Annotated in this window: 56 protein-coding genes and 3 tRNA genes (2 of these 59 cut by a window edge); 19 read left to right on the top strand and 40 right to left on the bottom strand. The window is 37.9% G+C overall.

The window, feature by feature from the left end:
* On the bottom strand, positions 1 to 5 hold the 5' end (the start) of the coding sequence (locus tag AWM74_RS00250) for a DUF1801 domain-containing protein (protein ID WP_026466123.1). Its footprint begins 433 nt before the window's first position; 5 of the gene's 438 nt are visible here — the first part of the coding sequence; it begins with the start codon at positions 3 to 5; the stop codon falls past the left edge of the window.
* Positions 6 to 153: 148 nt separating this feature from the next.
* Here AWM74_RS00250 and AWM74_RS00255 point away from each other — a divergent pair, with 148 nt between their 5' ends.
* Entirely contained in the window at positions 154 to 1,131 is a 978-nt protein-coding gene (locus tag AWM74_RS00255) for a YIP1 family protein (RefSeq protein WP_060774334.1), read from the top strand.
* 32 nt (positions 1,132 to 1,163) lie between these two features.
* Positions 1,164 to 1,246, top strand: a tRNA-Leu gene (locus AWM74_RS00260).
* Between the two features lie 177 nt (positions 1,247 to 1,423).
* On the opposite strand, the gene AWM74_RS00265 is transcribed toward AWM74_RS00260, so the two are convergent.
* From AWM74_RS00265 to AWM74_RS00275, 3 genes are all read right to left on the bottom strand, one after another.
* A complete protein-coding gene (locus AWM74_RS00265; RefSeq protein ID WP_016897047.1) occupies positions 1,424 to 2,059 on the bottom strand; it encodes a CBS domain-containing protein in 636 nt (211 codons plus the stop codon).
* An 84-nt stretch (positions 2,060 to 2,143) separates the two neighbouring features.
* Complete coding sequence (locus tag AWM74_RS00270) at positions 2,144 to 3,355, bottom strand: ABC transporter substrate-binding protein (protein ID WP_026466125.1); 1,212 nt, start codon at positions 3,353 to 3,355, stop codon at positions 2,144 to 2,146.
* A 363-nt stretch (positions 3,356 to 3,718) separates the two neighbouring features.
* On the bottom strand, positions 3,719 to 5,866 hold the full coding sequence (locus AWM74_RS00275; protein ID WP_026466126.1) for a Tex family protein: 2,148 nt from the start codon (positions 5,864 to 5,866) through the stop codon (positions 3,719 to 3,721).
* A gap of 350 nt (positions 5,867 to 6,216) precedes the next feature.
* Here AWM74_RS00275 and AWM74_RS00280 point away from each other — a divergent pair, with 350 nt between their 5' ends.
* The 3 genes from AWM74_RS00280 (at position 6,217) to AWM74_RS00290 (ending at position 10,768) form a co-directional block, all read left to right on the top strand.
* On the top strand, positions 6,217 to 8,931 hold the full coding sequence (locus tag AWM74_RS00280) for a cation-translocating P-type ATPase (RefSeq protein ID WP_026466127.1): 2,715 nt from the start codon (positions 6,217 to 6,219) through the stop codon (positions 8,929 to 8,931).
* Between the two features lie 198 nt (positions 8,932 to 9,129).
* The gene (locus tag AWM74_RS00285; protein ID WP_051218249.1) at positions 9,130 to 10,443 is read left to right on the top strand and encodes a DUF1576 domain-containing protein; all 1,314 of its coding nucleotides are present in this window, start codon (positions 9,130 to 9,132) and stop codon (positions 10,441 to 10,443) included.
* Positions 10,421 to 10,768: a hypothetical protein gene (locus AWM74_RS00290; protein ID WP_026466129.1), complete on the top strand. Its 348-nt coding sequence runs from the start codon at positions 10,421 to 10,423 to the stop codon at positions 10,766 to 10,768. Before AWM74_RS00285 ends, AWM74_RS00290 begins: the two co-directional genes overlap by 23 nt.
* An 82-nt stretch (positions 10,769 to 10,850) precedes the next feature.
* Here the strand turns inward: AWM74_RS00290 and gorA are convergent, their stop codons facing one another.
* On the bottom strand, positions 10,851 to 12,203 hold the full coding sequence (gorA, locus tag AWM74_RS00295; RefSeq protein WP_026466130.1) for a glutathione-disulfide reductase: 1,353 nt from the start codon (positions 12,201 to 12,203) through the stop codon (positions 10,851 to 10,853).
* Positions 12,182 to 12,889 carry a hypothetical protein gene (locus tag AWM74_RS00300; RefSeq protein ID WP_026466131.1) on the bottom strand — a complete coding sequence of 236 codons (708 nt, stop codon included), beginning with the start codon at positions 12,887 to 12,889 and terminating at the stop codon, positions 12,182 to 12,184. The genes gorA and AWM74_RS00300 overlap by 22 nt, the downstream gene beginning before the upstream one ends.
* 205 nt (positions 12,890 to 13,094) lie before the next feature.
* Between AWM74_RS00300 and AWM74_RS00305 the strand changes: the two genes are divergently transcribed.
* Positions 13,095 to 14,306 (top strand): O-antigen ligase family protein, encoded by a 1,212-nt coding sequence (locus tag AWM74_RS00305; RefSeq protein ID WP_225968926.1) that lies wholly within the window; start codon positions 13,095 to 13,097, stop codon positions 14,304 to 14,306.
* Between the two features lie 87 nt (positions 14,307 to 14,393).
* On the opposite strand, the gene AWM74_RS00310 is transcribed toward AWM74_RS00305, so the two are convergent.
* From AWM74_RS00310 to AWM74_RS00320, 3 genes are all read right to left on the bottom strand, one after another.
* Positions 14,394 to 15,692, bottom strand: coding sequence for a uracil-xanthine permease family protein (locus tag AWM74_RS00310; RefSeq protein ID WP_026466133.1), 1,299 nt, complete (start codon positions 15,690 to 15,692; stop codon positions 14,394 to 14,396).
* A gap of 325 nt (positions 15,693 to 16,017) precedes the next feature.
* Positions 16,018 to 17,718, bottom strand: coding sequence for an arginine--tRNA ligase (argS, locus tag AWM74_RS00315; protein WP_026466134.1), 1,701 nt, complete (start codon positions 17,716 to 17,718; stop codon positions 16,018 to 16,020).
* A gap of 419 nt (positions 17,719 to 18,137) precedes the next feature.
* Complete coding sequence (locus tag AWM74_RS00320) at positions 18,138 to 19,214, bottom strand: iron-containing alcohol dehydrogenase family protein (protein ID WP_081665655.1); 1,077 nt, start codon at positions 19,212 to 19,214, stop codon at positions 18,138 to 18,140.
* A 199-nt stretch (positions 19,215 to 19,413) separates the two neighbouring features.
* Between AWM74_RS00320 and AWM74_RS00325 the strand changes: the two genes are divergently transcribed.
* Complete coding sequence (locus AWM74_RS00325; RefSeq protein ID WP_026466136.1) at positions 19,414 to 20,175, top strand: gamma-glutamyl-gamma-aminobutyrate hydrolase family protein; 762 nt, start codon at positions 19,414 to 19,416, stop codon at positions 20,173 to 20,175.
* Between the two features lie 94 nt (positions 20,176 to 20,269).
* Positions 20,270 to 21,226, top strand: coding sequence for a MetQ/NlpA family ABC transporter substrate-binding protein (locus tag AWM74_RS00330; protein ID WP_026466137.1), 957 nt, complete (start codon positions 20,270 to 20,272; stop codon positions 21,224 to 21,226).
* A 306-nt stretch (positions 21,227 to 21,532) separates the two neighbouring features.
* Here the strand turns inward: AWM74_RS00330 and AWM74_RS00335 are convergent, their stop codons facing one another.
* The gene (locus AWM74_RS00335; protein ID WP_026466138.1) at positions 21,533 to 23,869 is read right to left on the bottom strand and encodes an ABC transporter ATP-binding protein/permease; all 2,337 of its coding nucleotides are present in this window, start codon (positions 23,867 to 23,869) and stop codon (positions 21,533 to 21,535) included.
* A gap of 161 nt (positions 23,870 to 24,030) precedes the next feature.
* Between AWM74_RS00335 and AWM74_RS00340 the strand changes: the two genes are divergently transcribed.
* Entirely contained in the window at positions 24,031 to 24,567 is a 537-nt protein-coding gene (locus AWM74_RS00340; RefSeq protein WP_026466139.1) for a TetR/AcrR family transcriptional regulator, read from the top strand.
* Positions 24,568 to 24,650: 83 nt separating this feature from the next.
* On the opposite strand, the gene AWM74_RS00345 is transcribed toward AWM74_RS00340, so the two are convergent.
* From AWM74_RS00345 to AWM74_RS00380, 9 genes are all read right to left on the bottom strand, one after another.
* On the bottom strand, positions 24,651 to 25,010 hold the full coding sequence (locus AWM74_RS00345) for a glycine cleavage system H family protein (RefSeq protein ID WP_026466140.1): 360 nt from the start codon (positions 25,008 to 25,010) through the stop codon (positions 24,651 to 24,653).
* A 28-nt stretch (positions 25,011 to 25,038) separates the two neighbouring features.
* Positions 25,039 to 26,328, bottom strand: a complete 1,290-nt coding sequence (locus AWM74_RS00350; protein WP_034258201.1) for an FtsW/RodA/SpoVE family cell cycle protein — start codon at positions 26,326 to 26,328, stop codon at positions 25,039 to 25,041.
* Positions 26,329 to 26,342: 14 nt separating this feature from the next.
* A complete protein-coding gene (locus AWM74_RS00355) occupies positions 26,343 to 27,323 on the bottom strand; it encodes a YihY/virulence factor BrkB family protein (protein ID WP_034258203.1) in 981 nt (326 codons plus the stop codon).
* Positions 27,324 to 27,495: 172 nt separating this feature from the next.
* Positions 27,496 to 28,224, bottom strand: coding sequence for a hypothetical protein (locus AWM74_RS00360; RefSeq protein ID WP_026466143.1), 729 nt, complete (start codon positions 28,222 to 28,224; stop codon positions 27,496 to 27,498).
* 346 nt (positions 28,225 to 28,570) lie between these two features.
* A tRNA-Arg gene (locus tag AWM74_RS09405) sits at positions 28,571 to 28,645 on the bottom strand.
* Positions 28,646 to 28,749: 104 nt separating this feature from the next.
* Positions 28,750 to 29,046 (bottom strand): hypothetical protein, encoded by a 297-nt coding sequence (locus AWM74_RS00365; protein WP_026466144.1) that lies wholly within the window; start codon positions 29,044 to 29,046, stop codon positions 28,750 to 28,752.
* A 183-nt stretch (positions 29,047 to 29,229) separates the two neighbouring features.
* Positions 29,230 to 29,907, bottom strand: coding sequence for a hypothetical protein (locus tag AWM74_RS00370; protein WP_034258205.1), 678 nt, complete (start codon positions 29,905 to 29,907; stop codon positions 29,230 to 29,232).
* Positions 29,900 to 30,199, bottom strand: coding sequence for a phage holin family protein (locus AWM74_RS00375; RefSeq protein WP_051218251.1), 300 nt, complete (start codon positions 30,197 to 30,199; stop codon positions 29,900 to 29,902). Before AWM74_RS00375 ends, AWM74_RS00370 begins: the two co-directional genes overlap by 8 nt.
* A gap of 605 nt (positions 30,200 to 30,804) precedes the next feature.
* Complete coding sequence (locus AWM74_RS00380) at positions 30,805 to 31,029, bottom strand: hypothetical protein (RefSeq protein WP_026466145.1); 225 nt, start codon at positions 31,027 to 31,029, stop codon at positions 30,805 to 30,807.
* A 101-nt stretch (positions 31,030 to 31,130) separates the two neighbouring features.
* On the opposite strand from AWM74_RS00380, the gene AWM74_RS00385 reads away from it, so the two are divergent.
* Positions 31,131 to 32,183, top strand: a complete 1,053-nt coding sequence (locus AWM74_RS00385) for an acyltransferase family protein (RefSeq protein WP_026466146.1) — start codon at positions 31,131 to 31,133, stop codon at positions 32,181 to 32,183.
* A gap of 25 nt (positions 32,184 to 32,208) precedes the next feature.
* On the opposite strand, the gene AWM74_RS00390 is transcribed toward AWM74_RS00385, so the two are convergent.
* Positions 32,209 to 33,921 carry an early set domain-containing protein gene (locus AWM74_RS00390; protein ID WP_148639026.1) on the bottom strand — a complete coding sequence of 571 codons (1,713 nt, stop codon included), beginning with the start codon at positions 33,919 to 33,921 and terminating at the stop codon, positions 32,209 to 32,211.
* Positions 33,922 to 33,966: 45 nt separating this feature from the next.
* On the opposite strand from AWM74_RS00390, the gene AWM74_RS00395 reads away from it, so the two are divergent.
* Positions 33,967 to 34,437: a site-specific integrase gene (locus AWM74_RS00395; protein ID WP_051218253.1), complete on the top strand. Its 471-nt coding sequence runs from the start codon at positions 33,967 to 33,969 to the stop codon at positions 34,435 to 34,437.
* A gap of 95 nt (positions 34,438 to 34,532) precedes the next feature.
* Here AWM74_RS00395 and AWM74_RS00400 read toward each other — a convergent pair.
* From AWM74_RS00400 to comGA, 20 genes are all read right to left on the bottom strand, one after another.
* Positions 34,533 to 34,606: transfer RNA gene (locus tag AWM74_RS00400), tRNA-Arg, on the bottom strand.
* Positions 34,607 to 34,675: 69 nt separating this feature from the next.
* Positions 34,676 to 35,908: a GTPase HflX gene (gene hflX / locus AWM74_RS00405; RefSeq protein WP_026466148.1), complete on the bottom strand. Its 1,233-nt coding sequence runs from the start codon at positions 35,906 to 35,908 to the stop codon at positions 34,676 to 34,678.
* 29 nt (positions 35,909 to 35,937) lie between these two features.
* Positions 35,938 to 36,888: a tRNA (adenosine(37)-N6)-dimethylallyltransferase MiaA gene (gene miaA, locus AWM74_RS00410; RefSeq protein WP_026466149.1), complete on the bottom strand. Its 951-nt coding sequence runs from the start codon at positions 36,886 to 36,888 to the stop codon at positions 35,938 to 35,940.
* Positions 36,889 to 36,907: 19 nt separating this feature from the next.
* Positions 36,908 to 38,602, bottom strand: coding sequence for a DNA repair protein RecN (gene recN / locus AWM74_RS00415; RefSeq protein ID WP_026466150.1), 1,695 nt, complete (start codon positions 38,600 to 38,602; stop codon positions 36,908 to 36,910).
* A 39-nt stretch (positions 38,603 to 38,641) separates the two neighbouring features.
* Positions 38,642 to 39,457 carry a TlyA family RNA methyltransferase gene (locus AWM74_RS00420; RefSeq protein WP_026466151.1) on the bottom strand — a complete coding sequence of 272 codons (816 nt, stop codon included), beginning with the start codon at positions 39,455 to 39,457 and terminating at the stop codon, positions 38,642 to 38,644.
* A gap of 20 nt (positions 39,458 to 39,477) precedes the next feature.
* On the bottom strand, positions 39,478 to 40,371 hold the full coding sequence (locus AWM74_RS00425; protein WP_034258207.1) for a polyprenyl synthetase family protein: 894 nt from the start codon (positions 40,369 to 40,371) through the stop codon (positions 39,478 to 39,480).
* A complete protein-coding gene (locus AWM74_RS00430) occupies positions 40,371 to 40,616 on the bottom strand; it encodes an exodeoxyribonuclease VII small subunit (protein ID WP_026466152.1) in 246 nt (81 codons plus the stop codon). Before AWM74_RS00430 ends, AWM74_RS00425 begins: the two co-directional genes overlap by 1 nt.
* The gene (xseA, locus tag AWM74_RS00435) at positions 40,617 to 41,978 is read right to left on the bottom strand and encodes an exodeoxyribonuclease VII large subunit (RefSeq protein WP_026466153.1); all 1,362 of its coding nucleotides are present in this window, start codon (positions 41,976 to 41,978) and stop codon (positions 40,617 to 40,619) included.
* The gene (locus AWM74_RS00440; RefSeq protein ID WP_026466154.1) at positions 41,971 to 42,822 is read right to left on the bottom strand and encodes a bifunctional 5,10-methylenetetrahydrofolate dehydrogenase/5,10-methenyltetrahydrofolate cyclohydrolase; all 852 of its coding nucleotides are present in this window, start codon (positions 42,820 to 42,822) and stop codon (positions 41,971 to 41,973) included. Before AWM74_RS00440 ends, xseA begins: the two co-directional genes overlap by 8 nt.
* Before the next feature lie 161 nt (positions 42,823 to 42,983).
* Positions 42,984 to 43,625, bottom strand: a complete 642-nt coding sequence (gene nusB / locus AWM74_RS00445) for a transcription antitermination factor NusB (protein ID WP_016897021.1) — start codon at positions 43,623 to 43,625, stop codon at positions 42,984 to 42,986.
* A 21-nt stretch (positions 43,626 to 43,646) separates the two neighbouring features.
* Complete coding sequence (locus AWM74_RS00450; RefSeq protein WP_026466155.1) at positions 43,647 to 44,021, bottom strand: Asp23/Gls24 family envelope stress response protein; 375 nt, start codon at positions 44,019 to 44,021, stop codon at positions 43,647 to 43,649.
* 23 nt (positions 44,022 to 44,044) lie between these two features.
* Entirely contained in the window at positions 44,045 to 44,605 is a 561-nt protein-coding gene (gene efp, locus AWM74_RS00455) for an elongation factor P (RefSeq protein ID WP_016897019.1), read from the bottom strand.
* Between the two features lie 99 nt (positions 44,606 to 44,704).
* The gene (locus tag AWM74_RS00460) at positions 44,705 to 45,784 is read right to left on the bottom strand and encodes a M24 family metallopeptidase (RefSeq protein ID WP_026466156.1); all 1,080 of its coding nucleotides are present in this window, start codon (positions 45,782 to 45,784) and stop codon (positions 44,705 to 44,707) included.
* 158 nt (positions 45,785 to 45,942) lie between these two features.
* Positions 45,943 to 46,566 carry a hypothetical protein gene (locus AWM74_RS00465; RefSeq protein WP_026466157.1) on the bottom strand — a complete coding sequence of 208 codons (624 nt, stop codon included), beginning with the start codon at positions 46,564 to 46,566 and terminating at the stop codon, positions 45,943 to 45,945.
* A gap of 2 nt (positions 46,567 to 46,568) precedes the next feature.
* A complete protein-coding gene (locus tag AWM74_RS00470) occupies positions 46,569 to 46,976 on the bottom strand; it encodes a hypothetical protein (RefSeq protein WP_236702866.1) in 408 nt (135 codons plus the stop codon).
* A gap of 88 nt (positions 46,977 to 47,064) precedes the next feature.
* Positions 47,065 to 47,385, bottom strand: a complete 321-nt coding sequence (locus tag AWM74_RS00475) for a hypothetical protein (RefSeq protein WP_026466159.1) — start codon at positions 47,383 to 47,385, stop codon at positions 47,065 to 47,067.
* Positions 47,351 to 47,800, bottom strand: a complete 450-nt coding sequence (locus AWM74_RS00480; protein WP_026466160.1) for a prepilin-type N-terminal cleavage/methylation domain-containing protein — start codon at positions 47,798 to 47,800, stop codon at positions 47,351 to 47,353. Before AWM74_RS00480 ends, AWM74_RS00475 begins: the two co-directional genes overlap by 35 nt.
* A 39-nt stretch (positions 47,801 to 47,839) precedes the next feature.
* Positions 47,840 to 48,157, bottom strand: coding sequence for a competence type IV pilus major pilin ComGC (comGC, locus tag AWM74_RS00485; RefSeq protein ID WP_034258210.1), 318 nt, complete (start codon positions 48,155 to 48,157; stop codon positions 47,840 to 47,842).
* 12 nt (positions 48,158 to 48,169) lie between these two features.
* Positions 48,170 to 49,249, bottom strand: a complete 1,080-nt coding sequence (gene comGB / locus AWM74_RS00490) for a competence type IV pilus assembly protein ComGB (RefSeq protein ID WP_026466162.1) — start codon at positions 49,247 to 49,249, stop codon at positions 48,170 to 48,172.
* Positions 49,188 to 50,207: a competence type IV pilus ATPase ComGA gene (gene comGA / locus AWM74_RS00495; protein ID WP_236702867.1), complete on the bottom strand. Its 1,020-nt coding sequence runs from the start codon at positions 50,205 to 50,207 to the stop codon at positions 49,188 to 49,190. Before comGA ends, comGB begins: the two co-directional genes overlap by 62 nt.
* A gap of 224 nt (positions 50,208 to 50,431) precedes the next feature.
* Here comGA and AWM74_RS00500 point away from each other — a divergent pair, with 224 nt between their 5' ends.
* The 8 genes in view from AWM74_RS00500 to AWM74_RS00535 are tightly spaced (at most 17 nt apart) and all read left to right on the top strand, a layout consistent with a single transcriptional unit that may run on beyond the window.
* A complete protein-coding gene (locus AWM74_RS00500; protein WP_026466164.1) occupies positions 50,432 to 50,761 on the top strand; it encodes a hypothetical protein in 330 nt (109 codons plus the stop codon).
* A complete protein-coding gene (locus tag AWM74_RS00505) occupies positions 50,748 to 51,791 on the top strand; it encodes a V0D/AC39 family V-type ATPase subunit (protein ID WP_034258212.1) in 1,044 nt (347 codons plus the stop codon). Before AWM74_RS00500 ends, AWM74_RS00505 begins: the two co-directional genes overlap by 14 nt.
* Entirely contained in the window at positions 51,788 to 53,731 is a 1,944-nt protein-coding gene (locus AWM74_RS00510; protein ID WP_026466166.1) for a V-type ATP synthase subunit I, read from the top strand. Before AWM74_RS00505 ends, AWM74_RS00510 begins: the two co-directional genes overlap by 4 nt.
* Before the next feature lie 14 nt (positions 53,732 to 53,745).
* Positions 53,746 to 54,201, top strand: a complete 456-nt coding sequence (locus tag AWM74_RS00515; RefSeq protein ID WP_026466167.1) for an ATP synthase subunit C — start codon at positions 53,746 to 53,748, stop codon at positions 54,199 to 54,201.
* Positions 54,201 to 54,506, top strand: a complete 306-nt coding sequence (locus AWM74_RS00520; protein WP_026466168.1) for a V-type ATP synthase subunit F — start codon at positions 54,201 to 54,203, stop codon at positions 54,504 to 54,506. The genes AWM74_RS00515 and AWM74_RS00520 overlap by 1 nt, the downstream gene beginning before the upstream one ends.
* A gap of 17 nt (positions 54,507 to 54,523) precedes the next feature.
* Positions 54,524 to 55,111, top strand: a complete 588-nt coding sequence (locus tag AWM74_RS00525; RefSeq protein WP_026466169.1) for a V-type ATP synthase subunit E — start codon at positions 54,524 to 54,526, stop codon at positions 55,109 to 55,111.
* 1 nt (position 55,112) lies between these two features.
* Complete coding sequence (locus AWM74_RS00530) at positions 55,113 to 56,879, top strand: V-type ATP synthase subunit A (RefSeq protein WP_026466170.1); 1,767 nt, start codon at positions 55,113 to 55,115, stop codon at positions 56,877 to 56,879.
* Between the two features lie 13 nt (positions 56,880 to 56,892).
* Positions 56,893 to 57,671: the 5' portion of a V-type ATP synthase subunit B gene (locus AWM74_RS00535; protein ID WP_026466171.1), read on the top strand. The gene runs 643 nt beyond the window's last position; only the first 779 of its 1,422 coding nucleotides appear in the window; it begins with the start codon at positions 56,893 to 56,895; its stop codon lies off the right edge, out of view.

Below are 57,671 nucleotides of genomic sequence, written 5' to 3' on the forward strand. Positions count from 1 at the left end.
GTCATATTTTACTCCTTAAAAAAACACTAAAATTCTTGGTAATTGTACTGTCCTCTACAAAACTATGCTATCATGGATTGAAGTAAATCACACTTTTAAACCCGTAAATATTGAAGGGAAATTGTGATGAATAGATGAGGAGCAACGATAACTATGATATGTCCAAACTGTCAGTCGACAATTCTAGCAGATACAAAAATTTGTCCAAATTGTGACTATATTTTTACCCATCGTGAATCGGATGACGACTTACATGATACGATTGAAATTCCTGTAGCTTCATTTGCGGATACAGTATATGATGATGAAGACGACCACCATGAGGCTTACGAAGAGTACCAAACCTCTCCAATTCAAAATGCAGCTTATGCGAATGGCAATACCAACTCTTCTGATAGCAATGGTGACAATAAAGACGAGAAGAAGGCTAAAAAACCATTATTTTCTTTTGTCAAAAACAATAAAAAGACAAAAACTACTGATAAAGGTGGTCCTAGTCGCCGTCAAAACAAACAAGATGGTAACCGTCTCACTTCTTACATAGCTTATCTCTTGTCCTATATCAAAAAACCAATACAATCACCTACCACTAACGAATTAAATAAGAATCCAAACCACGGTATTACAAGCTTATTGCTACTTGCAATATTAAATACTGTATCTATTACTTCTCTTGCCAATTACCTCGTTTCTCATTACGAATGGTTTGCGGATTTATCTGTCTTACCAAACTTGAATTTTGAATTTGTTGCTTGGCGCTTTGGTTTAAAAACATTCGTCTTTCTAATTATTTGCCTGTGGTTATTACCAGCAATTATTCACCTATTCAATCGGAATAATGAATCCGAAAAAATGAGTAATAATGTATGGCTGACCCATTTCTTCGGTATGAATAGTATCTCAGTAGTTGTCGCTATCATTTGTTTCTTAAGCTCATTACTAGCGCCATTGATTTTCATGATTATTGTGCTATTATTGACTTTAATGCAAATTGCCTTATTGATCATTACCATGACGATACATTTCTTGCAATCAGGTAATGTTAGCAAATCAAAAGCCTTCTATACTATTTTGGGTGTTTTACTACTATTCTTCTTAGCAATCATTTTCTTAGTTGGTTTAATCTATTAATTTTCACTAGACTTCATTAGAAGTCTAGGTTCGCGGCTATGGCGGAACGGCAGACGCGCTGCCTTGAGGGGGCAGTGAGAGTATTCTCGTGCAAGTTCAAATCTTGTTAGCCGCATATGTACTTTTTATGAATAAAAAACAGCCAGACACCCCAATTTAAAAGGACTTTGGCTGTTTTTTTTGGATGAAAAAACTCTAGTGAATAAGATAAATATCGTCGAAAAATGCCGACTTAATTTATACAAAAAGCGGTCCAGATGTTATAGCTGAACCACTTTTCTTCTATATAACATTATAGTGTAACAACTTCATAACCAGCTGTTTCAATAGCTGCTTTAGCATTATCACCTTGGCCAGCATGAACTTGAATTGTAATTTCAATACCATCTTCATCATTCACAAAGATATGCGATACACTTACACTCGCGTCAGCAAGGACTTTCGTAATATCTGAAAGGACTCCTACTCTATCTTCGACAACTTTTACGACGATACGGCTACCTTCATCACCTGGTGTATAACCAGATAAGTCAATTAAGGCTTTGAATATATCTTTATAAGTTACAATCCCTTGGACTTTTTTATTTTCATCAACAATTGGTAACACGCGAAGGTTATTCGTACGCATATATTCCGCTGCCTCTTCTACCATCCACTCAGTAGTGGCAGTTGCTGCTTTCTTGTCCATGAATTTTTCAACATCCGCTTGAGAAAGGATATAGTTTAATTCGTATACACTTAGACTTGTCGCATCTGAAGCAGATTTTGCATCAATAATGTCTTGTGTAATTAACCCAACAAATTGACCATTCTTTGTAACTGGCAGATTATGAATCTGGTGACTTTCCATTTTGGCCACAGCTTCTGTTACAGAAGTCTCCGGTGAAACAGTGATCACATCTTTACTCATATATTGTTTAATTTTCATGAAGAACCCTCCCTATTTATCAATATTTTTTAAGTGCTTACATATATTTTATCATTTACTTGAGTAAAGTACAGATTTTTCACCTTATTCTGGTTCAATTACTGTAACATTTTCTGTTGGTTCGCCGTTAACTACTTCTTGAATATAAGCCGGTGCAGATACGTTATGTTCTTCATCGAAGGTAATATCATAAGCGATACCTTCAAATCCTTCCGTTGCGCCAATAGCATCTTTGATGGCAGTTGGGTCTGTAGAATCGGCTTCATCAATCGCGTCCATCACCATATTTGCAGCGTCATATGCTACTGCAGAGAACATATCTGGTTGAGTGCCGAATTTTTTAACATAAGCATTATAGAAGTCTTGAACATCTTGGTCAGCATCTTCTGTATATACGAAATGGGCTACGTAATAGACATTGGTCATATTTTCAGCACCTGCTAGTTCGACAATATTTTGGTTACCCAAACCATTAGGACCAACAATCGCAATATCGATACCCATTTCTCTGGCTTGTTTAATAATTGGACCAGCTTCTTGGTAGTAACCTGCAATAAAGATTACATCAGGGTTTTGAGATTTAACATTTGTTAGGACTGAGCTGAAGTCTGTATCACCAGAAATATATGACTCGTCAATGATCACGTCACCGTCAAAGTTTTCAATGAAAATATCTGTTAGGTTTTGACCATAATCAGTCGAGTTATCTTTCAGTACAGCGGCAGTTTCATAGTCATTTTGGTTGGCAAACTCAGCGATAGCAGCTCCTTGGAAAGAAATTTCAAAACTTGTCCGGTAGAAGTATTCCCAGACCTCACCCGTTTCTGAGTTAATAGTTGCATTATCTACTGTAGTCGTTGCGGATACAAATGGCACTTGGGCATTTTCAGCCACTGGTTGGGTAGCAAAAGTTAAGGCCGCTGTAGCCGGTCCAAGGACGACTGAATTGCCTTGCTCAATTAAATAAGTCATACCTGTAGCTGCTTCTTCTGGTGCACCTTGATTGTCGTATGACTGATAGCTCACATCTTTACCGTCGATCCCGCCCTCTTCATTCCTTTGTTCAACGGCCAATTGGACAGCATTATCTTGGACCACACCATATGCCGCAGTAGCACCGGTTAGTTCCCAAAGTCCGCCAATATTTACCGTATCTGAATTGCTGGTTGACAACTCTGAAGAGGATGATGAATTTGAATTATTAGAAGTAGCAGTAGTTGCTTGTGAGCAACCAGCTACTATAATAGAAGCCGCAAAGATCGTCGTTAGCATTTTAGTAAATTTCATGTTTTTCATAAAAGATTTCTCCCATCTATTTGTAAATATTGTCTCCAACCCAAACATCAACCAAAGAGCTACATCTAACAACTTAGCCAAATAAAAAACGCCGACTCATTCAAACGGGCCGGCGTCTAAGCTAAGAGCCCGTATTTCACGAGAAATAGGACTCTACAATATATGGTAGAATCCTCAGTTAGCTAATAATAATAATAAATTTTGATGTGGGAAAGCAGAAACAAATTCCGCTTGCATATTTGAATGTACAGTCATCATTGTTTCTACCTTCCTCTCTTTAAGTTAATTTAAATATAACAAATAAAACAGAATAATCAAGTGTTTTTTAATTTAATTTTAATTATTTTCTAATTTTAAGAAAGTTTATTTAATTTCAAGCATGCTTAAGCCAATTCGACCTTTTTTCTCGTCTACTTCTGATACCCAAACTTCAACAATATCACCTACAGAAACGATATCACTTGGATTACTTACGAATTTTGTAGACATTCTCGAAATATGGACTAAACCATCTTGTTTGACACCAACATCGACAAAGGCACCAAAATCCACAACATTACGCACTGTACCTTGTAATTTCATCCCTACTTTTAAATCTTTCAGTGAAAGAACATCAGATCTTAAAATTGGCGCAGCGACGTCTTCACGTGGGTCACGTCCTGGTGTCATTAGTGATTTTTGAATATCCACTAAGGTCGCTTTACCAATACCATATGTTTCAGATAAGGCATCTAAATCGAAATTGGCAATTGTTTTTCTGGCTTCTTCACTTTGTAGTTCTTCTAATGAAATACCTAAGTCTTTCAGAATTGCCTTAACTTCCTTATAATTTTCAGGGTGTATACCTGTATTATCTAAAATGTTGTCGCCACCTGTAATACGGATGAAACCAACTGCTTGTTCATATGTTTTTGGTCCTAAACGCTTTACCTTACCTAATTGCTTGCGATCAGTAAACACACCATTTTCGTTTCGGTACTCAACGATATTTTTAGCAACTGTCATCGATAAGCCGGCAACATGGCTCAATAATGAAGCAGAAGCTGTATTTAAGTTGACTCCAACCCGGTTAACCACAGTTTCAACAGTGAAATCTAAACTTTCAGCAAGTTCTTTTTGAGAGACATCATGTTGGTATTGCCCTACACCAATGGCTTTAGGTTCTATTTTTACCAATTCAGCTAATGGGTCTTGCAAGCGACGCGCGATAGACACGGCTGAACGCTCTTCAACGTTATACTCAGGAAATTCTTCGCGGGCAATTTCACTAGCGGAATAAACTGAAGCGCCAGCTTCATTAACAATGCTATAAACCAAGTCTAAGTCATTGTCTTGGATTTGTTCAGCAACAAACTGTTCAGACTCACGACTTGCTGTGCCGTTACCAATCGCAACCATTTCTACATGGTAAGTCTTGATTAACTCGATAAATTTTTTGCTGGCTTCAGCTTTTTTGTTGACCGGTGCATGCGGATAAATTACGGTTTTAGCTAATACTTTCCCAGTTGCATCAACAACAGCTAACTTACAACCTGTTCTAAATGCTGGGTCTAATCCTAGGACCACACGGCCTTTCAATGGTGGTTGCATTAATAAGTTACCTAAGTTCGTTGAAAAAGTGTCAATTGCATGTGTTTCAGCTGTCTCAGTTAATTTAGAACGCAATTCTCTCTCAATAGAAGGTTTTAAGAAACGATCTAAGGAATCTTGAATAGCCGCTTGGATTTCGCGCGTTGACACTGGGTGGCCTTTGATAAAACGGTGTACCAAGTGTTCAATGATTGGAAATTCATCAGCTTCAATAGAAACATTTAAAATCTTCAACTTTTCAGCCCGATTAATCGCTAATACCTGATAAGGTTTCAGGTTTTGGATATTTTGGCTAAAATCGTAATATATTTCGAAGATAGCTTTTTCATCTTCCGCATTTTTACGTTTTAGACTGGTTAATTTACCTTCTTTTAAAGTATATTTACGTAACCATAGACGAATATCTGCATCTTCTGCAATCCATTCAGCCATAATTTCGTGTGCCCCATCCAAGGCCATTTTAGTGTCTTGAATTTCGTCATTTAAGAATTTTTCAGCTTCCGCTTGAACATTACCTGTAGCTGGAGATGAAAATAACCATTTGGCAAGGTCTTCTAAACCATTCTCTTTGGCAATAGTTGCCTTTGTACGACGTTTTTGTTTGTACGGCGCATAAAGGTCTTCAACCGTTTGTAAAACTGTCGCTTGTTTAATTTTTTTAGCTAGGTCATCTGTTAATTTTCCTTGTTCTTCAATATTTGCAAGAACCGATGCCTTTCTTTCCTCTAATTGTTTCGTATATTGGTAAGCATGTTCAATTTCTCTAATCTGAACCTCGTCTAATGACTGCGTTACTTCCTTACGATAACGAGCGATAAAAGGTACTGTATTGCCCTCTTCTAGCAATCCCAATACATTTTCAATTTGCTTTTTATTAAATGGTAAGCTTTGATTAATAATTTGAATGTAAGATGACTCCATATTCAACACCTTTCTTTTTTCACGAACAATTATTATACCCCAAAAATGGTGCTTTTGCCATTCAACAAATTTAGACAGTCTTTGCGCATTTTAATTTCAGTTAATTATTGCAATTCTATCTTAAATAAAATATAATTATCTTAACTTAAACAGTTCCATGAGGGAGTAATCAGCGATTATTGTATCGTGGCGGCGCCAACATATACGGCAGATATCTGCTGGTGCCGTCTTAAAAGATGAGACTTATGGCTACTTCTCTACTTGGAGGAGTAGTCATAGGTCTTTTTTTTGAAAGACAACCTCTGGATCCTGCTTTAGGGATAATAATTTAAAGGATGGAGAGATGATTAATGTCAGAAGAAAAGAACAATCAGTCTTTTTTCACTCAAGATGCTGATCAAGTCTTCACATCATTAAATTCTTCTACTGAAGGTTTATCTGATGCTGAAGCTGCCAGTCGCTTAGAGAAGAACGGACCGAACGAAATTAAAGAAGGTGAACGCAAGTCAACCTTACAAAAGTTCTTGGATCAATTTAAAGATTTAATGATTATTATCTTATTAATCGCTGCAGCACTTTCATTAATTTTAGAAGGTTCTCACGGTTTGGTAGATGCAATTATTATTCTTGCGGTTGTATTAATTAATGCAATCATGGGTGTTGTTCAAGAAAATAAAGCTGAGGATGCTATTGACTCTCTTAAGAAAATGTCTTCACCTAAAGCAAACGTTCGTCGTGATGGCGAAGTTAAAGCAATCGATTCTAAAGAAATCGTTGTTGGTGACATTGTAATTCTTGAAGCTGGTGACGTTGTACCTGCCGACTTACGTCTATTTAAAGCAAGTTCATTACAAATTGAAGAAGCTGCTTTAACTGGTGAATCTGTACCAGTTACTAAAGATACTGCCACTGTTGAAGGTGACGCTGGTATCGGTGACCGTTTAAATATGGGGTTCTCTTCTACTAACGTAACTTACGGACGTGGTGAAGGTGTTGTAACTGCAACAGCTATGGATACTGAAGTCGGTAACATCGCTGAGATGTTAGAAAACGCTGAAGGTAAAACAACACCATTACAAGAAAATATGAACGGGTTAACTCGTTTCCTAACTTATGCAATTGTTATTATTGCCGTTGTTATTTTCTTCCTAGGTTTATTGCGTGGATTTGACTGGATCACAATGCTATTAACTGCAATCTCAATTGCTGTTGCTGCACTTCCAGAAGGTCTACCTGCTATCTCAACTATTATCCTTGCATTAGGTACTCAAAAGATGGCCGACCGTCGTGCCTTGGTACGTAAGTTACCTGCTGTTGAAACACTTGGGGGTACTGAAGTTATCTGTTCAGATAAAACTGGTACCCTAACTCAAAACAAGATGACTATCGAAAAAGTTTACTACAATGGTGAATTACACGATGCATCTGAAGACATTGACCATAACGAACCTGTTTTCCGAGTTATGAATATGGCCAATGACTCTACAATCGCTAAAGATGGTTCATTAGCTGGTGACCCTACTGAAACTGCAATGATTCAATTCGGTTTCGACAAAGGTTACGATGTACGTGAAACAATCAAAGTTCAACCTCGTGTTGGTGAAGTACCATTCGATTCAGATCGTAAAATGTCTACTACTGTTCACGAAACTTTAGGTGAAGAGCAATCACACGGTAAATACGTTTCAATGACCAAAGGTGCGCCAGACGTTATTATTGAAAAATGTACACACTACGTGAACAACGGCGAAATCTTACCATTAGATGAAGCTGCTCGTAAGGAATTATTAAATGCTAACCACGGTATGGCTATCCAAGCATTACGTGTATTAGGTATGTCTTATCGTTACATTGATGAATTGCCTGGTGAGTTCAACACAGAAACTTTAGAGCATGATTTAATCTTCGCTGGTATGGTTGGGGAAATTGACCCTGAGCGTCCAGAAGCTAAAGCCTCTATCGCTACTGCAAAACAAGCGGGTATCCGTACTGTTATGATTACTGGTGACCATAAAGATACTGCCGCAGCTATCGCAGCTCGTTTAGGTATCATTGAAGAAGGTCAAGAAGAAGCAGTTACAACTGGTGCACACTTAAACGAAATAACTGATGAAGAATTAGCAGCAAATGTTGAACAATATTCAGTTTACGCACGTGTATCTCCAGAACATAAAGTACGTATCGTATCTGCATGGCAATCAAAAGATAAAGTTGTTGCGATGACTGGTGACGGTGTTAATGACGCGCCTTCATTGAAACAAGCTGATATCGGTATTGGTATGGGTATCACCGGTACAGAAGTTTCTAAAGGTGCTTCTGACATGGTACTTGCTGATGACAACTTTGCGACAATCATCACTGCAATCGAAGAAGGACGTAAAGTATTCTCAAATATCCAAAAAGCAGTTCAATTCTTACTATCTGCTAACTTGGGTGAGGTTATGACTTTATTCGTTGCAACAATGCTTGGTTGGACAATCTTAGAACCTATCCATATCTTATGGATCAACTTAGTAACTGATACATTCCCTGCAATTGCATTAGGTCTTGAAGCAGCGGAATCTGATGTAATGGAACACAAACCTCGTGGGCGTTCTGGTAACTTATTATCAAATGGTGTATTACCATCAATTATTTACCAAGGTATCTATGAAGGTGCTGTAACATTATTTGTATTCTGGTACGGTCGTTACCAAATGGGTGTGCCATTGGAAGATGCAGAAGCTATGGCCTTCTTAACATTAGCATTCATCCAGTTGTTCCACGCTTACAACTCTAAGTCAGTATTCAAGTCACTATTCGCTTCAAATCCATTCGACAACAAGTGGTTAAACTTCGCAGTATTAGCTTCAACAGTATTGATGTTAATTACTGTATTCGTACCTGGTCTAAACGACGCCTTCGGTACTGTTCACTTGTTAGGTGACCCAATGGCACTGCAAATGTGGATTGTAATTCTATTAGCTGCTGCTTCTGTAGTACTTTACGTAGAAATCGGTAAATTTATTATCCGTGCTACTGGTTGGGATGAAAAATTTGATGCTGGGTCAGAATTAAACAAATAACAATTTTATCTATTTGCTTTTTAAGCTACAAAGGGCTGTGACACTTCCGTCATAGCCCTTTTACATTTTGTCATATGATCTGTTTTTCCTGAGTTTATCTCATTATATACCTTTGCAATTTATGCTTGTCTACCTATCAACTTCTTGCTAATATAAAAATATAAATAAATTCTATTCTAATAATAAAGGTGGTTTTAAATGCGTAATACGATCAACAATCAACTACATCGTTTTTTATATCTATTCTTCGGTAAAACTGAAATAAAACCCTTATTCTTCTATACAGTAGCAAGCATTTTTATATTATTTGGCCTAAGTGTTCAATCGCCCAGTTCTTTGATATCTGGTTATTGGACAATCCTTTTATCGCCTAGTAATCTAATTACGGACTACTTTGAAGTTGGTGGAATAGGTGCAACTTTTTTTAACGTAGGAACTTTAACTTTAGCCAATACTTTTTTTATACATCGTAACGCCCCTAAAATTACTGGTCCACTTTTAGCTGCATTATTGACAGTTATGGGATTTTCATTCTTTGGAAAAAACTTGTATAATTCGATTCCTTTTCTAATCGGTACTTATCTTTATAGCAAGTATTCTGATACGCCGATTGCCAACTTACTATTGGGTGCCCTTTTTTCATCTGCACTAAGCCCAGTAGTATCCTTAATCACATTTGGCCAGGGATTGCCTATTTTCATAGGGATGCCAATTGGTATAATGGCGGGTGTAATTATTGGTTTCGTAATCCACCCAGTTTCAGCCAGCTTTCTACGATTCCACCAAGGATTTAATCTATATAATACTGGCTTCACTGCTGGCGTTATTGGTTTAGTGATTGCATCGATTATGCGGGTTTTTGAATTACCAGTAACTTACGACATTGAACCACAACAATTATCTAGTTCGCTGGTTACTTGGTTCTTTATCCTCTTTTCACTCGTGCTTTTCTTATCTGGATTTATCTTGAATGATTATTCATTTAAAGGGTATATGAAATTACGTAAATCTTCTGGACAGTTAATTTCAGATATTGTAATTGAATTTGGTACACCTATTACATTAATGAATATGGGTATCCTTGGTTTTATTGCTATTGGATATGTGCATATTGTTGGTGGTCAATTAGAAGGTGCAGTTGTCGGCGGTGTCTTGACTGTCGTAGGTTTTGCAGCGTTTGGTAAACACCCATTTAATGTTATTCCTATCATGGCTGGTATATATTTGATGCAAATTGCCATGCATATCGACAATCCTAATACAACTAGTGCACTATTAGCCGCATTATTCGGTACTACCCTTGCGCCAATTGCTGGACATTATGGATGGGGAGCAGGTCTTATTGCTGGTGCCTTACATGCAGCCGTTGTGAATAACACCGGTAATGCCCACGCCGGATTAAATCTATATAATAACGGCTTTTCTGGAGGGTTCGTCGCAGCCTTCCTTGTCCCTATATTTGATGTCATAAAGGAGAGAAATAACGAACATGAGAGAATACGCAAAGGTTAATCGTATTGTATCAGAATTTATGAACTTATTTGATGACTATGAAATTAATAAATATCAAATGGATTTATCCATTGCGACCGATAAACAATCTACTTCTGTCATTAAATTTGACGGTAAAAAAGCTGATCTTCCACAATCTTTTATTGATCAATTAGATGACCTAAATGCTAAAAGACAACCTGAAATTGAATATTATTATGAAGACCTTCTAGGCATTCGTAATGATACTTTTAATACAGAAATTTTGGCTGCGGTTATCGATTATGTTACTTTTGATGTTACAGATACAGGTTTCCAGATTTATATTGAACGGGTATATCACTAGACTGAAAGTGCGCCTATTTTTAAAAATAATAAAAAAACGTCTATATGGACTACAAGTCCACTATAGACGTTTTTAATTATCTTTATCGCATCGTTACAAACTCTTCAGCACCTGTAGGATGGATGGCAATTGTTTGGTCGAATTGTTTCTTGGTTAAGCCTAAACGAACACCGACCGCAAAACCTTGCATCATTTCTTCTATGGCATAGCCAATCCCATGAACGCCTACAACCACTTCATCGTCGCCTTGGGTAATCAATTTCAACCGGGCTGGTTGGCGATTTTCTGAAACTGCTGAATACATTGGCGTGAAGTTTGAAGTATACACTTTCACCTTGTCCGCACCAAATTTTTCTTTAGCTGCCTCTTCTGAATAGCCAATAGATCCGATTGCTGGGTGGGTAAAAATGACAGTTGGTACTGTGTCATAGTCTAATAAGTACCGGTCAGCACCGTTAAAAATGGTATCCGATAAGGTTCTACCGGCCATAATCGCTACCGGTGTTAATTCAACTTTACCAATAACGTCACCAAAGGCATATAAGCCTTCCACATTGGTATTATGGTAGTCATCCACTTTGATGTGTCCAGATGTTGTTAATTCAACATCTGTATTTTCCAAACCGATATTATCAGTATTTGGTGTACGTCCGATGGCGTAAATCACTTTTTCAGCATCAGCATGTTGGCCATTTTTAAAGTTTACACGAAGTGAACCATCAGCTAATTGTTCAATGGATTCAGGATCGCTTTCAGTCAGCAATTCAATGCCCGTTTTCTTCATTTCATCAACTAAGACTTCGATAATTGCTTCATCATAGCCTCGTAAAGGACGGTCATGTCGAACAGCTTGGCTTGTTTTGACACCTAGGCCATTTAATACGCCCGCAAATTCGGTTGCCACATAACCTGCACCAATGATTAAGACGCTTTCTGGTAAAGTTTCCCATTCGAAAAAGTCGTCAGAAGTATCTACTAAATCAATACCCGGTAGGTCAATTAAACGTGGTCGGCCACCTGGAACGATGGCGATATGTGGGGCTGTATATTGAACGCCGTCAACCTCTACTGTGTGGTTGTCGATAAATTTCGCTTCACCCGCTAAATAATGGGTCCCACGAGATTTAAAACCAGATGCATAACCACCATGAATGCGGTCAATATAAGCATCTCTATTGGCTTTTAATACAGGGTAGTCAACTGGACCTTCTTCAGTGAAGTTTAGGCCGTATGCAGAACCGTACTCGTTAATCTGGTCTCTGAGCATCGTGCCATGCCAAGAAATCTTCTTAGGTACACAACCTCTATTTACACAGGTACCACCAACATCTCTTTTCTCGATAATTAAAGCTTTAGCCCCATATTCAGCGGCACGGTTTGCTGATGCGATACCAGCACTCCCACCACCGATACTTATATAATCATATCTTTCCATTCATCCCACTCTTTTCCAAAAATTTGTTTTTTCTTACGTTCTTCAGCTTCTTTAGCTTGTCGTTCTAAAAAGATTTGTCTCGATTGATTGGTTTCAATCGCAATATCTTTCGTAAAATCGTCCACTTCATTTATTATTTCGTCAGTAGACGGCTCTATTGTCGTTGCTTGGATCGGCTCTAAATACACATAGGCATTCGTTTGTTTAGCTGGAATGACTGCATTGTATTTACCGTGATTGTCGTAAACTTTAAAATATAAATCATTTTGCTCGTCATATGCGTAAGCATAGGCAATTAGCCAATGGTTTTTATAGGCGGAACCTAAATATTTTAAGGTACCAACGATGACTGGTGCTTGGTATTGATCAATTAACTTAGGCACTTCAATATCCGGTAACAAGCCTGATTTCGCACGGTAATTTTCGAAATTGAATACCGAATTTAAGCCTGTTTCCACATTCCAATAAAAAGTCCCATTATGTAGGTGGTAGTCGTCGACAACTTTTTTAAAGGCATTAATTAGGTCCTGTTTAGCCATCCAATGGTTGGTGTCCCTAAGCACTGTAAAGTGTGTTAATACCGCAGCACAATAGGTGCCACAGATACCTGGACTACCTTTGTTTATCCAAGACTTGTAAGGTTTAAAGGCCTTTTCATCAAGTCCGGTCCAAATGAGTTTTTCCATATCCGTCCCTCCAATCAATATAACTTATTATATCATTATTCAACCTATCTTTTAATTATAGTGCTTATAGAATAGGAATTCACTCCTTGCCCGCACCACAAATTAAAGGTCTTAAAAATCTGATAATATTGCGACCTATCCATGTTTTTCCCGTGAATTGTTGCTATAATGATAACTATGATTACATTAGGGAGGTGTACTTTTGGTGAGTAAACCAGAAGCTCAACTAACCTGGCCAGTTCAATCATTACTGATCTCGATATTATTTATCAGTAACCTATTTCCATTTTATATGACCTTAGTCACTTTCGCTGTCATATTTATATTCTTATTCATGTTAGGCCTACTTGGTCCGCGCTACATTAAGCGAGAAGTTGCAACCTCAATATGGATATTTATTGCGTATTCAGCAGTGATTTCATTTATCTTTCAAAACTGGGCAGGATTAGGGATTTCGATTGCCTTTATACCAATCGCCATCTATTTTAACTATTATCAGCAAGTCATTCGACCCTATTACGTTGAAGAATTGTTGAACATTGCCTTAATTGGCTCATTTATCATCTTTATATTCGCAACCTTTGAATATTTAAATTGGGTACCAGAATGGGATTACAGTTTCATATCCCCAGAGATTAACCGCATCCACAACGGTCGGGCGGAAGCAACATTTGCCAACCCCAATTACTATGCCATGATGCTAGAATTCTTCTTCTTCATCGGCCTCTACAAAATGATGCGGACGACCAAATACCGGAAGAAATTCGTTTTCCTATTTATATCCTTATGCAACCTATTCGCGATCACCTATACCGGAACCCGTACCTCACTACTCGTGGTGATTGGGACACTCTTTGTATTCTATTTCGTATTAGGTTATAAAAAAATAGCAGTTGGGACATTTCTAACCGCCACGATTGGCACACTGATCGCCATCAAATTAGGTTTTCTTCCGAGATTTGAGGACTTAGGATTTGCTTTTGAAGACCGGTTTGTCATCTGGGAAATCGGCTTGAAAGGCTTAAGAGATAACTTTTGGTTTGGACAAGGGCCTTTGACTTATCTCAATGTCTGGCAAGACTATGGGGACAAATACACACAACATGCCCATAATATTGTTCTAGACACCCTTCTTTCCTACGGTGCAGTTGGGACAGGTATATTGTTACCTTCGCTGATTTCATTAGGCAAGAAGATTCATCAAATGCGGCAATATCCGATTTTACGACGACGTTTAGCCTTGATTTGTAGTTTCTGCAGTATCGTTATCCTGCACGGTATGTTTGATTTGACCATTTTCTGGTTACAAACAGCCTTCTTATTCTTGTTCGTTGTACTGTCTATCCATAACATGTACCACGAAGTTGAAACCAACCCAGAATTACAAGGCGAAGATAAAGACTATTCTAGAGACTAATTAAAACATTTTTAAAAAAATAAATGCTAAAACGGCGGTTGAGACTAAGCTATCTCAACCGCCGTTTTGCTAATAATTTTTATTTAATTATTTAACGTCTCTATCTACTTGGAAGGTTACTTCTGCAGGTAAGATCAAGTTTAATACGATACCAACGATGGCTGATAAAGCAGTTCCTGAGAAGGTTAAGTAACCAAGGTCTAAGACCGCGCCACCTAATCCAATAACCAGCATTGCTGACGCAATAATTAAGTTCCGTACTTGGTTGAAGTCGATTTGCTCTTCAATCATGACTTTCAAACCGTTACTTGCGATAATCCCGTAAAGTAAGATAGACATCCCACCGACTACAGCGTTTGGAATCGTTGAAATCAAGGCAGTAAATTTACCAAGGAAGGCTAAGATAATAGCGATAATAGCGGCGTTTCGGATAACTGATACAGAAGCCACACGCGTTAAACCAATCACCCCAGTGTTTTCACCATATGTCGTATTCGCTGGTCCACCGATGAAGGCTGACACTGCAGTGGCTACCCCATCACCGATTAAGGTTCTGCTTAGACCTGGATCTTTTAGGAAGTTACGGCCAACAATTTTACCTAATACTGTATGGTCACCAATATGTTCTGAAATAGTTACCAAGACAATAGGTACGATCGCCCATGTTTCAGGACCAAAGTATAAATTATATGATTCAAACAGAGATGTCTCAAATGGTAGGTATAAATCTGGCAACTCAAACCACTGTGCTTCTACAACTGGTGTAAAATCTACAATCCCCAATAGGACCGCTACAATATAACCACCAATAATCCCTACTAAGAACGGAATAATTTTGAAAAAGCCTTTCGCTCTTGTTTGGACAAGGGCTGTGATCAAGAAGGTCGCAACAGCTACGACGATGTTACGTACATCTCCATCTTCTGCGAAACCTGCATTGGCTACCGCACTTGATGATAAACCTAAACCAATTACCATGATCATAGGTCCAATAACGATTGGCGGTAATAATTTATCAATCCAGTTAGTACCTGCAAAATGAATCGCAATCGCTACAAGAACGTAGACTATACCAGAAATGATGACACCAGTTTGTGCTGCTGAAACATCTCCGCCCATTTGTTGAATTGCAATTTGCATCGCTGTAATATAAGCAAATGATGACCCTAAGTAAACGGGTACTTTCGCTTTAGTTGCAACTTGATAAATTAAAGTCCCAATCCCACTCGCAAAAAGAGCAACAGATACAGGCATCCCTAAAAGAATTGGCACCAATACTGTTGCTCCAAACATTGCAAATATATGTTGAAAACTCAATAATAAACCTTTCGCGAACAACGGTTTTTCCTCTACATCTAATAAAAGTGGTTTCGCTTTAATTGCCATAACTCACATCTCCCTCAAATTTGTTTTACTCTATTTTTCCCCAAAAAAATAAGGCCATTCGCAAATTGACCTAAGAACACAATTGATATTATGTGGTCACACCTCGGGTCCCGCCCTCAATGCTTCACAGGATTTTATGCTTTCATTATTATAAGGGTTTGACATTTAAAGTCAAGACACTTGTAAAGAATTTTTAAAGGTGGATGAGAGTTCTTGGAAAAATATGAACTGAAAGTCACTAAAAAGGAGAAAGGCAGTGACTACCTTTCTCCTATGAAAACATATTTTGTTTTAAATCGGTTTTAACAACCTAGCGTCCAAAAAATTACATTTGGCTTGGTGCTTGTACGCCAAGGATAGCTAAACCAGATTCTAACACTTGTGTTAAGGCATATACTAATGCTAAACGGGATTGTAATTGATCATCTTCAGTTAGGATACGTGTATGTGCATAGTATTTGTTGAATTGTTGAGATAAGGCTAATAAGTATTTAGCCACAACAGATGGTTCGTATTTTTCATATGCACTAGCTACGATATCTGGGTAACGGTTCAATTCTTTCAATACTTGGAAAGCTTCATCGCTATCTAGATTGAAGTTTGTCATTTCGCTGATCTTAGCTGGCTCAAAGTTTCCTTTGCGCAAGATTGAGTGGGCACGAGCATTGGCATATTGTACATATGGGCCAGTCTCCCCTTCAAATTGCACAACTTCTTCTAAGTTGAAGTCGAAGCTATTTAAGCGGTCATTTTTCAAGTCATGGAAAATAACAGCACCAACACCAACTTGGTGGGCAACTTCTTCTTTATTTTCTAAGTCAGGGTTTTTCTCGTTAATTTGTTTGAAGGCCAAGTCAATGGCATCGTTTAACACGTCTTCTAACAATACAACATTCCCTTTACGAGTAGATAACTTCTTACCGTCTTGGGTGATTAAACCAAATGGAATGTGGTTAATGTCTGCAGCCCAGTCATAACCCATTAACTCTAATACAGCTTTTAATTGCTTGAAGTGGTTACTTTGTTCGTTACCTACCACGTAAAGCGATTGGTCGAAGTTATAAGTATCCTTACGGTATAAAGCTGTTGCTAAATCACGTGTGATATATAAAGTCGCCCCATCAGATTTTTTAATTAAAGCTGGGTTTAAGTTATAAGCCTCTAAATCAACGATTGTTGCACCGCGGTCTACCTTTAATAAGCCTTTGTCATTTAATTCATCGATAACAGCTGGCATTTTATCTGAGTAGAATGCTTCTCCGTTGTAAGAATCAAATTCGATGCCAAGGATATCATAGATGCGTTGGAATTCTTTTAATGATTCGTCTTTAAACCATTTCCATAATGCATAAGCTTCTGGATCGCCATCTTCTAGTTTTTTAAACCATAGACGTCCTTCATCTTCAAGACTTTCATCATTTTCTGCTTCTTCATGGAATTGTACATAGTACTTCAACAATTCTTGAATTGGGTTTTCACGAACAGCTTCTTCAGAACCCCATTTTTTGTAACCAACAATCAACTTACCGAATTGTGTCCCCCAGTCACCCAAGTGATTGATACGTACTGGATTGAACCCAACTTTTTTTGTGATGTTGGCAATGGCATTCCCGATAACAGTTGAACGTAAGTGTCCCATTGACATTGGTTTCGCAATGTTTGGACTAGACATATCGATGGTGATATTTTCACCGTGTCCAATGGCTAATTCACCAAAGTGGTTACCTGCTTCATAAATCTCAGTTAGGATCGCTTGTGTCACCAATGTTTGATTTAAGAAGAAGTTGATGTATGGGCCAACTGCTTCAACACGGTCTACAATTTCTCCCTCAATTTGTGGTGCAATTTCCTGTGCAATGGCTTGAGGCGCTTTGCGCAATTCCTTAGCAAAAATAAAACATGGGAAGGCGATATCCCCGTGTCCTTCATGTTTTGGTACTTCTAATAGATTTTGAATTTGTTCCAAAGTCAATTCAGTTTCAATGCTCGATTTAATGACTTGGGCAACTTGATTTTTTAAGTCCATTAAGTGTTCTCCTCTCGAAAAATAAGACAAATCATCAACTTAGTCAGATGCCAACTTGCCTCTTATTTTGATTTATATATTGAAGGCCGATTCATGAATTTATATGTCCCTTGCTAGTTTACTTGGTTATTCTAAACCACCTATCAAACACATTAAAATCCTTCTGGTAAGAACCGGGCACTTTGTAAAAAAACTGCTTTACAATTAGTCAATTGTATCACTTTTTCTCCAAATTTAAAAGGCTCTACATGCATAAAGCTTCTTATTCATCGCTATCATTCTATCATGTTTTATGGACCGACTGCAAAAGTTACTTTACCCGCCCTGCGCCCTGCCCTCACCACTTCAAAAATCCAAAATAAGGACTGCAGCATTTCGCCACAGCCCACACTCGATTATATAAATGATGATGCATCAAATTATTGGTTTAATTTTTCAACTTCTTGAATAGCATCTTCAACCATTTGACGGTTAATTTCAAATGGTGATGTTTGAATATGATCTAAGGTAAAGGCTTTATCTAATACCGTTTTCAAATCTTCGTCACTTTCAATTTCTAAGGCTTTTAATGACGTTGGTAAACCCACTGAAATCATGAAATCACGAATTTCTTTCAATTCGTCATATTTTTTAGCCAATTGTAGAACGATTAATACCCCGTAAGATACGATTTCACCGTGCAAGTGTCTTTCCCCTTGAGGTAAGACAGTTACTCCGTAGTAGAATGAGTGGGCAAAGTGACCGTTATAGTCGTGATCTACTAATACTGACGTATAAGAAGTTGTCCCAAGTATCTCAAATAAAATATTGTCGATAGCGGGCGATTCCTGATGGGCTTTGGCAGCTTCAAGTGCCGCTAAGCCATTTTTAAAGACACGTTGGTTAGCCCCTTGGACAATATGGACACCGATTGTATTATTGTAGGCTAATTCTCGTCCCTCAGCTGAAAAAGATACTTCTACTTCTTTAGAAATTGCGTCACCGATTCCGGCCCAAATGTATTGCTCAGGTGCTTCAGCAATAATAGTTGAGTCGGCAAATGAATGGACGGCCGGTGCATGTAACCGGTATGAACCCGCTGATTCATGGTCGTCATTGTATAAGACGCAAACGGCTGAAGTTGGCGCACAGTTTGAGGCAATTGTTGGGAAAGTGAAAATTGGCTTTTCAAGTTTAGCTGAAACTGTTTTACCAGTATCAATGGCACGCCCGCCACCGACCGCAAAAATCATATCTGCTGCTTGAACTTGGTTTAAAGCGGCAAGGCGGTCAATGTTGGAATAAGAAGCTTCGCCCCCATACCATTCAATGGCGGTAATGCTTAAACCGGCTGCTTGAATCGCTGGTTTCAATCTTGGTAAAGCCTTTTCTAAAGCAGTTTCTCCACCTATGATGGCTACTTTCTCTCCTGCAAAACCTGCGTATTTTTTAATATCGTCATAGGCATCCGGCCCGATCGTAAAGCTTGGTAAATTCACTGATATACTCATATTCATTTCCTTCTTCCTTTAATTCATTGCTATTAATATACCATTCAACATATCAATATTCGAAGAATCGACCTCCTATTTTGGGTACCGATTAGCTATCAATTGTTATCCTTATTAGCTATCATCTTGAAAAAGTAGTCTAAGTTGACCCTACCCCAGGGTTTGTTGGTATAATAGATTGGAAATCAAAGTTTGGAGTGACAGTATGAATAATAAAGTATCCACATATAAACGCTTTATAGGCGTTACGGGGAACCACAATGCACTTGATCATGATTGGGATGAATTTATGCGTGATTATAGTCCGCATGGTTATAGTAAATCATTAACTATGGCTGGCCATATGCCAATTATTATCCCATTACAAGAAGACTTAGCTTTGGCAGAGCAGTATGTTGCCAAATTGGACGGGCTTGTATTTACTGGTGGCCAAGACGTTTCACCTCTACTATACAGCCGTGAGCCTTCACCTAAATTACAAAGTGTCTATCCCCCACGAGATCGTTGGGAACGGGCGCTATTTGAAGCTGCCACCAAAAAGAATATCCCGATATTAGCTATTTGCCGCGGTTTCCAGTTAATTAACATTTTGTTGAATGGTACCGTCTATCAAGACTTGAGCGAGTACCCCATCGGTCAAGCAAATGCTGTTCAGCACATACAGAATTGGAGTCGTATGCACTTCCCGCACCACTCAATCCAATTGGAAAAAGGGTCTATCATCAGCAACCTGTTTGATAATCCAAAAACACTACTGATCAATACCTATCACCACCAAGTGATTGAAGACCTATCACCCCTACTTAAGGCAACAGCCTGGGCCAATGATGGGGTCATTGAATCCTATGAAGTGGACAAGTCCAAATCGACCTATAATATTTTAGGGGTACAGTGGCATCCGGAAATGATGACAGATAACATTGAAGACAATATGCTACCAATATTTGAGTGGTTCAACAATTTCTAATAATATTAAACGTTTTCTTTTTCTAGTAAGTTCGTTTAGAATGTAATAGATTTATATTCAAACTATAACAGAAATCAGGAGGCGATTTTTCTTTATGAAGTTTAGAAAATTATTGTGGTTGATTATCCTACCTTTCCTTGTAGCCTGTGGTTTAACAGCTGGCTCTGGGGATGCTAGTGAAAGTAGTACAGTAAGCGACAAGACAACAAGCTCAAGTGAAACTAATGATATAGGCAGTACTAGTGACGAAGTGGTCAACTTAAAAGTCGGTGTAGTGTCCGCCGTCACGGAAGACATTTGGCAAAATGTTGCTGACCGTTTAGAAGAAAACGGGACGAATATTAACCTTGAAGTCGTTCTTTTCAGTGATTTCGCCACAGCCAATACAGCCTTAGTTGAAGGCGATATTGATTTAAATAATTTCCAATATATCCCCTTCATGTATACCTTTAACCAAGAACAAACACAAGGCCAGGAAATTCGTCCTATTGCCTTTACCTTAGTATCTCGTTTAGGCCTATTTTCTAGTGATGATGCCATTGATTCGCTTGAAGATATTCCAGACAATGCAACATTAGGGATGAATGATGATGCTGTCAGCATCGGTTATATCATGAATTTCTTAGATGCTAATGGCGTAATCACCTTAGCTGACGACGCGAGCACTATCCCTACCGAAGATGAAATTGTAGAGAATCCAAAAAACATTCAATTCAACTATATGCCAGCTGCCCAGCTACCACGTGCTTTACCTGATTTAGACTTGGCTGTGTCTGCTGTGTCTTACTTTGTAGACGCTGGTATGACCGTTGATGACGCCATCATTTTAGAAGATCCAGAACAAACACCGCCAGAATACTTCCTATCGATTGCAGTGAGAGAAGATGAGCTAGACGACCCTAACTTACAAACCGTTGTTGATACTTATATGACGCCGAAAACCGATGAATACGCGGCTTCTATTAACCCAATCTACACCCCAGTTTGGCAACTGGGTATCGACGCTAATCAAACCTATGAAGACTATACTGCTGAACTAGAAAATCAATAAAAAAAGTAAATGAATACAACAGCAAGATAAGCTGCAAAAAAGAACTGCCTGCTCACTCTAATTTAGAGAAAGCGGCAGTTCTTTTATTTAAAATGACTTTTGTTAATTATTCACTTTATTTTTACGGAAATATTTATCTAATTCTGTCACCAATAAGACAATAATACCTGCACCAATGGCAATCAACCTACCTAAAGTTGACGGGTTTTGCGTCCCTACTTTAGGTGGTTCTTGTGATGTGTTTATTTTTTTGTAAGATAGTATCCGAAGTTTTGCTAACAATTACTTAAGATTAAGAAAACAACATTAATCAGCGCGCAAGGCTTCAGCGGCGTCTTTCTTCGCTGCCATCCGGGCTGGAATATGACCACCAATAACTGTTAATACAGTTGAAATGATCAATAAGACGACTGCATGTACTGGGTCTAAAATGGCTACATTTTTAAGGTCTGTTAAGGATTCAATCAGTATATTGATTGGGAATGTTAATAAGTAAGCAGTCCCGACACCAATTAAGCCAGAAAGTACACCTAGAATTAAAGTCTCAGAGTCAAATACACGGGTGATGTCTTTTTTTCGAGCACCTAAGGCTTTAAGGACACCTATTTCTTTAGTACGTTCAAGGACTGATGTATAGGTGATAATCCCAATCATAATCATCGAAGTCACTAACGAGATACCGGCAAAGGCAACTAGAACGTAAGTTGTTGCGTCCATAATACCGCCAGTTAATTCAGTCATGGTACCCGCTAAATCTGTATAAAGGATCTTCTCATCTTCAGATTTTCCTTCGTTGTATGCATCTAAATAGGCAAGAACATCATCTTTCGTTTCAAAGTTTTTAGGGTAAATCATGATAGATGACGGGATTGCGTTAGCGCCAAGTGCAGTTAAGACTTGTTCTTTACCAGCTTCATCTAAACTTTCGCCTGTAAGAACTGAACTGTCGCTATCATTTTGTGCTTGAACGATAGCTGAATTTTGATTATTTTCAATCACTGTTTCAGTCAAAGCGTTTGAATAGTTGATCCCTTCAGTTAAGATCGCCATAGTGGCATCTTCTTTTGGCCGGATAACAGCTGATACGCGTAATGTCTGATTGTTCTCGTTATCGTAAACAGCATTTAAATCTTGGTTTGGCATGTATGTACCAGTTGGTAATTCTTGATAGTAAGCGTCGTTTGAAGCGACCACTACTTGGTTACCGACGATGTCTTCAAAGGTAATTTCGTCGCCATTTTCATAGTCGAATCCTAGATTATTCAAGGCATTTAAGTTGACCTTGTTGTATTCGTCAACTACTAGGACAATATCCGTTTCTTCAGATGGTAATTCTCCTGCAAGCACGTCGTAGTTTTCCGTTAAAAAGGCATTCTCATCGCCAGAGGTAGCCTCCGGGAAGGTGGAAGCCCCCATACCTGATGATGTCGCATAGAAACTTTGGACGTCACCAGTAGCTGAATCTTGAGCATAATTAGAAAAGGCAACTTGCTCAACTTCCCCATCTACATCGCGTAAAAGGTTCAACTGGGCAGAATAAGTATAGTTTAAAGCCTCAGTTAAGGCTGGGTCGATGTCTTCCACGTACTCAACTAAATCAGTGGTAATGTCATTCTCATGTTGACCAGCTGAAGCTGGGTCTTCGTTGGCAATCACGGTATTGCCATCTGGGTATTCCGTTTCTTCTTCAGTTGATAGCGTGAAATTAGAGGCATCTTGAGCGACTTGTGATATGGTTACCGGGAATTGAGCACTCGTTTCGGCCTGTGTTGAATCAATTTGCTTTTGAAAACCGTTTGATAGAGATAGGACAACCGCAATTGAAATAATCCCAATACTTGAAGCGAAGGACGTGATAAAGGTTCGCCCTTTTTTGGTCATAATATTTTTGAAGGATAGGTTTAAAGCGGTTAAATAAGACATACCAGTACGGCGCATATCCAGGACTGCATCCGCATCCTCGTTGTCGTATGGATTTGAATCGTTAACCACTTCACCATCTTTAAAATTGATGATACGGTTGGCGTATTGGTGGGCTAATTCGCTATCATGGGTAACCATTATAACGAGTTTTTCATTGGCTAACTCTTGAATCAAGCCCATAATTTGTTGGCCTGTTTCAGAATCCAAAGCCCCTGTTGGCTCATCACATAATAGGACATCCGGATCATTGGCTAAGGCACGCGCAATAGCTACACGTTGCATTTGTCCACCTGATAATTGGTTGGGTTGCTTGTGCAAATGTTCCTCTAAGCCCACACGTATCAAGGCGTTTTTCGCTTTTTCCCGTTTCTCTTCTTTCGCCACACCAGATAAAGTCATCCCTAACTCCACGTTGGATAAGACATCTAAATGGCTGATGATATTATATGACTGGAAAACGAATCCGATTGAATTATTCCTGTAAGCGTCCCAATCTAGGTCTTTGAAGTTTTTAGTTGACTGGCCGTTGATCACCATGTCACCAGAGTCATACTGGTCTAAACCACCAATCACATTTAAAAGTGTCGTTTTCCCTGAACCTGAAGGCCCTAAGATAGCAACGAATTCTTGTTTTCTAAAAGCCAACGATACATCATTTAAGGCATGCGTAATCGTATCGCCCACTTCATACGTTTTCTTGAGATTTTTTAATTCAAGCATTTATATAAGACTCCTTTTATTTTTACTGCTTTAATAGCTTATAGTATATTCATTTTCATGGCTAGCACAAAATAGGACAAAGTGTCTTATTGTATAAAAGTTTGATAACATTGCAATAGCACAAGTATATTTTACCCTAAAAATTAGCAAAGGACGAACAAATGACTATAAGCAATAAATCATTACACACACGTGAAAACATCAAATCATCCCTTCTAACATTAATGGAAGACCAACCCTTCACCACCATCACCATTCAAGATATTGTCAAAGAAGCTGGCCTAAACCGGTCATCCTTCTACCGTTATTTTGATGATAAATACGCCGTGGTAGAAGAAATCGAAAATGAAATTATCGAAAATTTAGAAAACGAGGCCATTGGTCAAGTTGAAGAGTTGTTCGGTCAAACAAGTAAATACGAAGTGCTTTTTCATATTTTGAACAAATTTTCCAAAGAAACAACCCGGTCAAGCATCCTTTTGGGTGAAAATGGCGACCCTTCTTTCGTCCATAAAATGACCAAGTCGGTTAAAGAAAATTTCCCTACCGGTGTGAGACAAATGCAAATCCCTAGCAAATATGATGAATTAGCCAATGATTTGAAGGCCTCGGCCGTGATCAATTTCTTGGCTAAATTTGAAGAGTACAATAAGAAATATACTCTTGAAGAAATTGCCTACTTCTTTTCATTGATGTAGCAATTTAGCAACTATTGCATACTAAAAAACTGGACCTCTTAAAGCCGCATATTTGGCTAAGAGATCCAGTTCTTTATGTTCATTTAGTTTTCAATCGGTTGATCTTCAGATAAAAAATCAGCCCACTTGATTGCTTGATTGCTTTTTGCGACTACTAACCATTTAAAGCTTTCATCATCTTCATTCAGCAATTCAGGTTGGTCCGTTAATGATTCATTTTTTGAAACAATATCTGCTGAGATTGGTGCTAGCATGTCTGTGACAGCTTTAGAACCTTCAACTGAGAAAAATGGCTCACCCGAAACTAGCTCACGATCATTGAAGAAGGCGAAGTAAGAAACCTCACCGACTGCATCTGACCCATAAGCAGAAAGGCCGATACGAACTGTGCCGTCAGCTTGCTCTTCAAGGTACAAGCCCTCTTTACTATAAACTTTATGCATACAATTCACCTCTAAAATTATTCAAAAATTAGGTTAGTTTATCAATCAAATTTTGTGGGATTAAACGGTTGACCCAGCGAATTGCTTTCACAACCGGATTCTTGCTTAAGTGCTCATCATCCAAGCCCTCATTGTATTTGATTGACAGTATTAAACCAATACTCAACATACTAGTGATTAAGGCAGTACCACCCGCCGAAATTAGCGGTAATGGAATACCTGTCAGCGGTAAAAGCCCGATGGACATCCCAATATTTTCGACGATATGGAAGGTGAACATCATGACTACCCCTGAAACCATTGACGCATAGAAGGCGTCGTGGGCTCTAAAGGCCACTGAAATCATTTGGAATATTAAGATGAAGTATAATAAGACGACAAAACTTGACCCTAGGAAACCAAAGTTTTCACCGATAGTAGAGAAAATCATATCCGACTCTCGAACTGGGACGTGAACTTGGAATTGACCAAGCCCTTTTCCAAGAATGCCCCCAGAACCGATGGCCTTCAAACTTTGTGCTAGTTGGTAAGACTCATTGGCCGAATTACCGAAAGGGTTTAACCATGAATCGATACGGGCGAATTGGTAGTCTTGGAAACCTAATGCATATAGTAAATCGCGTTGGTAAACCACTAAGATGATTAATACTAAGGCGATAACCGCAAATGATAGGAATGCCGGCAAAATAATATACCAGGTGATTCCTGACACGAATATGACACCGATAAACATCATCAAGAATACCAGGGTTGTCCCCAAGTCATTCTGCGCAATGATTAAAGCAACCGGCGGGATGGTCCATAACGTAATTTTCAATAAAAATCGACCATCAAATTTAACCCGTTCCATCATGTCCATGTCCTCAACACCAAGACGACGACCTTCATCATTGTAGCCTTGAACTAAATAAGCCATCATGATGATATAGGCAACCTTCATTAGTTCGGATGGTTGAAGGGATAAAGGTCCAATGGTAATCCATGAATGCGCCCCATTGGTCACGGCCAATTCACGGTCATAGAAAATCAATACTAATACGAGTAAAACTAGCCCTAATCCGTATGCTACCGGCGCAAAGTGATACAAGGTTTCCCGGTCAAGCTGCATCACAACAGCTGCCGCTAAAGCCCCGACCGCAAACCAAGCTATTTGCATAATAGTTTGGGAATAAGAACCTGAATCATATTGTAAATATGTCGTTGAAAAAATAGTCACGATACTCACTAAAGCTAACAACATGACGCATATGACGATAGTGATATCAACTCTACTCGTTGGTTTCTTCTTTAATCGCCGATTTGACGAACGTTTTTCCAAAATAATGCGCCCCTTTAATCTCTATTTCCTTGTGGTCGCGCAGGATTATCTGCAATAATGATGTCTCCTGGTTGACGCTTTAATGTACCTAATGCGATCGTCTTTTTATCCATAAAAGGGAAACTCGCAGATGTTGTTGTATGGTAATTTGGACTCGAATCGATAAACTCTTCCACATTGTTTAAACGGTAAATAATATGGTTAATCATGGCACCTGCAATCAGCACGAGAGATGTTAACCAAAGGTAGATCATTAATACAATGAATACCCCAATAGTCCCGTTTGAAACTGACGAACCACCAAAATTATTCACATAAAATGAAAATCCACCCGACAGAACAGCTGAAAGCAGTGTTGCTACAATCGCTCCTGGTACCGCGAACTTAATCGGATACTTGTGATGCGGAATGAATTGGTAGATAAAAGTAAATACCATAATCAAAACAAGCAATAGTATTGGCCATTTTACACTGGTAAAAATACCAAACAATTGCATCGGCACGTCTATAAATTGGTTTACCGCTTCTAAAAGTGTCTGTCCAAATACAAAAAGAACACTCAAAGCTACCGCAAACAAGACTAATACAAAGGCAATGGCAAATGAAAACAGCCTAGAAACGATAAAGTTTGGCTTGTCTGTGATGCCGTAAGTTCGGTTTAAAATATTTTGCACTGTTCCAAAAGCAGTAGACCCTGACCATAGAATTAATATGAAGGAAACTGAAAGCGCACCTGTAGTGTCTGATGTTAGGTAAGACTCCAAAGTAGGCACAATAATAGGCTCCACCTGGTCAGGCAATAACGTTTCAAGTAGTCCAACAACTGAATCCGGATCAAACGGTAACATCGGAATTATATTGGCAATCATCATTAATAGTGGAAACAGAGATAGTAGAAAGTAATAAGACATTTCTGCAGCACTACCAGCGATATTGGCCTGATTAACCGAGGCTAAGGTCATTGGAATAATACGATCTTTCAATTTTTCTTTCACTCTTGCCACCTCACTTCTTTACTCTTAATACTACTTAATTTAGGGGTATTTAACAAGTTTTCTTCCTGATTTAAAGCAAATAAAAAACTGGTGGTTGAAATCGAATGCTATATACCCTTTAGCATCAATTAAAATCACCAGCCTTAAATTTATTTGTATGCACTAAGCGATTCTATTGTCCCGTATTTTGCCAAGTACCACTCACAACATCCATCACCATTAAAGTACCTGAATAAGCATCATAACGGTAAGTTGCAATCAGGTTTGTATGTCCTTGTCCATCAGGAGATTGACGGTAAACATCTACTTGTGCTAAATCTTCATTTACCAATGTTGGTAAGAAGAAATATTCGTCAGATTGGTATGCACCTTGAGAATGTGCAGAAATTAAAGGTGCTGCTTCAGCCAATAATTCACGCGCACGTGTATTATCGAAAGCCCCTTGGTTACCTTCTGGTTGACTAGAACTTGCGTAAGTCCCTTGATCTTCCACTTCGCTAGATGGTACTACTTCTGTAGACGGTGAAGTTTTTTCAGCTTCTGCTGCAATGATAGAAGATTCAATCTCTTCAGTCGTCATCGCTTGCGCAGTTGCAGCTTCACTCGCTACCGATGAATCCGCCACAACTTCTTCCGAAGATTGTGTTGTTTCATCAGTTGACGCTGTAGTATCTTCGCTTGATGCTTCTGAATCAGCATCCGCAGACACATTACTTGAAGATGTACTGTCAGATTCTACCACATTTAAAGAAGCACTCTCAGACGATATTGAAGAAGATGCACTCTCTTCACTTGACGACGTTTCATCTGAATACATACCCAATGCAGAATCGACATTGTCACAAGCCGCTAATGATAAAGCTAATAAAGAAATACCTAATAATGAATATACTTTTTTCATGGTCCTACCTCCCATTTATCTTATAACTATTTTATCATAACAAATCAAATTGCAAGCCTTAAATGTCGTATCTTTACAAAACGTTAACTATTTCATGTATAGAAGATTACACTATAGTAAAATTTGGCCTGCCAGTACACTTTTACTATAGCAAACCACCCTGCATAGCCATATTGGTGAGACTAGGAAAATAAATAAAGATCTTAAAGTTAGATCTGATATTGGACTGTAGGATTGGTTGAGAATTCTGAAAATAGGTGTATTTTTAGGTAACTTTTATAATTTCACGAAAAAAAGAGCCCATAAAAAAGCCCGAAAATTGGTACAGTGCCCTTTTATTTAGTGTTAAGAGTGGGATTCGAACCCACGACCTACGGTTTAGAAGACCGTTAATATGAAGTTCTATACTAGACTGAACGACACTAAATAACTATAAATCAACAATCGTTATGTAAACGTGTGTGCCATATATAGCTGATTGCATCTTAATATCTGTCAACTTTTCGGTAACTTTTAAGCAGCAGATTAAAATCTGTTGCTTTTTATTTCACCAATCGGAATAACACTTTCATATTCATCTTCAAACTCTTGTTCAATGTCTCGACTGCCTTTATCCATCTCAAAAATGTATAAATTACAAAATACTGCTGCTACTGTGTAGGTGGTATAGACATCATTATTCAACTTGTAAATTGCATACGCTGAACTATCATAGCACTCCGCTAACCAACTGTAATCCACGTTAGGCTTATAACCTAATGATTGCAACCACGCTGGCGTGCTAAAATCTTCGTCTACTGGTGTTGTTGAAATAAATTTCATGTCTTTACCCACCTTTTATTGTGATGGCTGAATTATAGCATAAAAAAAGCCCCTACCTCCGATTAAGGAAGTAAGGGCTTTTAACGTGCTAAGTTGGGAGCAAAGCACATAAATAATATAACTTATGTTGGGTGAAAAGACAATCCCCCACCGGTTAGGGTGAAGGAGGTGAGATTAAAATATCTATTTCACTAATGATAAAAAATCTCCTATACTAATTGAAGAATCTTTTAAATTATCAAAACACTCCCGCTTGTATTGTTTCGAATTTTCATAATGATATCTAGACGGAATTGCTAAATGGTATATATCTATAAAAATTATATAAATAAAGTAATTTAATTCATAATTATCATCTATTTCAATATCATAAGCGACATAAAATCGAACAGGAGATGATTTTTTAATCGTTCCGCTAGCATGCACTTTATATACTAGATCATTTTCAAAATAATCTTTAGACTTACCTACTTGGTCTAGTTCCATTAAGATTTTATGCAGTCTTTTATTTTTATGATAATCAAATTTTATATTGTTCATCTTTTCATATTTTAACATACGAAATTTTGACCTATTTACTCTTCTTAGATAATCTTTTGCATCGATAACAGTATTTCTGAAAACTGAATTCTCTACTTCAAAATCTGGAAGAAAATTTGTGAACTCTAATTCTTCAATTTTTTTAGATTCCAATACATGTTCATCCAAAAATTTCACTATTGCGTTTGGAACATCAAAGTCTGCCTTAAGATTATTCCTTGATAAATCCTTCTTAATTGGTTGCGTGTTTATGGTGTTTTCAAGATTAGATTTTGAAATGTCAGATTTCAATTGCCTAATATTATCACTAAAATCAACCATTAACAGAATATTCCTCGATAATTTGATCCTTGTCCATTTCATTTTCATGATGTTGTAAATATTTTAAAAACGGTGTTACACATAACACTAATAAAACTACTAGTAGATGCTTAATTACACCCAATAAACCTTTAGTACTATTAGCCTCCTTGTTAATAAATCCTTTGGCAATACCTGTCACAAGATCTAGCAAAACCAAAAATAAAAACACCCAATAAACCAGAGTGCTGCCTACATTTCTGTATTCAATCAATAATGTTTCGAGTTCAATCACTCTAAATAACATTTCCATTTTCCACTTCCTTTCAATTTTGGGTAACAAAAAAAAGCTTAACTCCACAGTTAAGCTAACTTCACAATTTTATCTTTTCACTCTTATAAATTCTTCCATTGACATCTTTTAAATAAAAACGAAAAGAAACATCATTAGGTAAATCTAAATCTCCTATATGTATTAGAATTCTTTGATGTCCGATAAAAGACAAAGGGAACCCCCCTTTGATCAGTTTTCCATCTACAACCCGAATCGTTATTTCATCTAATTTGGATTCTTCAAATGAGCATTTATGTTTTATCGCTTTAGGCTTAATATAACCAAATTCAATGAAAGTATAATCATCCGCTGAACCTTTAGTTAGTAATCAAAAATCCAAATCCTTATAACCCTTACGCGTTGCAAGCTTCATTTTTAGCTTTGGTTTGTTACTTTGATAAGAGAACCATAAAGACAATATAACAGCGAGTAGCGTACCTATAGCACTCAACATATCCCAGAAATTACCAAAATCTATTGTTATATTCAAACCTATCACTCCCAAACTTTAATACTCGTAATATAGCATATTAGTTGGAAGTGATAAATAGAGTAGCCGGTTAGATACTCTCGATAATTATTATTTAACCTTCAATTTCTCCTAAATCGATTAGATTATCATAGTGTTCAACAAAATAGTCTCTATCATCTAGACAAATAACCTGTCTTTCTGGACCTTCTGGTAATTCTACTTCGTTCAAGAATCTTCCACACGCTATACATCTGCCTAAAAACTCTTCTTTAGGTAATACTTTTTCATCTGAATAGTTAATGTATCTCTCAATTTCTTGTTCTGAAAATTTCCGCATAAAAACCACTCCCAAACTTTTACTATAATATAGCATATTGTCATAGTGCAACAATCTGGCAAATACATTATACTAATAATAAAACTATTAAGGGGATTAAAATGAGACCAAGAAAAAAACTTAACGAAGCTGTACTTTTGCGTGTATTCGCAATTCTTAGTGTGGTAATAGGACATAGTATAATTGTCTATTCAAATGAATGGAACTGGTACGATATGACTCTAGAATCACCATTTTTGAACGGATTAAAAGCGTTTATTAACATATTTCAAATGCCTTTATTCATCTCTCTATCCGGATATCTTTTTTATTACCTAAAGATAGAAAATGGAAAATATACTAACTTTTATTCTTTTATAAAAAATAAGTTTACCAGATTAATTGTTCCCTTTGTTGGTATAGGTCTTTTAGTTATGATACCTATGAGACTGCTCGGACAATATCCAAACTATAATGGTAAATCAATTTCAACAATCATTATAAATGATTTACTTTTAGGTAAAGACGCCGGTAACTTGTGGTTTCTTCCCGTATTATTTTTTATTTTCATAATCTTTTATGTTTATTCAAACTTTTTACATAGAAATAATAAACTGTTCCTACTTTTAGTTTTCTGTATTCTATTTTTTGCATCATTAATTTCTTTCAAAATTCCGAATATTTTTTTCATGAAGAATACGGTATACTATAGTTTATTTTTTTACTTAGGATTTTGCTTATATCCGCTGAAATATAAAATCTATAGTTATCGATCAATCATATTACCGGTAACATTGGTTTTACAATTTAGCGCATTAGCAATGACTCAATTTGACCTACCACCTATCACATTATTTTCAGTAATAGTTTACGGTGTAGAAATTTTGTCATCGGTACTAAGCTGTATTTTCTTTTACACCGCATTTATCACTATTGATGAGAAATATAAAGCCATTTCCACATCCAAAAATATTCAATTAATAGATAGGAATAGTTTTGGACTTTACCTTTTCCATTCTTCATTAATGTATCCCATTTTGAATTATTCAGAAGAATTGATTGTTAACCCTATTTTATTTTCTTTAAGTTTATTCTTCATTATTACTATAACTTCATTGGTTTTAACTGTAATAATAACAAAAATACCTTACTTAAAAATGTTAGTTGGCAAATAATCAAAGAGACCTTTTAGGTCTCTTTTTAAATTATATCAACTTTTTTAGAAACTTTGAAAATTCCATAACCATAACTAAAAGTTAAACTTTCAGCTTCGGAAGGCACTACGTAATCTGCTTCAAAATAATAATCATCTATACTACTTTCGGACACTGAAATATTTGTATGATTACCAAGATTGTCTACAACATCAACTTCTCCAAACTCGATTGATGTCTCATCAAAATTCAATGGTGCTTTTAGTTTAACTTTAATTACATCTCCAACCTGATAAGCATCAATTGATATATCATCTGCACTATGATACGCCAATGAGTGTATCCAGGCTGTGTTATATGCAACCCACCCCTCTGAATAGCCATAGTGAGCGAGGGGAGCAAAAGGATACGACACCTCTTTGGGTGAGCCGTCTAAAGACCCTGGTACGTTTGAAAGTTCACCAAAACCGTTCATACGCTTAAACCAGTTAGTGTCAGCACCTTCGATTTCGGAAGTTGCCTTAAAACTAAAATGGCGACCAAAAGGGTTACGTCCGAAAACAGTGTCTAGTTGAGCGACTGCTACTTCTTTTAATCGTTTAATTTTCAAATCATCTGTCAGCACTCTACAAACCGCATAAGCTGATGCTGCAAAACCTGCTAAATTTCCCGGTTCGTTATATTGATTACCCCCACCGGTCCATTGGTCTATTTCACTATCTGTAATATCATTTGGGTCACTAAACTTACGCAAATCCCATAAATTATCAGACCTTGAAATCATCACATCTGCCCAGCGCTCAATCTTTGCACTAATACCCGACGGTGCTAAATCTGGATATTTCTCCTTAAAATATGCCAAGTTTGTCATTGTGATATGTTCACTCATACGTTGACCTTTAGTTGTCATCGGATCGTCTAAATCAACATCATTTATTAGCCACTCCGCATTGGCGTATGCAGCATCAAAATACTGTTGGTATGGTAAACCGTCACGTTTCGCAACCTCATACATCATTAAATTAGGCGTAATAGCGTGACCTGGTGGCAACATACCTTTGGTATCACCATAGTGTGTCTGTGGCACTAAAAGGTTGTGAGAATATGCTTGAGGTGTGTCATACCAAGATAAATTGCAATTGGGATTAGTCCACTCTGAAATTGTAAAATCTCGAATGGTTGTATAGAAGTCGTTGGTTACGTATTGCTTGATATGTGGGTATAGGTATAGGAAATATGCCAACTGTTCTTTTATCAGACTATGTAATTGAATGTTGTGATTGACAGCTAGGTCATGGTATCTCATCACCGCAAATTTGATAAGCCATATAATGTCTGGCTCATTCTGAACGCTTAATTCCGAGTACTCTGTGACATCAAGGTGAGTAACTCGGTAGGGCATGCGTTCAAATAAACTAGGATTAGCCATGTATTGAGGTACTAACACGTTTAGTTCAAAAGTAAATTGGTGACTATCACGCCATCCATATCCTTTTTCCCAATCCTTAGCAAAACCATCCTCTCTGGACTCAATCATAAATTTTAAGTTTGGAGGTACGGAAACTCTTTGAGTAATGTATTTCCCTATCATGAAATTATAAGATTGTAGGCTCGCACACTCTATATAATATTCTCCAAATTCATTTGGCTGAAAGTCTGTAAAGTCCGCTATCATGCCTGATACGTTTCCTGTATATACGGTACCTTGCGTTGAAACTTCCTTAATATAAAAAGCTGTACCGTCTGCTACGTTGGTCACTGTTGCTCGCTTAGATTTATCAGTATCATAACCGCTAAGGGTACCTTGTATATCCAGAGAGCTATCTCAAAAGTAGAAGGGGGAAATGTAATTGGTTCAACCAAAAACACTTCAAGCGAGCGTACTATTTCGTTAGACCAAACGACAGTTTTTAAATTACGCAAGTGGAAATTGGAACAAACGAAAATATTGTTTAAGTTTGGTAAGAGGCCTAAACCTGATGACCAACAATATGTACTAGTTAACTTTGACACAAATGACCATTTAGAAAGCACGTATTTTGGCTCTCTGACACGTAAACTAGTCAAAAGGTATAATCTACCACACATAACCCCCCACGGCTTCAGACATACGCATTGTAGCCTTTTATTTGAAGCTGGAGTGTCCATTAAAGATGTTCAAGATAGATTAGGTCACAGATCGTACCAAACCACCATGAATATCTATACGCATGTAACGAATAAAAGACGAGATGAAACTGCAGATACTTTTGCCGAGTTTATGTTAAATATTTAGTTTCCTGTCGACTTTCCTTTCAACTTTTTTAAAAACACGAAAAAAGAGCGCCACACCAAAGCCCGAAAACCTTGATACAGCGCCCTTTTATTTAGTGTTAAGAGTGGGATTCGAACCCACGACCTACGGTTTAGAAGACCGTTGCTCTATCCAGCTGAGCTATCCTAACAAAAGCCGTCATGTTTAGATGACAACTATTAAATTTTATACCAAGATAGCAATGTCTGTCAAGTGTATTTTACTCAGATTTAGGCAATTGTAAATATTTGGGTTTAAATAAATGCACTTCATATTGCTGAGACACTTCGTCAAATTCCATCTTTTCAAAATAAGTATGGTCCTGCAGTCCCATCCAATTACCGATTTGACTCGGTGAAACAGCGATCTCAACTTCGTCATATTGGCCTTTCAATTCGTTGACGATGGCAGCCAACAGATCTCCAATGCTTTCTTCAGACTTGGCACTAATCTGCACGTTTGGCTGATTAAAGGCCAAGATTGCTTGGTGGGTGTTTGCCACTTTATCCATTTTGTTATAAACGAATAAATGCGGGATATCCAACATGTCTAATTGCTTCAAGGTATCTAGAACGACTGCTTCCTGCTCGCTTGCATACGGCGATGACGCATCAATTACAATCAACATCAAATCCACCTGACGACTTTCTTCCAATGTTGAATGGAATGAGTCGATAATTTGTGGTGGTAAATCTTGAATAAATCCTACCGTATCCGTTATGGACATTTGGAAATGATTATTGAGTGAAAATACCCGTGTTAAAGGTGTTAAGGTAGCAAATAATTGATTTTCTTCCAAGGTATCCGCTTGGGTCAAGGCGTTTGTAATTGTTGACTTGCCGGCATTGGTATAGCCAATTAAGCCCAATTGGAAAATAGCGCCCTTTTCCCGGTTCTCACGAGTCCGACTACGGTGCTTCTCTACTTCTTTCAACTCACCCTTGATGCGTTGAATCTCGTTACGAAGCACCCGACGATCTTGCTCAATTTTCGTTTCACCAGGACCTCTCGTCCCAATCCCCCCACCAAGTCTAGATAGGGCATTGTAATTCCCTGCTAAACGCGGTAATAGGTATTCGTTCTGTGCTAAGGCAACCTGTAATTTACCTTCTTTTGATGTTGCCCGCATAGCGAAAATATCCAAAATTAATTGAATCCGGTCGATCACTGGGAAATCTACTGCCTGTTGTAGGTTGTTATTTTGTGACGGCGTTAATTGCTGATAGAAAATAATTAAATCAGCTTCATTTGCATCTGCATGCATGGCCAATTCTTCCACTTTCCCCTTACCAATTAGGGTTCTGGCGTCAAATCTTTCCCGTTTTTGTGAAACGAGCCCAACCACTTCTCCCCCTGCCGTATTCACTAACTCCTCTAACTCTTCAATTTGCATATCAAATTGTCGGTCACTGGTGTCAGGTGTCTGAACTGCTGCTAATAAAACTTTTTGCATACTTCCTCCTTCTGAACCGAAAATCTAAATTAAGGCAAACTAGTCGCATTCAAAAAATCTTCTACTAGCTTTAATACCTGCTGCAAATTCTCAGGATGCGTCACTAAATCTAGCCAATGCGCATCTGTTAATCGATTTCTGATCCATGTTATTTGTCGTTTGGCATACCGTCTTGAATTTTGCTTTAAATCTTCTAGCGCTAATTCAAGTGGCATTTCACCTCGAATATAAGGAAATAATTCCTTATAGCCGATAGCTTTCATTGATTGTTGATCCTCAGCTAAGTTTTGCGCCAACAACCATTTCGTTTCTTCAATAAGCCCTTGGTTGACCATATCATCGACCCGCATATTGATTCTTTCGTATAAGACTTGTCGGTCCGTATTTAAAGCGATAATCAACAAATCATAAGGCGACACATGATTTGCATGCGTTTCCGATTGGTCTGAAAACAGCCGGTCCGAAAAAGTCCCAACTTCTAAAGCACGAATGACTCTACGTAAATTATTGGGGTGAATTTGGTCTGCTGCTTTAGGGTCTAAGTCAACCAATTTCTGGTAGACTGCATCATTCCCTTCCATTTTCGCTAACGTTTCCATTTGCGCACGAAATTCAGGATGTTCCAAATCTTTACCACCTAAGGATAAGTCATATATAAAGGATTCTAGGTATAAACCCGTTCCCCCAACTAATATAGGGACTTTTCCTTTTGCCAAAATCGCCTCCATAGCCGACTTAGCATCCTCTTTAAAGCGGGAAACTGAATATTCTTCATCCACTCTAACATAGGAAACTAAATGATGCACTGCCACAGCTTGCTCACTTTCAGTCGGGGTCGCCGTTCCAATATTTAAATTTTGGTAGATTTGCATGGAATCACCGTTAATAATTTCGCCATTAAATGCTTTGGCTAATTTTAAAGATAAACTGGTCTTCCCTACACCCGTAGGCCCAGCAATCACTATCATCTTAGGCTTCATCCACCCACTCCTCCTATTATTAGCGAAGGTTCGCTTTAAATTGTCGGTCCTCTTCAATTTGTTCAGCCGCTGCTTGCTTTGCAACTGCCGTAATATTAGAACCCGTCAGCATTCTTGCGACTTCGTCTATCCGTTCTTCATTTGTTAGTAATCGTACATTTGTGTAGGTACGGTTGCTGTTTTCATCTTTAGAGATGAACAATTGGTGGTCTGCCATCGATGCTACTTGCGGTAAATGCGTAATACATAATACCTGAGCCTTAAGGGCAATTTCAAACATTTTGGTTGCAATAGCCTGAGCCACACGTCCAGATACCCCCGTATCCACCTCATCAAAGATAATTGCTGTTACCCCTGATGCATTTTGGAAAATAGTTTTCATTGCTAACATCAATCGAGATAACTCCCCGCCTGATGCGACCTTAACAAGCGGCTTAAATGGCTCACCAAGGTTAGTGGCGATCATAAAGGCGACATCATCAATCCCATAGGGTCCTAATTCATCCAGGGTTAACATATCCACGCGGAACTTGGCTTTCTCCATATAGAGCGCCTGCATCTGTCCTTCAATGGCCGTCACTAAACCTGCTGTTGCAGATTTTCTACTCTTAGATAATTCTTCTGCTAATGCTAATGCATTTGCTTGCGCTTTTTTTACTGCATCCTTTAATTTTTGTTGATTCGACTCACGGTTTTCAATTTGCTTCAACTCTTCTTTCACCTTATCCAGATAGATTAGCACGGCTTCAGTATCGTCCCCATATTTACGAGTCAGATTTTTATATACCGCTAATCGTTCAATAATGTCATCCAAACGATTCGGATCATAATGCAGTTGATCTACCTGGTCTGAAATACTTGAGGCTAAATCCTGTAAGGCATAATAAGTTCCCGTTGTTTGTTCGTAAAATTCACTATAGGTCGTGTCAAAGTCACGTATGGTTTCAAGTTCACCAACAACCTGACCGACTAAATCGATAATATTCAAATCAGCATTAGACAGCAAATTATTGCTGGCACCTAAGGCATCAGCAATTTTTTGAAAGTTTTGTAATTGATCACGTTCACTAATTAAAGCTTGGTCTTCACCCACTTGTAAATTCGCCGATTCAATTTCATTGATTTGGAATTTTAATAAATCAACGCGTTGGGCAGCTTCTTGCTCGTTTAGATTTTGACTATCTAATTGCTTTTTCGCAGTTTGATAAGTTACATAAGCTTCTTGGTAGCTAGCTAGTTTAGGAGCAATTTCATGCTTAGCAAAATGGTCTAGCAAATGAATATGATTGCTTGTGTTCATTAAAGACTGGTGCTCATTTTGCCCATGAATATCTACAATGTGCGTACCTAAAGCTTTGAGCATGCTAACAGTCATGGATACGCCATTAACTTTGATTGTATTTTTACCATTGATATCTAACTGACGGACAATCATTAATTGGGCATCATCGAAAGGAATGTCATTATCAGCCAACATATTGCGACCTTCTTCAGATAAATCAGGCATGTAAAAGATCCCCCGAAGGTCAAATTTATCGCTACCATAGCGAATGAAGTCTGTTGATCCACGACCACCGACTAATAAGCCAACAGCATCAATAATAATGGACTTCCCGGCACCTGTTTCACCAGTTAGGACAGTCATGCCTGTATCAAAATCAATTGTTAAATCTTCTATAATTGCAAAATTTTTAATTGTAAGATGCTGAAGCATTTACATCTCTCCCCTTATCTAACCCTATAGATACCCTCGTTAATGAAATACTGAATGTGCCTCTTCGATGACCGCATCAATATCTATTGCGGGATCAATTTGGCCAGGCTCACCTTCTGTATTCGTTAGTAGCATTAAAAACTCAATATTCCCAGTACCACCAGTAATCGGTGAATAGGTTAAACCTGAAACATCGTAACCAAGTCCAATTGCGGTTTGCATAGTATGTTCAATCACGTCTCTATGGACTTTCTTATCTCGAACGATCCCTTTTTTACCGACTTTATCTTTACCGGCTTCAAACTGTGGTTTCACTAAAGCAGCCACTTGTCCGTTGCTTTGAAGAATAGGGCGTAAAGGCGGTAATATCAAATCTAATGAAATGAAGGATACGTCAATTGTTGCGATATCCGGTTGTCCGGCTACAAAGTCTTCAGGCTTTGAATAACGGAAATTTGTTTGTTCCATCACCACAACTCGGTCATCAGAACGTAGTTTCCAGTCAAGCTGATTGGTTCCAACGTCTAGGGCGTAAGACATGCTGGCGCCATTTTGTAAGGCAACATCTGTAAATCCACCAGTTGATGAGCCAATATCTAGCACTTTCTTCTCGGTAAAGTCGATATCAAAAGACTCCATGGCTTTAACTAATTTAAAGCCCCCACGAGATACATATGGCACATCTTCCCCTTTTAAAGTCAATTGAGTCGTTACCGGTAACTTTTCACCCGGTTTATCCACTCGTAAGGCCTTTTCAGTGTAAATTTGTCCCGCCATAATAAATCGTTTGGCCTTTTCACGCGAATCCGCTAATCCTTGGCGAACAACTAAAATATCCGCTCTTTCTTTCTCCATTAATTCACCCCTTTTTTCAATTAAATTTTTAAGTATTTCAAGAAGCCAGCTAATAATTCTACGTCAAATGCTGGTTGAATTGCCTGAATTTGATTTAATATACTTTTACATGATTCTATTTTATCAGATAATGCCGTCAAGGCACCATTAGTACCCATTATTGACGGGTAAGTATTTTTATTTAGATCTGCATCTGAATGGTTCAATTTACCTCGCGCTTGATCCGTCCACATCACTTCTTGCAAGTCATTTTGGATTTGGTAAGCAATCCCATATGTCCAAGCGAAGTCATCTAATAAGGCAACAACTTCACTCGAAGCCTCAGCGATTTGTCCCCCTGCAAAAATAGCATAGCGGATCAATTCACCAGTTTTGCGCTTATGGATGTTTTGCAGTGAATGCAAATTAATTTGCTTGCCTTCTGACTCAACATCCATGATTTGCCCGGCAATCATACCGGTAGAACCGGCTGCCTTTGACAATTCCGCAATTAATTTTAATTTTGTTTCTGTATTTTCGATTTTTGAGTCATCTGCAATTAAGGCAAATGCATCCGTTAGCAATGAGTCGCCAGCAAGAATAGCTGTCGCTTCATCAAAGGCTTTATGGTTAGTCGGTTTACCCCGGCGGTAATCATCATTGTCCATTGCTGGTAGGTCATCGTGAATTAAAGAATACGTATGGATATACTCTAAGGCAATAGCTGTATTTAACCCTGTTTCAATGTCAGCGTTCAGCGCTTTTAAAGTAGCCAACAATAACATTGGTCGAATGCGTTTGCCACCTGTATTTAATGAATAAACCATTGATTCTTTCAATTGATCAGGCTGGGCGTGACCGAATTGGTCAACAGACTTCAGAATAGCTTCGTCTAAGGCTAGTAATTGGTTTTCCATAAAAAAAGTTGCATCCATTATTGGTCACCTTGACTCGTTGGTTCTTCAAATGCTTCTAATTGACCACTTTCTGTCATCAATTTTGTCATTGTTTCTTCAGCGTTTTCTAAAGTTTGGCTGCAATATTTGCTTAGAATCATGCCGTCTTGAAAAGCGTCCATTGATTCTTCTAATTTGATATCGCCAGATTGTAATTGATTGACAATTGCTTCTAGTTTTTCTAACGCTTCTTCAAACGATAATTTTGAGGTATCGATAGCCATTTATGATTCTCCTTTTAATTTAGAAAATTGTTTCTTGTCTGTTCCAGTAATTTGCGCGGTAATACGGCCATCTGCTAATTGAATGGCTAGTGGATCACCAATATTCACTTTTGTAATGGAATCTACCGGTTCTTGTTTACTTGTCACATAAGCAAAACCTTTGCTCATCCTTTTTAGGGGTGATAAAAGATCCAGTTGTGACATCGCTTTTTGCAATTGATATTCCTTAGACCTTACCTGTTGGCTTTGGCTATTAATCAATTGGCGCTGCATGTATTGTAATTTTGTACGGTAATTGCCTAATGTAATTGCAGGAGAAGATTGGTTTAACCTTTGGTCTAAGTGCCGTACGGTAACTTTTTGAGATTTCAAGTGGCTTTCTTGCGACTGAACCAGTTGTGCCTGTAAGTTCTTTAATTTTAATTGGTGGCCTTCATATAACCGCAATGGTTGGCGGAATATATAAGCATTTTGATATTCAAGTAATCGCTGATTTAAATATTGTATACGATTAACTTGTGCTCGATATAATCGCGCTTGCAATTCTTGAATGCGAATCAACTCCTCTGACAATACCGGTGTAGCAATTTCTGCAGCAGCTGTTGGTGTGGCTGCTCTTTGATCGCTGGCAAAGTCAACGAGGGTTGTATCCGTTTCATGGCCGACTGATGAAATAATAGGAATGTCCATTTTGCGGACGGCACGAACGACCTTCTCCTCGTTGAAAGGCCACAAGTCTTCAATCGATCCACCACCACGGCCGATAATCACTGTATCATAGTCACCGTGTGCGGACACCCGTTCTAAATTCTTCACCAGTTCGTCGGCAGCGTGCTTGCCTTGGACTGCGGTTGGGTACAAGGTCAATTGCACGATCGGGTACCGACGCTTAACGGTTGTAATGATATCTCTAATTACAGCACCTGATGGCGAAGTAATGACTGCGATATTTTTTGGAAATCTTGGAATCGGCTTCGGATCAAAATGAAAAAGGCCTTCTTCAGTTAACTGTTTCTTTAATTGCTCATAGCGTTGGTAAAGAGCACCCACACCATCTGGCTCAAGGTGGTCAATATACAACTGGTAACGCCCAGTCGCATTAAAAACACCGATACGACCGATTGCTAAGACTTTCATTCCGTCTTCTAAATCAAATTTCAGCTGGTTAAAAGCATTGGCAAACATGACCCCAGATAATACTGCATGATCATCCTTTAAGGAGAAATACTGATGTTTAGCGCGTTTTCTAAAATTTGATACTTCACCTGTTACGTAGACCTGATGTAAATAAGGGTCCTTTTCAAACTTGGTTGCAATATATTGCGTTAACTGGCTAACGGTTAAATAATTCTTATCAGACAATACCTGTCACTTCCTCTAATCTATCAATCATCTGTTTAAATACCATTAATTTGGTGACTGGTCCAACACCGCCTGGCACCGGTGTAATGGCATGGGTTTTCTCAGCGACATTTTCAAAATCTACGTCACCAGTAACTTTACCATTTTCATCATATGTAGTCCCGATATCAATTACAGTTGTACCTGGTGAAACCATATCTTCTGTTAAAAATTTCGGAATACCAACGGCAACACAAATAATATCAGCAGACCGCGTTAATTCAGCCATATTTTCCGTTTGACTGTGGGCAACCGTTACCGTAGCCCCACGTTGTAACATCAAATCTGCTAGTGGTTTTCCAACGATTGTAGACCGGCCAATCATCACAGCGTGTTTCCCTCGAAAAGTCGTATTTACTTCGTCCATCAAGGTGATAGCAGAAAGTGGTGTATTCGGTACCCGACTTTGATTACCGGCTAATAGGTTTCCTAAATGTACTGGGTGAATGGCATCTAAATCTTTATCTGGATCAATCGCAATATTAATTTTTTGTACGTCAATTTGTTTTGGTAAAGGCATCTCAATCATGATACCTTGTACTGTTTCATCTTCATTATATTGTTGGATAACCGCCAACAATTCTTCTGTTGTTGTATTACTTGGGCAAGAAATTAATTCGTTTGCCACGCCGATTTTGTCAGCAAATCTAGTTTTAGTTCGTGCATATGATGCACTCGCTTCATCATCACCACAAAGAATAATGACTATTTTAGGGTGAATGCCTTTATCTTTTAATTCACTTACTCTTTGTTTCAATAACTCAGTTTGAACTTTAACATATTCTTTGGAACGAATTTCTATCATAATTGCCCACCTTATCCATAATGTAATGTAACAAGTATATCGAAAGTTGAGCAATATTAACAGTATTGTAGTGGGAATATAATCAAATTATACCTATATACATTTAAAAAAACCGGGACTCAGGTCCCGGTCTCTTGCACACAAAACGATTATTCAGCTGACTATTCACTGTCTAAGTCTGTTTCGCCCTCTTCAATAGTATCAATATCAACAGTTTCTACTGGTTTAACATCGCCATTCGCGTTGGCTTTTAATTCAGCTAGGACGTTTGATAAGATCCCGTTAATAAATTTACGTGCACGGTCGTCCGAATATAATTTAGCTAATTCAATTGCTTCATTAACCGCTACTACGCGGGGAACCGTTTCTTCATCGGTAAATAGTAATTCGAACACAGCTACTCGTAGAATTTGTAGATTCACTAATTCTAGTCGTTGCACTGACCAATTACCATGGATATGGTTATCGATCATTTGGTCAATCTCAAAGCGATTTGCTTTAACACCTTCTACTAATGTACGTAAATAAGCGGGAACAGTCACATCTTCAGTAACATCCGGTAATTTATCAAAATGATTTTTAGCTGAAAAATTCTCAATACTATCTTTCAACTTGATTGCATGATTTTCATACTCAATAAATTCTTCTTCAGTTAATTCCTCAAAATTCACCTTTTGACCCAATTTCTTGTGGTTTTGTAGGATATGATTGAAGGCACTTTCCAAAGAAAGTTGTGGATTGAACTCTTGTTCATAAGATATTAATACAGCGAGTTCTCTAATTTGTGATAACCCTAATTTCATACTTGTTCCCCTTAATACGATTTATTTACTTGCTTTTTCCATATACAAGTTTGTTACATGTACGTTTACAACATCAATCGTAATATCTGTCATGTACTTCACTTGGTCAATTACCTGTGATTGAATATTTTGTGCAACTGCAATTACAGCAGTCCCAAAATATAATTCTACAGACATATCTAATACCATTTCATTTCGATTATTTTGATAAAGAATTACTCCGGCATCGCGTTGGAAAACATCTTGAATTGTCTTGTTAGCACGTTTAATTGCTCGAACACCTTTGCTTTGCAAGGCCGTCGCTGCAGCAATATTTTCGATTACTTGAGGAGCAATTTCAATTGCACCGGTAGCTTGCACTTGATTATGCTTGTATGCTTCAATTTTATCAGCCATTGTCGTTCACTCCTTATCTCAAATTACGCGCGTGAAATGTACTCTCCACCGTTAGAAGTATTGATTACTAATTTGTCACCAGCGTTAACAAAGAATGGTACGTTAACAACTACACCTGTTTCCATAGTAGCAGGTTTAGAACCACCTGAAGCAGTATCACCTTTGATACCAGGTTCTGTTTCTTTAACAACTAATTCAACTGTCTTAGGTAATTCAACACCTAATACCTCAGCACCAAAAGTGATGATTTTAACTTCCATGTTTTCTAACATGAATTTTAATTCGTCTTGGATTTGGTTAGCAGGAATTTCAGTTTGTTCGTAAGTTTCGTTATCCATGAATACGTGAGTATCGCCATCAGCGTATAAGTATTGCATGTCACGGTTTTCGATATGAGCAGTTTCTACTTTTTCACCTGCACGCCAAGTCTTATCTAACAATGCACCTGTACGTAAGTTTTTTAATTTTGAACGCACGAAAGCAGACCCTTTACCTGGTTTAACATGTTGAAACTCAACAACACGGAATAAGTTACCATTATCTTGAATAGTTAAGCCTGTTTTAAAATCGTTTGTTGTAATCATATTTACATCTCCTAAAAAAATTTAATCATACCAGAATTATAACACATTAAAATGCATCCTGGCTCAAAAAGACGGATGCATTCAATCATCTACGTAAAATTACACGATAATCAAGTGACGTGGAGAATGTGTAAGGACTTTATTCCCATCTTCTGTCAAAATGATATCATCTTCAATACGAACCCCACCAATACCCTCTAAGTAGATGCCTGGCTCATTTGTAATAACAGTGTACTCTTTTAGTGGTTGTTTATTATGTATACTTGCATTTGGTGACTCATGAATATCTAAACCAATAGAATGTCCAAGTGAGTGTCCGAAGTCATCCCCATAACCATGGCTAGCGATAAAATCACGTGCAATAGCATCCATTTCTTCACCAGTCATGCCAGCTTTCGCTTGCTCATTCACCAGCTGGTTTGCTTGGAAAACAACATCATAGATTTCTTTCATCTTACTTGATGGTTCTCCAACAGCGATAGTCCTTGTGATGTCAGAAACATACCCCTTATAGTAGCAACCATAGTCCATAGTCACGATATCGCCTGCTTCAATCACTTTATCAGAGGCCACGCCATGTGGCATTGCAGAACGATAACCTGATGCAACAATTGTTTCAAAAGAAACACCACTTGCCCCTTGGCTTCTCATAAAGAAATCTAATTCATTTGCAACTTGGATTTCAGTCATACCGACTTGAATAAAGCCTAAGATATGCTCGAAAGCTGCATCTGCAATTTCACATGCTCGTTGAATTGTCGTAATTTCTTCTTGGTCTTTGGTTTGACGTAAGGCTTCAATCATTCCAGATGCTGGGATTAAGCGAGCAGAAACGATATCTTCTAACTCATCAAATTTAGCAACCGTCATATATTCTTCTTCATAACCAAGTTGACCTAGATTTTCGTTAACCACTACGGATTGAACGAATCGCAATGGACTAGTATGCGCTGCAGATCCGCCAGCAATGATAATTTCATAGCCAGCACACTGTGCTTTCGCTTGTTCCCGATATCTAAAATCTGTGATGAAGTACGCATTATTTGCTGTAATTAATGCTGTACCACTTGTGCCAGTAAAACCAGAAATATATCTTAAATTAAATGGGTCAGTGACATAGTATGCATTAATACCTTCAGCTGCCATGCTTTCTTGCAAAGCACTTATTCTCTTTTTCAAACTTTTCACCTCATATTGACTAATCTATCTCTCTAAATAGAGTCACTTTTTATAGCCCAATTAGTATAGCATATATCAGTCTTCAATGAAACTTAGCTTTATCCATAGTGCTCTTTATCAACATTCTTGCTCACTTTTTACCCATTACCCACAGCTACTTACTCCCGAGTTCTTTGATCATAAGGGACATTATTATATTTATATTGCCGTCCGTTTTCTACAATGAATACAGTCGTGCTAAAGACCCTATTTTTTAATTCAACTGACACATGTCCCTGGTTAAAGGTCATAGTCCAATTGCCATCTGTCCATGGTATTGACGATTGAGTGGCAGCCGCTACTTCTTTTACTTGATCTGAAGTTGCTGAATTAACAGCTGCTTCGTTATTTTCTATATCCTCTTGATTGCTCGATCCAGCGGTAGCATCTGGCTGAATCTCTGAAACACTAGCTTGATCAGGATTATTTATGATTACACTGCTTTCATCCGGCAAAGTTTTTACATCACTTTCTTCTTTAGAATGGGAAGTATCCAATTCTTTACTATCTGACAGCTCTGGCGGCTGATCCTTTGAACTTATTTGGCTAGTCACTACTTTCTCCTTCTCAGCGATCACTTTCTCCACCGCCAGGCGAGACATGATTTGTGCTTGATAGGATATGTTAATTTCTTCATTCATTTTAACTTGGCTACTGTACATATTTAAGTTAACTAAATAGATGAAGGTTAGGATCGACATATACATTAATGCTGTAAATAAGACAAACCCACTTTTCTTCATTATTATTTACCCTTCTTTACTAAAGGTAAAAGGATTTTGTAATCCTTACCATCAAATAGCCTCACTTTAAACAGGAAGTTCCCATTATCTAATTCTTGGATCGTGAGACCTGTAGCGTTTGGAATTTGTGGCTCGTATCCTCCGTTTAAAGAATATCTAATCCAGGAGTTCCCATTGCTATCTTTATAATACCGGTAAATACCGACCTTATTATTTTCTTTGAGAGAAAGGGTATCTGCAGTATATCTAACTAGTTCCGTTTGTGTATGATCTGTCAAAAATTGGTTGGAGAAGATATCAAAGTCATCGTAGGCCATTACTTCATATCTGTTATATATATTCATCTCTGTTCCCATCACAGCCAAAAAGGTAATTTGAATTAGGGCATAGAAAAATAGTCCGTAAATCATTTCCAATAAGGTAAATCCTGATCTTATATAAATCATATTTGACATAGTTAGATTTAACTTAGTCAGCTTTAACTTTCGCCTATTTAATTTATTCTTGAATCTTAAATTCTGTGAAATGACCACCCCGTTGATCCTCCAATTTACCTTTTTCCAGATTGATTTCTATCCCTTCATGTATGCTTGCCCCAAATTGAACAGCATTTAATTGATGAAACTGTTCACGACTTTGACCTAAGGCCCTTTCACTTCGCCTTAGGTTTTCAAGTTGCATCTGCTGGTTTATGACAAGGAGGTAGACCATAGCCCCTATTAAAGACAGTCCAATAATAGATTCGATGAACATAAACCCTTGTTTCCCCTTTTTACTATTGGAATTATGGATCAATTGGCTTTTGTTCTTCAATAACATAACGCCCTCCAGAAAATTGATAAACAATTGCATAATCCTTCGTTGGTGTTCTTAAGGTTATCGTTTGTGGCCCAACAGTTCCTGACGTAGAAAATTCAAATCTTTTATAATGGACAAACTTAGATTCTTTTGGAAACACAAACGTCGTATCTACTGGTGAAGGTCGTAATAGATCAGCTCGAAATTCCACTGTATTACCTGAAAAAGTCACAAAATGAATACCTTTCCTAACTATTGTCATTTTATGCACGTATTCAAAGTGTTGCATGACATTACGCATCATTACTTTTGATTCATAGCGGATAATAGCGTCTTTTGCATATGGGACCGCAAGTATTAATGATAATGACAGCGCAAATAAAACAAGTATCATTTCCAGAAGAGTAAATCCTGACTTCTTTTTATGTTTTTTCATCAAAATCTACTCCTCTTAAAATGGTGATGTTAATAATTCCTAAGGGGTAACAGTTCCAGCTGGAATAGCATTATATTTTTCTAATTGATCAGTGGTGATGTAGCCTTCGTTTGCTAGTACTTCCGCCGTGACACTTGCTTCATCATGTTCTAGTAAATATAATTCCATCTGCGTTTCAACAGTTTCGACTAAAGCAGCGTTAGTTTTAGTTTCTACATTTTTTGTTTGCTTGGACATGTTTGGTATAATTAGCAATAACAAGGCTGCCACAATAAATAAGACGAGAACCATTTCTATAAGCGTAAACCCTTCTTTTCTACGACCCTTTTGAATGAATTTAACCAATACTTTTTTCATGATAATTCCTCCTTAGATTGTTTCTAGCATAGTTAACATTGGTAACATTAAAATTAAGTAGACCATGACCACACAGATTGCGACACTCAAAAACAAAATGGATTGGGCTATCTTTATCTGTTGATCAATCGTTTGATACAAAAGTCTTAGAACCCTCTGACTATATAACCTTGTCTTAATCGCTAATTGATTTAATAATTCTCCCTGAACAACTATTGCTGGAAATTCACGGGTGAACACATCGGCAGCTGTTAAACTATCTGTAAATGACACTCCTTGATAATATCTTTCGTCTAAGTACTCACCGAAAGCTTGTAAGAATGCAACTTCATCTTGTTTAATTAACGACTCAGTGATTTGCCGTACTGAATAACCTATTTTAAATAGTTGGCTAAATTCGTAAGCAAAAAACTGGGTGTAATATAATCTAAATAATTTCCCAACCACTGGTAATTTGACATATAACCTTGCCCTTACTAATGGGTTAGTCCGCTTCTTCCATATAAGATAGATGATGAGTATAACTAACAACAAAATTGAGAACCCTATCATTATCCAATGCAGCTTTTGCAAGAAAATCAATAAATAGCTCAGTAATCCCTGTCCCTCACCCACTGACATAGAAGCTAATTGTGGCAAAAGAAATATGCGCAAGCCAAATAACATGCCAATCATCAACACAATTAAAGCAATTGGATAAAGCATTACCCCTTTTAGCTTTTGCATCTGATGATCACGTTCTTGAATGTACTTAGCAATCGTTTCTAGCCCTAAACCAAAATTGCCATAAGCTTCTGCCACTTGAATTTGATAAGCTACATTACCCTTAATTTTCATTTCATGTATAACTTGATAAAAATACTGACCAGCTGAGAAACCGGTCGCCATTTTGCCAAAAGTCACTTCTTGCTTAGGAAAAATAGTCTTTAAAAAAGAAAATATTTCAAGCATAGGAAACCCTTCTTGAAGCATTTCTGCGATGTATAAAAGTACAGCCGCCTGTAATTGCGGTTGCCAAGTGCTAGTAATTTCAGTTTTCGCTAATTGTTTCCAGTTGATATTCTTCCATGCTGGACTGGGTGATGTAGCCATGATCATAAGCCTCCTTTAATAGTAGATTTAGTGATTTAAAATTATTTGGATAGCTTTGATTTAAAATGAAACTACTCAGCTGTTCACCCTGTAGTAACTCAAATAAGGCTAATTTCTCAGTCGCAACAATTTCTGGATCAGGGACACGAGGCACCAACCTTTGGGCAACGACTAATAGTAAGGTCTGGACCAATTGTTCGTTTGTGATGCCTAATTCTTTTAAGCGTCCAATTACACCAAAAGTATTTTTAGCATGAACGGTGGCTAAAACTAGATGACCAGTAAGTGATGCGCGAATCACCATTTTCGCTGTTTCTTCACTTCTGATTTCGCCAATTAGAATAATATCCGGATGGTGACGCAAACTAGCGGTCAGCAAACGGTCATAAGTAATATCCGCCTTTTCATTGACTTCTGTTTGTAAGAAAGTAGGTTCTTTAATTTCAATGGGCTCTTCTATTGTAATAATTTGACTGGCTTTTTCTTGATAGGCATTCCTTAACAGTTGGTAAATGGTCGTTGTTTTCCCTGAAGAAACTGGGCCTGAAAATATTATCAAACCACTTTTGCGCTTCATATATTTGTTCAGGGTGTCATAAGCAGCTTGATTCAAGTGATTGGCTTTAAAATCACTGGTCACCTTGTCATGGAAAACACGGATGACTAATGATTCATGCATGAGATAATTAGAGATTGACGATAATCGTAATTCGATTTTGTCGTCTCCCAGGTCATAGACAATAGCACCGTCTTGGGGCATACGTTTCTCACCTACATCCATATTAGCCATATACTTTAATAACCGAATCAACTGACTCCCTTTTTCAAATTCAAGGGTTTCCTGCAATATCAATTGGTATCCGTCTCTCAGAAAAATATGATACTGCTGTCCTTCTGGGAGAATGTGGATATCATCGGACCGTTTTAATATCGCCATCGAAATCATCTTGTCTATCATTTCTTTCAACCTACCACCTCCATTTATTTTCAGGTCATATAATTTATACGAAGAATTCTTATAAAATCGCTTACGAAATGAAAATAATATGCAAAAAAAAGCGCATCTCAAAATTTTGCCCACTTTTGCATGATAAGCCCCCGTTTTAATTTTGAAAATTTTCTGAAATGATATACTTTAAGTTAGGCCGCTAAATTGGCACTACAAAAAGGGAGGGAACTGCAATGGATGACATCGTAAATCGTTTATATCAAATTGAAAATACGGCTAAAGATGCGGAGAATACGGTTCAAGATCAAAAAATGAGCATTAAAAGATCATTTGACGATAAGAAACGTGATTTTTTACAAGCCGCTAATGATGCTTATGCTAAAAAAATCGAAGCAACAAGAGAATCGTTTAGTTCTGAGGACTATGAAACTTCTCATAATCTTACTGCCAAATTTTCCCGTAAAATGCAACGCATTCAAGATATTCTTGACAATGAACACGGTCTTTATGTAGACGAGTTCATGGAAAAAGTAACAAAGCTTGGAGTCGATGAAATTGGATAACTATACTGCTATAGACACAAAAATTCATGGTATGCGAAAGCATTTATTGACCAGTGAGAAAATCGAGGCTCATGGGAATATTCGTACATTAAATGAATTGTACGCATTAATCACCGAAAATCCTTCTTACAAAAAGGCAGCAGACGTTCTAAAAACTGATGTCTCTTCGCGAGAAGATATTGAGTTGATGCTTAATTACGGCAATTTCTTTGAGTTTTTAAAGATATATCGATTTGCGTCTTTGCAACAACGCGCTTTCCTTAAGCGATATGCAATGTTTTTTGAGGCTTGGTTTATCAAACATACCTTAAGAACCGTCGTAAATCGTGGTGAAACATCCGTCATCATGAGTCCAGTGACCCATTATCTCGATGATAATCGCGGATTCAAAACGACAGATTTAATCATGGCAACTGACGTAAAAACAGTTGTGGATGCACTTGCTGACACCATTTACGGACCTTTTTTCCAACAATATAGTAACTTATTTAGTCAAAATGACTATGAGCGCTATGAATTCGAAATTGCCTTTGACCAATTTGTCATTCAACAAATTTGGCAAGGCGGTAAAAAATATCTAACCGGTGAGTCATTAACAGGTTTTAAAAAACTATTCGGCGCCCGCTTTGATATCTTAAATATTTTTACAATTTATCGTTTGAAATTCCTCTACCAATTAAGTGACAACGAAGTGACTTCTGCTCTAGTGGATGCTCATTATCGCTTAAATGATGAGTATGTTGATCGATTGCTACAAGCACCTGATATTCGTAATTTTGAAATAACAGTTGCAGAGCTTGGTTATGGTGATATTTTTGAACATTTATCAACTGAGGAATCCCTTCAAAAATATGAAGAAGCATTTTTAAGATCTTTACAAAGTCATCTAGCAAATAGAGCTCCAAGATCTATGTTTGCAATTATTAATTATTTAGAAGATAGTCGTCGCGCACTACTAATGTTAGAAGAATTAACCGAACGAATTACATATAAAAACATCTCACCTATAGAAAGGAGTTTAAATCAATGATAACCGAAATGCGCTTAGTCAATATTACCGGTCCTCGTGACGATATTGACCGGATGGCGGATCGTTACTTGACCCACTATCCTATTCATTTAGAAAATGCATTGAAGGAGTTGTCAGAGATTCGAACACTTCGTCCCTATACAAGTCCAAACCCTTACGAACCTTGGGAAGAACGAATTGATAACTTATTAGACTACACAAACGTTGAGCATGGTAAAGACATTCACTTGGACAAACCCATGACCTTTGATCAAGCAAAAGCTTTAGTAAACGAAGTTGAAGAAAGCTTGCAACATGAACGAGAAGCCATTGCTAAGGTGCAAGCAGCACATGATGAAGCAAATGAAAGCTTGTTAATGTTTAGACCTTTCCAATCGATTGACTTTACATTGGATAAAATTTACGAAATGAACCACATTAAATTCCGTTTCGGTCGTTTCACTCGTGAAAACTACCGTAAGTTCGAAAAATATGTGGACACAATGGTGCCAGCAATCTTCGTGAAGAGTGAAGAAACTGAAAAATACGTTTATGGTGTCTACTTCACACCAGATGAAGCGCGCCAACGCGTTGATGCTCTTCTATTCTCACTAGCTTGGGAACGAATTTACCTTCCTGAAGAAACTGGTAGCTTCCGTGAAATTACCCATAAATACCAAAACCTAGTGGAAGATACTGAAAGCCAGTTAATCCAATTGAAGCGTAAAATGCGTGCTTTAGTAACGCCAGTTGCACCTAATTTATTAGCTGCTAAGAGTCGTTTAATGGATTTATCTCAAGCCTTTGGTGTTCGTAAATTTGCAGCAATTACCCGTGAGGAATTCGCGCAAAAAGAAACACGTTACTTATTAATCGGTTGGATGTCTCAATCTGATGCGCAAAAATTCAGCGATGAAGTGAAAAACGATCCAAACGTGACTATGTATATCGAAGATGAAGATGACAACAGTCATTTGAATCCACCTACAAAAATGAAGAACAATTTTCTAATCCGCCCTTTTGAGTTACTAACCAAAATGTACGGCGTTCCAAACTACCGTGAAATTGATCCAACAGCGATTGTAGGTATTTCTTACTCCCTTCTTTTTGGTGCCATGTTCGGAGACGTGGGTCAGGGATTAATTCTATTTCTTGTAGGGCTTGTCGGATTCTTCAATAAGAAATTACGCCCTATCGGTATGTTAGCGCCAATTGGATTAAGTTCAACTATCTTTGGTTTCCTTTACGGATCAATCTTTGGATTTGAAGATGTTATCCATGCATTATGGCTACATCCTATGACACACATGACAGACATCCCCTTCTTCGGAAGCTTAAATACTGTATTTATTGTTGCAGTCGCCTTTGGTATGTTCATGATCCTCGCAACAATGATCGTCAACATCGTGCAACGCTTTAATGCCGGAGAAAAATGGGAAGCCATTCTTGATAAGAACGGTATTGCCGGATTCATTTTCTACTTTGTATTAGTAGCTATGTTAATCCTTTACATGTCTGGACACACAATTCCAGCAATTGGCATCTTAATCGCTATCCTAGCTTTAGCATTAATCACAATTGCCTTTAAAGAGGAAATCATTCACAAGTTGGAAAACCATAAAGAGAAAAATGGTGACAACATCGTGATTAAAGCATTAACGATCTTCTTTGAGACATTCGAAACCCTATTAACTTACTTCTCTAACTCAATTTCATTCGTCCGTGTGGGTGCGTTTGCTATTTCCCATGGTGCAATGATGAGTGTGGTATTAATGTTTGCAGGTGCTGAAAATAGTGGCAACATCAACTGGTTGGTCATTATCTTAGGTAACTTGTTTGTAACTGGTTTTGAAGGATTAGTCGTGGCAATTCAAGTTTTACGTCTTGAATTTTATGAAATTTTCAGTCACTTCTATCGTGGCGATGGTATTGAATTTAAAAATATTTGGATTAAAGATTAAAGGAGAAAATAAAAATGACAACAGAATTATTAATTAAACTGACAATGGTTGCAACTTTCGTATTGGGTTTTGTTTTACCATTTGGTTACTTCTACACAGGCAAAAAAACAAAAAATCGTTACAAAAAATCATTAACTACTAACTTAGTATTCGTTGTAGCTGGTATCTTAATTGCTATCGTATTAGCTTACAACCCAGAAGTTGCTTTAGCATCAACTGGTGCTGCTGCAGAAACTGCTGGTGACGCTGCTGGTTTAGCAACAGGTCTTGGTTACATCGCTGCTGCCTTATCAACTGGTTTATCGTGTGTTGGTGGTGGTATCGCCGTTGCCTCTGCTGCTTCAGCTGCCCTAGGTGCTATTTCAGAAGATGGTTCAATCTTCGGTCGTTCATTAATCTTCGTTGGTCTTGCTGAAGGGGTTGCCCTTTACGGTTTGATCATCTCATTCATGATTTTAGGTCAACTATAATGAAAGCTTACGTAATCTGTGATAACTTAGACACTTTGACTGGATTGCGATTAGTAGGTATTGAAGGTGAAATTGTAAAGCCTGCGGAATTTGAACCTGCCTTTAAACGTGCAGTAGCAGATAAAGGTATTGGCATTCTTTATCTTTCGCCTTCTCTAATTGAAAGCAATCAAGACCTTGTAAATGATGTTCGCTTTAACCAAGCAACACCACTTATCACTTCAGTCTTAGGTGCAAATGAATATCAAAATGCGACCAATACCATTGCAGAAACAATTCAACATGCAATTGGTATCCAATTATAGAATGGGAGTTTTAAGCAATGGATTTAGAAGATAAATTTGCTTATTTTGAAACGCAAGTCAACCAACAAGCGCAAGATATTATTGACGAACAAGTCAATCAATACCGAGCAACTTTGCAAAAAGACTATGATGAATTTGTGAAAAATACAAATCAAGAGTTTGATGCAAAATTTGTAAACGCCAAAAAAGATATGCGTAAAGAGTTAAATAAAAACATTTCTCAAAGTCAAATTCACTTACAACGTGACTTGTACTTACAAGAAGAAAAGTTGAAAAAAACGCTATTCGCTGATTTCAACGATGCGATTCAAAATTACATGCAAACAGATGAATACCGCAACCAATTAGTTGTGATGATTAATAACTTAAAAGACTATGCAGAAAAAAATCGTGAAGAGTTGGTTGTTTACATCAACCATTCAGATCAAGGTATGATTGAAACTTTATTTGAAGAAACAAATGCAAATATTCAAATTTCAGACCGTGAGTTTTTAGGGGGCGTCCGTGGTGTCTTGAAAGACCGTCAAGTGTTGATTGACTACTCTTTCTCTACCCTATTAGCGAACGTTGAAGATAGCTTTACTATCAAGGAGGTTGATGACTAGAATGGCAAACGAAAATTTAATTTATTCAATTTCGGGTCCAATCGTTAAAATCGCTGGTCCAACCGACTTATCTATGCAAGAGATGGTCCACGTTGGTGAAGACAAATTAGTTGGGGAAGTTATTTCCATCAATGAAAAAGAAACCACTATCCAAGTGTACGAAGAAACTGCGGGTATCCGTCCAGGAGAACGCGTTTACGGTACAACAATGCCGATTAAAGTACAGTTAGGCCCTGGTCTAATCAATAATATCTATGATGGTATTGAACGTCCTTTAGTTGAAATTGAAAAACAATCCGGATACATGATCAAACGTGGTGTTCAAGTAGATTCGCTTGATAAATCAACTTTATGGCACGTGAAGCCAGTTGTTAAAGTCGGTGACCAAGTTTCTGGTGGTGGAATTATCGCCGAAATCCCAGAATCTAACGCCATTACCCATAAAGTATTGGTACCACCTACAACTGTTGGTGAAGTCGTAGAAGTAGTTGCTGAAGGTGACTATACTATCGAAGATATCTTGGTTAAAGTTCGTCGATTCAACGGTGACATTGATGAAATCAAAGCTTATCAAGAATGGCCAATCCGTCAAGCACGTCCTGTTGCTTCTCGTTTCGAGTCAACTACACCACTTGTAACTGGTCAACGGATTATCGACTCAGTCTTCCCTATCGCTAAAGGTGGTACTGCTGCGATTCCTGGTGGTTTCGGTACTGGGAAAACGACTATGCAACATCAGATTGCAAAATATGCTGATGCAGATGTTATTGTCTACATTGGTTGTGGTGAACGTGGTAACGAAATGACCGAAGTACTTGAAGACTTCTCAAAATTGATTGACCCTCGTTCAAATGCGCCTTTGATGGAACGTACAGTTTTAATTGCCAACACTTCTAACATGCCGGTAGCAGCCCGTGAAGCCTCTATTTATACAGGTTTAACGATCGCTGAATACTACCGTGATATGGGTTATGACGTAGCGATCATGGCCGATTCAACTTCTCGATGGGCTGAAGCTTTACGTGAGTTATCTGGTCGACTTGAAGAAATGCCCGCTGAAGAAGGTTTCCCTGCATACTTAGCTAGTCGTATTGCTACTTTCTATGAGCGTGCAGGTTACATGCGTAACTTAAACCAATCAGAAGGTTCAGTATCGATTATCGGTGCTGTGTCACCTCAAGGTGGGGACTTCTCTGAGCCAGTTACCCAAAATACCAAACGTTTCGTACGTTGTTTCTGGGGGCTAGATTCAGAACTTGCCCATAAACGTCACTACCCTGCCATCAACTGGATGAATTCTTATAGTCAGTACGTGGATGATTTAGGTGCTTGGTATACTGCCAACGTTTCTGAAAAATTCCTAGCTAACCGTGCTGAAATGATGGCTCTTTTACACGAAGAAGATCAATTAATGGAAGTTGTAAAACTAATTGGTTCTGATGTCTTACCTGACCACCAAAAATTAGTCTTACAAACTGCGCGTGTCTTCCGTGAAGGTTTCTTACAACAAAACACCTTCCATAAAGTCGACTCTGCGGTTCCTATGGCTAAACAAGAAAAAATGATGGAAGTTATTTTATACTTACATCACCGGGCTAAATCATTGATTCAATGGGGTATGCCAATGTCTTATCTAAACAAATCAAGTATTTTCACGGATGTCATCAATATGAAATACACTACTTCAAATAATAATATAGATGATTTTAATCACTACTTTGAAGATATTGATGCCTTCTATGAAAAAGCAATGCAAGAGAACGGTTAAGGGGGGAATAATAATGGCAATAGAATATCTAGGATTAAATTCCATTAATGGTCCTCTAGTAGTTGTAGACGGTGTTAGAGGCGCTGCATATAATGATATCGTACGCTTTCGCGTGAATGGCAACGAAGAAAAGTTAGGTCAAATTATTACAATGGAAGGCGAAAAAGCCATCATTCAAGTATTTGACTCAACTACTTCAATGTCTTTAGATAATACACATACTCAATTTACTGGTCACGGATTAGAAATCGAACTGGCACCAGAAATTCAAGGGCGTGTCTTTGATGGTATCGGTCGTCCAATCGACAATTTAGGACCTGTCCACTCTGACATCAAACGTGATGTCAACGGTGCCCCACTTAACCCAGTATCTCGTGTTTACCCACGTGACTATATTGAAACTGGTTTCTCTGCAATTGATGGGTTGATGACTTTGATTCGTGGTCAAAAATTACCAATCTTCTCTGGTGATGGTATGAGCCATAACCAAGTAGCTGCTCAAATTGTTAAACAAGCCAAATTAGGTGAAGATTCTGATGAAGAATTCGCGGTTGTATTTGCTGCAATGGGTGTAAAACATGATATTGCTGACTACTTCCGCCGTTCATTTGAAGAATCTGGTGCCATGGACCACGTAACCATGTTCGTGAACACCGCCGATGATCCCGTTATGGAACGTCTAATCACGCCTCGTGTGGCCCTAACAACGGCTGAATACCTGGCTTATGATTTAGGTAAACATGTGTTAGTTATCTTAACGGATATGACTTCTTTTGCTGAGGCGTTACGTGA

Source organism: Aerococcus urinaeequi (genome assembly GCF_001543205.1).
Classification (GTDB): Bacteria; Bacillota; Bacilli; order Lactobacillales; family Aerococcaceae; genus Aerococcus; species Aerococcus urinaeequi.

What these genes read in the sequence shown, in the direction of transcription:
- AWM74_RS00255 (WP_060774334.1), top strand. Translation starts at nt 154, where the DNA reads ATGATATGTCCAAACTGTCAGTCGACAATTCTAGCAGATACAAAAATT.
- AWM74_RS00265 (WP_016897047.1), bottom strand. Translation starts at nt 2,059, where the DNA reads ATGAAAATTAAACAATATATGAGTAAAGATGTGATCACTGTTTCACCG.
- AWM74_RS00270 (WP_026466125.1), bottom strand. Translation starts at nt 3,355, where the DNA reads ATGAAAAACATGAAATTTACTAAAATGCTAACGACGATCTTTGCGGCT.
- AWM74_RS00275 (WP_026466126.1), bottom strand. Translation starts at nt 5,866, where the DNA reads ATGGAGTCATCTTACATTCAAATTATTAATCAAAGCTTACCATTTAAT.
- AWM74_RS00280 (WP_026466127.1), top strand. Translation starts at nt 6,217, where the DNA reads ATGTCAGAAGAAAAGAACAATCAGTCTTTTTTCACTCAAGATGCTGAT.
- AWM74_RS00285 (WP_051218249.1), top strand. Translation starts at nt 9,130, where the DNA reads ATGCGTAATACGATCAACAATCAACTACATCGTTTTTTATATCTATTC.
- AWM74_RS00290 (WP_026466129.1), top strand. Translation starts at nt 10,421, where the DNA reads ATGAGAGAATACGCAAAGGTTAATCGTATTGTATCAGAATTTATGAAC.
- gorA (WP_026466130.1), bottom strand. Translation starts at nt 12,203, where the DNA reads ATGGAAAGATATGATTATATAAGTATCGGTGGTGGGAGTGCTGGTATC.
- AWM74_RS00300 (WP_026466131.1), bottom strand. Translation starts at nt 12,889, where the DNA reads ATGGAAAAACTCATTTGGACCGGACTTGATGAAAAGGCCTTTAAACCT.
- AWM74_RS00310 (WP_026466133.1), bottom strand. Translation starts at nt 15,692, where the DNA reads ATGGCAATTAAAGCGAAACCACTTTTATTAGATGTAGAGGAAAAACCG.
- argS (WP_026466134.1), bottom strand. Translation starts at nt 17,718, where the DNA reads ATGGACTTAAAAAATCAAGTTGCCCAAGTCATTAAATCGAGCATTGAA.
- AWM74_RS00320 (WP_081665655.1), bottom strand. Translation starts at nt 19,214, where the DNA reads ATGAATATGAGTATATCAGTGAATTTACCAAGCTTTACGATCGGGCCG.
- AWM74_RS00325 (WP_026466136.1), top strand. Translation starts at nt 19,414, where the DNA reads ATGAATAATAAAGTATCCACATATAAACGCTTTATAGGCGTTACGGGG.
- AWM74_RS00330 (WP_026466137.1), top strand. Translation starts at nt 20,270, where the DNA reads ATGAAGTTTAGAAAATTATTGTGGTTGATTATCCTACCTTTCCTTGTA.
- AWM74_RS00335 (WP_026466138.1), bottom strand. Translation starts at nt 23,869, where the DNA reads ATGCTTGAATTAAAAAATCTCAAGAAAACGTATGAAGTGGGCGATACG.
- AWM74_RS00340 (WP_026466139.1), top strand. Translation starts at nt 24,031, where the DNA reads ATGACTATAAGCAATAAATCATTACACACACGTGAAAACATCAAATCA.
- AWM74_RS00345 (WP_026466140.1), bottom strand. Translation starts at nt 25,010, where the DNA reads ATGCATAAAGTTTATAGTAAAGAGGGCTTGTACCTTGAAGAGCAAGCT.
- AWM74_RS00360 (WP_026466143.1), bottom strand. Translation starts at nt 28,224, where the DNA reads ATGAAAAAAGTATATTCATTATTAGGTATTTCTTTATTAGCTTTATCA.
- AWM74_RS00365 (WP_026466144.1), bottom strand. Translation starts at nt 29,046, where the DNA reads ATGAAATTTATTTCAACAACACCAGTAGACGAAGATTTTAGCACGCCA.
- AWM74_RS00370 (WP_034258205.1), bottom strand. Translation starts at nt 29,907, where the DNA reads ATGGTTGATTTTAGTGATAATATTAGGCAATTGAAATCTGACATTTCA.
- AWM74_RS00375 (WP_051218251.1), bottom strand. Translation starts at nt 30,199, where the DNA reads ATGGAAATGTTATTTAGAGTGATTGAACTCGAAACATTATTGATTGAA.
- AWM74_RS00380 (WP_026466145.1), bottom strand. Translation starts at nt 31,029, where the DNA reads ATGCGGAAATTTTCAGAACAAGAAATTGAGAGATACATTAACTATTCA.
- AWM74_RS00385 (WP_026466146.1), top strand. Translation starts at nt 31,131, where the DNA reads ATGAGACCAAGAAAAAAACTTAACGAAGCTGTACTTTTGCGTGTATTC.
- hflX (WP_026466148.1), bottom strand. Translation starts at nt 35,908, where the DNA reads ATGCAAAAAGTTTTATTAGCAGCAGTTCAGACACCTGACACCAGTGAC.
- miaA (WP_026466149.1), bottom strand. Translation starts at nt 36,888, where the DNA reads ATGAAGCCTAAGATGATAGTGATTGCTGGGCCTACGGGTGTAGGGAAG.
- recN (WP_026466150.1), bottom strand. Translation starts at nt 38,602, where the DNA reads ATGCTTCAGCATCTTACAATTAAAAATTTTGCAATTATAGAAGATTTA.
- AWM74_RS00420 (WP_026466151.1), bottom strand. Translation starts at nt 39,457, where the DNA reads ATGGAGAAAGAAAGAGCGGATATTTTAGTTGTTCGCCAAGGATTAGCG.
- AWM74_RS00425 (WP_034258207.1), bottom strand. Translation starts at nt 40,371, where the DNA reads ATGGATGCAACTTTTTTTATGGAAAACCAATTACTAGCCTTAGACGAA.
- AWM74_RS00430 (WP_026466152.1), bottom strand. Translation starts at nt 40,616, where the DNA reads ATGGCTATCGATACCTCAAAATTATCGTTTGAAGAAGCGTTAGAAAAA.
- AWM74_RS00440 (WP_026466154.1), bottom strand. Translation starts at nt 42,822, where the DNA reads ATGATAGAAATTCGTTCCAAAGAATATGTTAAAGTTCAAACTGAGTTA.
- nusB (WP_016897021.1), bottom strand. Translation starts at nt 43,625, where the DNA reads ATGAAATTAGGGTTATCACAAATTAGAGAACTCGCTGTATTAATATCT.
- AWM74_RS00450 (WP_026466155.1), bottom strand. Translation starts at nt 44,021, where the DNA reads ATGGCTGATAAAATTGAAGCATACAAGCATAATCAAGTGCAAGCTACC.
- efp (WP_016897019.1), bottom strand. Translation starts at nt 44,605, where the DNA reads ATGATTACAACAAACGATTTTAAAACAGGCTTAACTATTCAAGATAAT.
- AWM74_RS00465 (WP_026466157.1), bottom strand. Translation starts at nt 46,566, where the DNA reads ATGAAGAAAAGTGGGTTTGTCTTATTTACAGCATTAATGTATATGTCG.
- AWM74_RS00470 (WP_236702866.1), bottom strand. Translation starts at nt 46,976, where the DNA reads ATGATTTACGGACTATTTTTCTATGCCCTAATTCAAATTACCTTTTTG.
- AWM74_RS00475 (WP_026466159.1), bottom strand. Translation starts at nt 47,385, where the DNA reads ATGTTATTGAAGAACAAAAGCCAATTGATCCATAATTCCAATAGTAAA.
- AWM74_RS00480 (WP_026466160.1), bottom strand. Translation starts at nt 47,800, where the DNA reads ATGAAAAAACATAAAAAGAAGTCAGGATTTACTCTTCTGGAAATGATA.
- comGC (WP_034258210.1), bottom strand. Translation starts at nt 48,157, where the DNA reads ATGAAAAAAGTATTGGTTAAATTCATTCAAAAGGGTCGTAGAAAAGAA.
- comGB (WP_026466162.1), bottom strand. Translation starts at nt 49,249, where the DNA reads ATGGCTACATCACCCAGTCCAGCATGGAAGAATATCAACTGGAAACAA.
- comGA (WP_236702867.1), bottom strand. Translation starts at nt 50,207, where the DNA reads ATGATAGACAAGATGATTTCGATGGCGATATTAAAACGGTCCGATGAT.
- AWM74_RS00500 (WP_026466164.1), top strand. Translation starts at nt 50,432, where the DNA reads ATGGATGACATCGTAAATCGTTTATATCAAATTGAAAATACGGCTAAA.
- AWM74_RS00505 (WP_034258212.1), top strand. Translation starts at nt 50,748, where the DNA reads ATGAAATTGGATAACTATACTGCTATAGACACAAAAATTCATGGTATG.
- AWM74_RS00510 (WP_026466166.1), top strand. Translation starts at nt 51,788, where the DNA reads ATGATAACCGAAATGCGCTTAGTCAATATTACCGGTCCTCGTGACGAT.
- AWM74_RS00515 (WP_026466167.1), top strand. Translation starts at nt 53,746, where the DNA reads ATGACAACAGAATTATTAATTAAACTGACAATGGTTGCAACTTTCGTA.
- AWM74_RS00520 (WP_026466168.1), top strand. Translation starts at nt 54,201, where the DNA reads ATGAAAGCTTACGTAATCTGTGATAACTTAGACACTTTGACTGGATTG.
- AWM74_RS00525 (WP_026466169.1), top strand. Translation starts at nt 54,524, where the DNA reads ATGGATTTAGAAGATAAATTTGCTTATTTTGAAACGCAAGTCAACCAA.
- AWM74_RS00530 (WP_026466170.1), top strand. Translation starts at nt 55,113, where the DNA reads ATGGCAAACGAAAATTTAATTTATTCAATTTCGGGTCCAATCGTTAAA.